Source organism: Alterluteimonas muca, from assembly GCF_021191595.1.
Classification (GTDB): Bacteria; Pseudomonadota; Gammaproteobacteria; order Xanthomonadales; family Xanthomonadaceae; genus Luteimonas; species Luteimonas muca.
In genome coordinates, this window is sequence record NZ_JAIWPS010000006.1 from 1 (window position 1) to 57671 (window position 57671).

The following is a 57671-nucleotide window of genomic DNA, read 5'->3' on the forward strand; positions in this document are numbered from 1 at the left end:
CGAGCGTGGTCGTTGAGGCAACACCGGCAGTGCCCGCTGTTGATTTTCGTGCCGGACCCCGCGAACGCCAGGGCCCGTCGCGTGCACACCCCGCGGTGCGCGCGACGGGCAGCGCGAATCATGACGAAGCGGCTCTCGGGCGCACGAACACGCCGGCCGTATGCCATCGCCCGCAGCCCGGAAAGGCTTCCCATTCACTCAAGCCCCCGCCTGCGATTGCCTTCGCTGCCGCCGCATCTGCTCTCCGCCTCTACCTGCCCGGCGGGCGCGAACCGGGCAGCGGGTATCCTTGTCGGCCTTTCGTATAGCCGCGCCGATGCCATGCCCGTTCTTGCGACCGAGATCGACCCGCGCTCCGCCGACTTCCGCGAGAACGCGGATTACCACCGCGCCCTCGCCGATGAGCTGAGGCAACGCCTGCAGCGTGCGGCGGCCGGTGGCGGCGAGGCCGCGCAGCAGCGCCATGTGGCACGCGGCAAGCTGCCGCCACGCGAGCGCGTGCTCGCCCTGCTCGATCCCGGCTCGCCGTTCCTGGAGATCGCACCGCTGGCGGCCGAGGACATGTACGACGGCGCCGCGCCGGCCGCGGGCATGATCTGCGGCATCGGCCGGGTGATGGGCCAGGAAGTGGTGATCGTCGCCAACGACGCCACCGTCAAGGGCGGCACCTATTTCCCGATGACGGTGAAGAAGCACCTGCGCGCGCAGGAGATCGCCCGCGAGAACCGGCTGCCCTGCGTGTACCTGGTCGATTCCGGCGGTGCCTTCCTGCCGCTGCAGGACGAGGTGTTCCCCGATCGCGAGCACTTCGGCCGCATCTTCTACAACCAGGCGCGGCTGTCGGCGGAGAACATCCCGCAGGTGGCGGTGGTGATGGGCAGCTGCACCGCGGGCGGTGCCTATGTGCCTGCGATGTGCGACGAGAGCGTCATCGTCAAGGAACAGGGCACGATCTTCCTTGGCGGGCCGCCGCTGGTGAAGGCCGCGACCGGCGAGGTGGTGGATGCGGAATCGCTGGGGGGTGCCGACGTGCACACCAGCGTGTCGGGCGTCGCCGATCATTTCGCCGAGGACGACCGCCATGCGTTGCAGATCGCACGCGACATCGTCGCCGGCTTCAACCGCGCCAAGCACGTGCCGGTGGCGGTGCGTGCGCCGGTCGAACCGCTCTACCCGGCCGACGAGCTGTACGGCATCGTGCCCAAGGACACCCGCCGGCCGTTCGACATCCGCGAGGTGATCGCGCGCGTGGTCGATGGCAGCGAGTTCCAGGAGTTCAAGGCACGCTACGGCAAGACCCTGGTGACCGGCTTCGCCCATCTGCATGGCTACCCGGTCGGCATCGTCGCCAACAACGGCATCCTGTTCGGCGAGAGCGCGCTCAAGGGCGCGCACTTCATCCAGCTGTGCAACCAGCGCGGCATCCCGCTGGTGTTCCTGCAGAACATCACCGGCTTCATGGTCGGCCGCAAATACGAGAACGCGGGGATCGCCAAGGACGGGGCCAAGATGGTCACGGCGGTCGCCTGCTCGAGCGTGCCGAAATTCACTGTGGTGATCGGCGGCAGCTTCGGCGCCGGCAACTACGCGATGTGCGGCCGTGCCTACGGCGCGCGTTTCCTGTGGATGTGGCCGAACGCGCGCATCAGCGTGATGGGCGGCGAGCAGGCCGCGAGCGTGCTGGCGACCGTGAAGCGCGATGGCATCGAGGGCAAGGGCGGCAGCTGGAGCACGGGCGAGGAAGACGCCTTCAAGCAGCCGATCCGCGAGCAGTACGAACACCAGGGCAGCCCGTGGTATGCGACCGCGCGGCTGTGGGACGACGGCATCATCGATCCGACCGACACCCGCCGCGTGCTCGGCCTGGGCCTGTCGAGCGCACTCAATGCACCAGTGGAGCCGGCCCGCTTCGGCGTGTTCCGGATGTAACAGGGCGCGGGTACTGGCGTAGAGGACATGTGTATACAGCGCAGGTCCCGAGTGAATACCGAAGCGTAAGGTGTTGACTGCGCTGGCCATTCGGGGCAGCCGGTCACAACAGGGCAGTGCTGGCTGCGTGCTAGTCTCGGGCAGCGGCTTCGCCGCCGCGCGGCATCCGCGCGTTTCCCTGTCCGGCCCGCACGCCACCGTCCTGCCGAGGAACTCCATGGCCATCTTCAACCCGCCCGGTCAAACCAGGAAGGACGTGCCGTCCTTCGCCAATGAACCCGCCCCTGCCGCCGTGCGCGACAACCCGCCGCCTGCGCCCGCTGCGGCCGACTTCCGTCCGACCCAGAGCGCGCCACCGCGCAGTAGCCAGCCGGAAGCCAAGGAATCGCTGATCGCCTCGAACCTCACCATCGAGGGCAAGATCGAGGGCACCGGGCACGTGCGCATCGCCGGCCGCTTCAAGGGCGACGTCAACGTGCAGGGCGATGTCACCCTGGAGCGCGGCGCCAAGCTCGATGGCGGCGTGCGCGCGGACAAGGTCATCGTCGCCGGCGAGCTGGAAGGCAATATCGAATCCGCCCAGCGCGTGGAACTGCTCGACACCGCGGTGATGAGCGGCGACCTCAAGGCCGGCACGCTCACCGTGGCGGCAGGTTCCAAGATCCGCGGGCATGTGGAGTGCGGCTGGGAGAGCCCGGCAGCGGCCAAGGGCGCACGCGTCGAGAAGACCGACAGGGCCGACCTCGAACCCGCCACCCCGTGAGCAACGGCCGGCCCGGCGAGGCCGGCGCGACCCGCATCTGCCCGCACTGCAAGACCACCATCCTGCAGAGCGCGACGATCTGCCCGTCGTGCCGGCATTACCTGCGCTTCGATGCGCCGGCCAGCGTGGCCGGTGCATCCACCAATGCACTGCAGGTCGAAGGCACCATACGCCACCCCGCCGAAGGCGGCGCCTGGGAGTATTCGGTGGTGCTGGTCGTGCGCGATGGCGACGGCAAGGAGCTCAACCGCCAGGTGGTGGGCGTCGGCGCGCTCTTCGGCGGTGACGAGCGCAGTTTCAGCCTCGCCGTCGAGGTCACCCCCACCCATGACACGCGGCGTTCGGGCAAGCGCGGGATGCGCCATTAGATAGGCCTGCGGGCAACCGCGGCGCCCTGGAGCATCGCGAATCGTCCAGTCGACGTCGTGGACGCCGCCACAGGTCGACGCCTGCCGTTGCGCCGGCCGGCGTGGACGACGCGGGTATCATGCCGGTCGGTTTCCGCGAGTCCGTCCCGATGTCCGATGCCCTGACCTTCGTCACCCACGGCCCGGTGGCCCGGCTGCGCCTGGATCGCCCCGACCTGCACAACGCCTTCGATGCCGGCCTGATTGCCGCGCTCACCGCCGCGCTGGAGCAGGTGGCGCGCGACGCCGACGTGCGTGCGGTGGTGATCGAGGGCGCCGGCGCCTCGTTCTCGGCCGGCGCCGACCTCAACTGGATGCGCGCGATGGCCGGCGCCAGCGAGGTCGAGAACCGCGATGACGCGATGGCGCTCGCGCGCCTGATGCGCACGCTCGATGAACTCCCGAAGCCGACCATCGCCCGCGTGCACGGCGCGGCCTTCGGTGGCGGCGTCGGCCTGGTGGCCTGCTGCGACATCGCCATCGGCGTGCCGGAGGCGAAGTTCGGGCTCACCGAGAGCCGCCTCGGCCTGTTGCCGGCGGTGATCTCGCCGTACGTCATCGCCGCGATCGGTCCGCGCCAGGCGCGCCGCTGGTTCGCAACCGCCGAGATCTTCGATGCGGAACAGGCACACCGCATGGGCCTGCTGCACGAGGTGGTACCGGCGGCGGAGCTCGACGCCGCGGTCGACCGGCAGATCGGCCTGCTGCTCAAGGCCGGCCCGTTCGCCGCCGCCGACGCCAAGCGTCTGGTGCGCGAAGTGCTTGCCGAGCCCGACCGCGACCGCCGCGACCACGACAATGCCACCCTGATCGCCGCGCTGCGTGTCTCCACCGAAGGCCAGGAAGGCCTGTCCGCGTTCCTGGACAAGCGCCCCCCGGCATGGGTGCAGCGCTGAGCCCGTCGCTTCGCCGTTCCATGCATCCGCATCCACCCCTCCATCCGGAGGAGAAGGCTGAACCCATGTTCGATTCCGTACTCATCGCCAACCGCGGCGAGATCGCCTGCCGTGTGATCCGCACCTGCCGCCGGCTGGGCATCCGCACCATCGCCGTGTATTCAGAGGCCGATGCGCAGGCGCTGCATGTGCGCATGGCCGACGAGGCGTGGCCGATCGGTGGGCCGCGTCCGCAGGACAGCTACCTGCGCGGCGATGCGATCCTCGCGGTGGCCCGCGAACGCGGCGCGCAGGCGATCCATCCCGGCTACGGCTTCCTGAGCGAGAACGCGGACTTCGCCGACGCGGTGGACGCCGCGGGTATCCGCTTCATCGGGCCCTCGGCGGCATCAATGCGGAAAATGGGTAGCAAGGCCGGCGCCAAGGACCTGATGGCGGCGGCCGGCGTGCCGGTGGTGCCCGGCTATACCGGCGAGAACCAGTCCGGCGCGACGCTGGCACGCGAGGCACAGCGCATCGGCTTCCCGCTGATGATCAAGGCCGCGCACGGCGGCGGCGGGAAGGGCATGCGCATCGTGCGCGCTGCGGAGGAGTTCGCGCCCGCGCTGGAGAGCTGCCAGCGCGAGGCCACCAACGCCTTCGGCCGCGACCGCGTACTGCTGGAGCGCTATATCGAGCAGCCGCGGCATATCGAGATCCAGGTGTTCGGCGACCACGTCGGCAACACCATCCACCTGTTCGAGCGCGAGTGCTCCGCGCAGCGCCGTTACCAGAAGGTGCTGGAGGAATCGCCCTCGCCGTTCCTGACCGATGACCTGCGCACGCGCATGGGCGAAGCCGCGGTGCTCGCCGCGCGCGCGATCGGCTACGCCAATGCCGGCACGGTGGAATTCATCGTCGACCCTGCAGGCGCCTTCTATTTCATGGAGATCAACACCCGCCTGCAGGTGGAGCACCCGGTGACCGAACTGGTGACCGGCCTCGATCTCGTGGAATGGCAGCTGCGCGTCGCCGCCGGTGAGCCGCTGCCGATGGCGCAGGACGCGATCACCCAGCAGGGCCATGCCATCGAGGTGCGGCTGTACGCCGAGGACCCGGATGCCGGCTTCCTGCCCGGTTCCGGCGCGCTGACCCGGCTGCGCCTGCCGCACGCCGATGCGCATGTGCGCGTGGACAGCGGCGTGGTCGAGGGCGACACCGTCACCATCTTCTACGACCCGATGATCGCCAAGCTGATCGTCCACGACGCCGACCGCCCGCGTGCGCTGGCGCGCCTGCGCGAGGCGCTGGCGGCGTGCGAGATCGAAGGACCGAAGTCCAACGTGGGCTTCCTCGAACGCCTGGTGCGCGACCCGGCGGTGGTGGATGCCACCATCGATACCGGCTACCTGGACCGCCAGCCGGATGCGCTGCGCCAGCCCGAGCGCCCGCAGGCCATGGCGATGCAGCGCGTGGCCGCAGTCGTGGCGGAGCTGCTCGCCCTCGAACAGGCGACCGGCGCGCAGCCCGGCGATCCGCATTCGCCATGGTCTGCCGGCGACGGCTGGCATGGTGCCGGTGGCGCCGCCACGCGCCTGCGGCTGGGTAATGGCGACGACGTGCTCGACGTGCATGCCAGTGGCCGTGGCGGGCGCTGGACGATCACCGTCGGCGATGCCGCGCCGGTGGACGTCACCGCCGCGCGCCGCGAGGGCGACCGCCTGTGGCTGCAGGCCGACGGCAGTGCGCGGGCCTTCCGCATCGGCGGGGACCGCGACCATCTGCTGATCCACGACGGCGACAGCCGTCGCGCGCTGCGCTTCCTGCGCCGCGAACAGCGCGCCGCCGGCGCCGCCGCAGGCAGCGACAGCCGCCTGCGTGCGCCGATGCCGGGCCGCATCGTGGTGGTGCGCGCGGCCGCGGGCGACGCGGTGACCGCCGGCCAGGAACTGCTGGTGATGGAGGCGATGAAGATGGAAATCTCCATCAAGGCGCCGCGCGATGGCGAGCTCGCGGAACTGCCGGTCACCGAGGGCGAATTCGTCGAGGCCGACGCCACCCTCGCCCGCCTGGCCTGAACCGGGTGCAGGCGACGTACATCCCAGCGGGAGAGGCAATGAACGACCAGGTACGCATCGTCGAGGTATCGCCGCGTGACGGACTGCAGAACGAGAAGGCACTGGTGCCGACGGCGCTCAAGGTCGAGCTGATCGACCGGCTCGGCCGCACCGGCCTGCGCACCATCGAGGCCACCAGCTTCGTCAGCCCGAAGTGGGTGCCTCAGCTGGCCGACGCCGCCGAGGTGTTCGCCGCCATCGCGCGCCGCCCGGGCATCGCCTATCCGGTGCTGGTGCCCAACGAAACCGGTTACGAGCGCGCACGCGCGGTGGGCGTCGAGGAGATCGCGGTGTTCACCGCGGCATCGGAAGCCTTCAACCGCAGGAACATCAACGCCGGCATCGACGAGTCGCTGCAGCGCTTCGCGCCGGTGATGGAACGGGCGCGCGCGGATGGCGTGCGCGTGCGCGGCTATGTCTCGACGGTACTGGGCTGCCCCTACCAGGGCGAGGTGCCGCTGGCCGACGTCGTGCGCGTCGCGCGTGCGCTGCATGACATGGGCTGCTACGAGGTCTCGCTCGGCGACACCATCGGCGTGGGGACGCCGGCGAGGGCCGCGGCCATGCTGCGCGCGGTGGCCACCGAGGTGCCGGTGCCGGCGCTTGCCCTGCACTTCCACGATACCTACGGGCAGGCGCTGGCCAATGTGCTCGCCTGCCTCGAGCAGGGCGCGCGGGTGATCGACGCCGCGGTGGCCGGCACCGGCGGCTGCCCCTATGCACATGGGGCCAGCGGCAATGTCGCCAGCGAGGATGTCGTGTATATGCTGCATGGCATGGGCATGCAGACCGGCATCGACCTCGACGCGCTCGCCGACACCGGGCGCTGGCTGGCGGGCTGTCTCGGGCGCGAGACCGGCAGCCGGGTCGGCCGCGCCACCGCGTGCGCGGCCGCGGAGCCGGCGGTGTCATGAATCCCCCGCGTCGAGCGGATGCCGACGACGACGCCGCCGGGAACGACCCGGAGCGGATCGCCGCATCGCTCGACGCCGCCGCCGGCGACCGCACCCTTCCCGACGGCACCCGCCGCCTGCTGACACGCGCGGCGGACGCCCTGCGCCACAGCTGCGTCGATGCCGAGCGCGCACGCCTGCGCTACGCCGCGCTGTTCGACGCGGTGCCCGACCCGGTCAGCATCCTCGACGAGCGCGGCATCGTGCTCGACCTCAACCGCGCCGGCGAGCGCGCCTACCGGCGCCCGCGCGAGGAGATCGTCGGCCAGCCGATCGAGGTGCTCAATCCCGACCTTCCCACCGACCACATGCAACCGGTGCTCGAAACCCTGCACCGCGGCGGCACCTATGTGATCGAGGTCTACAACATGCGCGCCGACGGCACCCGCTTCCCGGTGGAGGTGCACTCGGCGGGTTTCAGCCTCGATGGGCGCCCCTGCGTGGTGGCGGTGGCACGCGACCTCAGCGCCCGCCGCGAGGCCGAAGCGCGCTACGGGCAGCTGCTGGAGGTCATCGACAAGGGCGTGCTGGTGCAGGATGCCGCCGGCCGCCCGCTGCAGGCCAACGCCGCGGCCATGCGCATCCTCGGCATCAATGCCGACCACAGCCTGGGCGAGCACCTGGTGCCGGAGGACTGGACCCTGCTCGACGAAAGCGGCCGCAGGATTCCGCCCGACGCCTCGCCGTTCGCGCAGACCCTGCGCAGCGGCCGCCCCACCGGCACCCGCGTGCTCGGCTTCTACCACAAGCCGGAACGGCGCCTGCGCTGGATGTCCTATGCCACGGTGCCGGTGTTCGCGCCGGGCGCGCAGCAGCCGCACCAGGTGATCTCGTTCTTCAACGACATCACCAGCCTCAAGCGCGACCATGCGCTGTTCGCCCGCGCGCAAGCGCTGGCGCGGATCGGCGGCTGGGAGTGGGAGGTCGGCCGCGACGCGCTCTACCTCACCGCCGAGGGCGCGCGCATCCTCGACCACCTGCCGCTGCCGGTGAACATGGCGGGCATGCTGGAAAGCCTGCGCGAGGACGATGCGCACCGGCTGGAACAGGCGCTGCACGCGGCCGTGGATCGCGGCCAGCCGCTCGACCTCGAGCTGCGCGGGCGCCGCGACGATGGTCGCGCGCTATGGGTGCGCATCATCGGCGAGCGCGAACACGACGAGTCCGGCGCGATCAACATCACCGGCACGCTGCAGGACATCAGCGAACGCAAGCAGGCCGAGGAAACCCTGCGCGTGCAGGCGCGCACCGATCCGCTGACCGGACTGCTGAACCGCGACGCGATCCTGGCCGAACTCGACGGCCGCCTGTGCGACCCCACCCAGTCACGGCTGGCGGTGCTCTATATCGACCTCGACCGCTTCAAGACCGTCAACGACGTGCTGGGCCACGCGGCGGGCGACCAGCTGCTCCATTTCGCCGCGCGTCGCATCGCCGACGCGGTCGGCACCGAGGGGCTGATCGCCCGCGTTGGTGGCGACGAGTTCCTGGTCGTCTGCGGCATCCGCGACGATGCCGGTACGCCGGAGCGTCTGGCCGAACGCATCCTCTCGGCGCTGGCGGAGAACTTCCGTTTCGACGGCGAGGAGTTCGACATCAGCGCCAGCATCGGCATCGCGCGCGCGCCGCAGGACGGCGACCGCCCGCAGACGCTGATCCAGAACGCGGATGCGGCGATGTACGACAGCAAGCGGCGGCTGCGCAACAACTGGCAGGCTTACACCGCCGAGCTCGGGCAGCTGCGCGAGGACCGCCTGCGCATGGAGACGCAGTTGCGCCGCGCGGTGGAGAACGAGGAGTTCCGGCTGGTGTACCAGCCGCAGGTGGACCTGCACCATGGCCGCATCGTCGCCGCCGAGGCGCTGATCCGCTGGCGCAGCCAGCAGGGCGAGATGCGCCCGGACCACTTCATCGCCCACGCCGAGAACACCGGCGACATCGTGCGCATCGGCCGCTGGGTGCTGCAGCAGGCCTGTGCGCAGGTCGCGGCATGGCGCGCCGCCGGCCACGGGATCGTACGCGTTGCGGTCAACGTGTCGTACCGGCAGTTCATCGGTGACGACCTCGCGGATGCCGTGCGCGCGATGCTCGCCGAGCACGCCCTGCCGGGTTCCGCGCTGGAACTGGAATTCACCGAGCGCGCGCTGATCGAGGACGCGCCCGACACCCTGCGCACCTTCGCGGGCCTGCGCGACCTCGGGGTGATGCTGAGCATCGACGACTTCGGCGAGGGCTACAGCGCCCTGAACTACCTGCGCCGGTTGCCGATCCACGGGCTCAAGCTCAGCCAGCTGTTCGTGGCGGGCGTGCCGGACAACCATTCCGACGTCGCGGTCTGCCAGGCGATCGCCGGCATCGCACGGAGTCTTGGCCTCGGGCTGGTCGCCGAAGGTGTGGAGTCGGAAGCGCAGCGGCGCTTCCTGCTGGAACTCGGCGTGCCGGTCGGCCAGGGTTTCCTGTTCGCACCAGGGCTGTCGGCGGATGACCTCGCCCGGCGGCTGACGATGGAGCAGGCGCTGCAGGCGCGCGTCGGGAAGCGGTGAGGCAACGCGCGGTCGTCGGGTCTGCAGGCCGCGGGACTGCGGCTCGAAGGAGGTTCTCCTCCCGATAGAGGGGCGTCCATGCAAGCGCGGAGCCTCGCGCCCGGAAGCCCGGAGGTTCCGGAAGTTCGTAAGTTCGGAGCCGAGCCGAGCAAGAGCCAGAGCACGGCCGGGTCAGGCTGGGCCGCGGGCGGCCCGCCGCGGCCACAGGGGATGCCCAGCCGGATATCTCCGCGTCCTGCTACCACATCCGGCCGCCGGCCATCCATGGCCGGCTCTGGACATCCCCTGTGGCCGCGGCGGGCCCTGAATCGTCGTCGCGTCCGGAAGGTCAACTGCAAAGAACGTCAGGCCGTCGTGGCGGCGACTCCCGGCCTGCCGTCGCGGCCACTGTTGCCGCAACCTGCCGACCTCCCATGCCGGACCTGCGAACGCAGGCACGTTCAGCGGTAGGCGACGCCGACACACACCACTGTGATGTTCGTGCCGGAGCCGGCGAATGCCCGGGCCCGTCGCGTGCACCGGGGGGTGTGCTCCCAGCCGGCCATGGATGGCCGGCGGCCGGCCGTGGTAGCTGGACGCGGACTCCGGCCGGGGGAGCACGCCCCCCGGTGCGCGTGACGGGCGGCGCGGCTCGAAACGGAGCCCATCCACCGCGCCGCATTCCAGGGTTGCGCCACATCCGAGGAACGAGAGGACAACGCGCCCCCGTGTGCACGATGGACGCGCCGGGGCTGCGGCTCGAGAACCCTCTCCCGCCCGCGGGAGAGGGCCTGGGGTCAGGGCATCCCGCCGCGGGAGATGCCCGCGACCCGCCCTGCCATCAGGACGCCGGCGTTGCCGACTCCGTTGCGGCACCGCCGTCGGCCAGCTGTGCCGTCGCCACCACGCCTTCGTCCTCAACGATCGACGCATCCACGCGCTCCACCGCCTGCAGGCGCTCGCCTTCGGACACGCGCATCAGGGTGACGCCCTGGGTGTTGCGGCTGACCACGGAGATCTCCGCCGCGCGGGTGCGCACCAGGGTGCCGCCATCGGAGATCAGCAGCACCTCGTCGCGACGGCTCAGCAGCACCGCCGAAACCAGCCGGCCATTGCGCTCGGTGGTCTGGATGCCGATCACGCCCTGGGTGCCGCGGCCCTTGCGCGGGTATTCCGCAAGCCGGGTGCGCTTGCCATAGCCGTTCTCGGTGGCGGTGAGGATGTAGGCATCGGGCTCGTCGTCGTGCTCGACCTGCACCGCATCGCCATTGCCGTTGCCGTTCGCATGCCCGTTGCCGTTCTCGGATTCGTCGGCGGCTTCCTCGGCGCCCTCGCCTGCCGATTCGGCGACGATCAGGCTGACCACGCATTCGCCTTCGGCGAGGCGGATGCCACGCACGCCGGTCGCCGTGCGGCCCATCGAGCGCACCGCGTTCTCGTCGAAGCGCACCGCCTTGCCGTTGGAGGCGAACAGCAGGATGTCGCGGTCGCCGTCGGTGAGCTCGGCGCCGATCAGCGCGTCGCCCTCGTCGAGGTTGATGGCGATCTTGCCGCGCTGCAGGCGGAACGCGAACTCGGTGAGCGGGGTCTTCTTGACCGTGCCGTTGCGGGTGGCGAAGAACACGTACTGGCCTTCGGTGTACTCGCGCACCGGCAGCACCGCCTGCACCTTCTCGCCTTCCTCGAGCGGCATCCAGTTGATGATCGGACGCCCGCGCGCGTTCGGGCCGGCATCGGGCAGCTGGTGCACCGGCAGCCAGAACACGCGGCCGCTGCTGGTGAAGGCCAGCAGCGTGTCATGGGTGTTGACCAGCCACAGCTGGTCGATGAAATCCTCGTCCTTCGTGGACGCGGCGTTGCGCCCGCGGCCACCACGCTTCTGCGCACGGTAGGCGGTCGCCGGCTGGCGCTTGACGTAACCGGCATGCGACAGCGTGACCACCACGTCTTCCGGCGCGATCAGGTCGAGGATGTCGAGATCCTCCTCGCTGGCGCGGATCTCGCTGCGACGCGCATCGCCGAACTCTTCCTTGACGTTGCGCAGCTCGGTGCGGATGACATCGAGCAGCACGTCGGGATTCTCGAGGATCTCGATCAGGCCGCGGATGGTTTCCAGCAGCAGGCGGTATTCCTCGGTGAGCTTGTCCTGCTCGAGCCCGGTCAGGCGGTGCAGGCGCATCTCCAGGATCTGCTGGGCCTGGGTCTCGGTGAGCTGGTAGCCATCGGCCAGCAGGCCCACGCCCCTGGGCAGGTCTTCCGGGCGCGAGGCCTCGGCACCGGCCGCTTCCAGCAGCGCACCGACCAGGCCCGGCTGCCACACCCGCGCCAGCATGCGCTCGCGGGCGACCTGCGGGTTGTCCGAGGTCTTGATCAGCTCGATCATCTCGTCGATGTTGGCGAGCGCGACCGTCAGGCCTTCGAGGATGTGCGCGCGCGCGCGCGCCTTGCGCAGTTCGAAGATCGTCCTGCGCGTGACCACCTCGCGGCGGTGGCGCACGAAGGCCTCGAGGATCTGCTTGAGGTTGAGCAGCTGCGGCCGGCCCTCGACGATCGCCACCATGTTGATGCCGAACACCGACTCCATCTGCGTCTGCTGATAGAGGTTGTTGAGCACCACCTCGGCGGAGTCGCCGCGCTTGATCTCGATGTAGATGCGCATGCCGTCCTTGTCGGACTCGTCGCGCAACTCGCTGATGCCATCGAGCTTCTTTTCCTTCACCAGCTCGGCGATCTTCTCGATCAGCCGCGCTTTGTTCACCTGGTACGGGATCTCGGTGACGATGATCGATTCACGACCGTTGTCGGCCACCTCGACGTCCGCCTTCGCGCGCATGCGCACGCGGCCGCGGCCGGTGCGATACGCCAGGTGGATGCCGCCGACGCCGTTGATGATGCCGGCGGTGGGGAAGTCCGGACCCGGGATGTATTCCATCAACCCGTCGATGTCGATCTCGGGGTTGTCGATCATCGCGATCAGCGCGTCCACCACCTCGCCGAGGTTGTGCGGCGGGATATTGGTGGCCATGCCGACCGCGATGCCCGCCGAGCCGTTGACCAGCAGGTTCGGGAAGCGCGTCGGCATCACCGACGGTTCCAGCTCCTTCTCGTCGTAGTTGGGCACGAAATCGACGGTGTCCTTGTCGATGTCGGCCATCAGCTCGTGGGTGAGCCGCGCCATGCGCGCCTCGGTGTAACGCATCGCCGCGGCGGAGTCTCCGTCGACCGAACCGAAGTTGCCCTGCCCGTCGACCAGCATGTAGCGCAGCGAGAACGGCTGCGCCATGCGCACCAGGGTGTCGTACACCGACTGGTCACCGTGCGGGTGGTACTTACCGATCACGTCACCGACGATGCGCGCCGACTTGTAGTACGGCTTGTTGCTGTGGGCACCGAGCTCGGTCATCGCGAACAGCACGCGGCGATGCACCGGCTTCAGGCCGTCACGCACGTCGGGAAGCGCGCGCCCCACGATCACGCTCATGGCGTAATCGAGGTAGCTGCGGCGCATCTCGTCTTCGAGGTTTACGGGGATGATTTCTTTCGAGGAATCGACCATCTAGGCGGTTTGCATCCTGGCTGCGCGGCACGGACCGGGTGGCCTTCCGGAACCTCCGGACGACCCGCGCGCCGGCCGCCGGCAACGCGTGGAAAAAGACAGCGGATGATACCACGCGGGGCCCTGCGGCCCAAACGCTTCCATCCTGAAAACAAGCACTTAGGCCAAGGGTCGCGCACAGGCAGTACGGTTGCGGGCGGCGGCCCCGGCTGACCTGAACGGGCAAGGGACCGGCGCGTGTCCCGCGGCCGGACGGCGAGGCGGTGCGAATGGAGCCGCGAGAGGCCGCGCCGGAAGCGCGGGTGCGGTCCCCGGGGGAGCGGCTGCGCGCGACCACGCCCCAGGGGAGTCCGTCGGAAACGCTCAGGCGGTGCCGAACAGGGCGCGCATGCGCTCCGCGTCGGGCTGCTCGACGATGCCGCGCTCGGTCACGATCGCGTCGATCAGCGACGCCGGGGTGACATCGAAGACCGGGTTCCAGGCCTGCACGCCTTCGGCGACCGTGCGGTTGCCGGCGACGCCCAGCAGCTCGCCCGGATCGCGTTCCTCGATCTCGATGCGGTCGCCGGATGGCGTGGCCATGTCGACGGTGGACGACGGCGCCACCACCATGAACTTCTTGCCGTGGAAGCGCGCCGAGATCGCCAGCTGGTAGGTGCCGATCTTGTTGGCCACATCGCCATTGGCGCAGATGCGGTCGGCACCGACCACCACCCACTCGACCTCGCCATTGCGCAGCAGGTGCGAGGCGGCGGCATCGGCGATCAGGGTCGCGTCGATGCCGTCCTGCTGCAGTTCCCATACGGTCAGCCGCGAGCCCTGGTTCCACGGCCGGGTCTCGTCGGCATACACGCGGCCCACCCTGCCCTGCGCAACGCCGGCACGGATGACACCCAGTGCAGTGCCGAAGCCGGCGGTCGCGAGCGAACCGGTATTGCAGTGGGTGAGCACGCCCGAGCCGGGCGCGATCAGCGATGCACCGAGCTCACCCATGCGCCGGTTGGCGGCAAGGTCCTCGTCGGCAATCGCCTGCGCTTCGGCGGCGATGCGTTCGCGCCAGTCGGCACCCGCGGCTTCGAGCGCGGTGCGCATGCGCGCCAGCGCCCAGGCGAGATTCACCGCGGTCGGACGCGCGGCGTTGAGCCGCTGCATCGCCGGCGCCAGCAGGGACGCTGCGGTGACGCCGTCGGCCGCATCGACCTCGCGCGCGGCCAGCACCACGCCCCAGGCCGCGGCGATGCCGATCGCCGGCGCCCCGCGCACGATCAGCGCATGGATCGCCGCGGCCACGTCATCGCTGCGGGTGCAGGTGACGTACTCGGTCGCGAACGGCAGCTTGCGCTGGTCGAGGAGTTCCAGGGCATTGCCGGTCCAACGGATCGGGCGGATGCGGTCGTAGCGTGCGTAATCGATGGCGTCGTTCATCGGGCGATTCTAACCGCCGCAGCGGCCGGCCCCGATCGATGCCGAATGCCGTCAGCGGACGACGAATTCCGCGCCGCAACCGCCGGAGACCCACACGCCGTTGCGGTCCCAGCCCCAGTTCTGCCGCTGCACGCAACGCACGTCCGACAGCTGTTCGTCCAGGCGAACGTCCTGCGCGACCACGGCATTGCAACGCATCATGCGGTTGCCGCGCGACTCGCAGCGCACGCGCTGCGGCGGTGCGTTGCCGTCGAGATCGACGGGCCCTTCGACGAAGTCCGCGCTGCAGCCGCGTGCGACCCACACGCTGCGGTTGTCATAGCCCCAGGTGGTGCCGTGGATGCAATCGAACGAGGAGTTCTGCACCAGCAGGCGCACCCCGTTGCGGGTATCGGCGTTGCAGTAGTTGCGGCGGTTGTCGCGCGATTCGCAGCGGAACACGCGAGGCTCCGCGGCGGCAACGGGCTGCGCGTCTTCCCCGCCGCCCAGGCCGAGGCGCGCGGTCAGGCCGCATCCGCCCGTGCCCACGGCCAACATCACGACAAGCGCTCCCCGCAACATGAAACCCCCCGGATCCACGACGCGCCCAATCTACACGCTGCGCACCGCCGCGCATGTAAACATTTCGACAATCCGGCCCCGCCGCGGGGCGTGGCCTCAGGCGCGCGCGAAATCGAATGCGAGCACGTCGGCAATCCGCGACGTGCCCAGCATCGCCATCAGCAGGCGATCGACGCCCAGTGCGACGCCGGCGCAGGCCGGGAAGCCCCTGTCGAGCGCGTCCAGCAGATGCCTGTCGATCGGCGGCAGGACGTCACCGCGGCGCGCCCGTTCAGCCAGTTCGCGTTCGAAACGCGCGCGCTGCTCGCCCGCATCGGCCAGCTCGTGATAGCCGTTGGCGAGTTCGAGCGGGCCCAGGAACAGCTCGAAGCGCTCCGCCACCGGCACCGGCGCAAGCACGTCGCCATCGCTTTCACGTATGCGCGCGAGCATGCACTGCGATGCCGGGTAGTCGTACAGCACCAGCAACTGGTCGACCGGGAAGCCGGGCTGGATGCGATGGCTCAGCAGCAGGTCGAGCCAATCGTCGCGGTTGAGGCCGTCGCCATCGATGCCGATATCGCCGAGCGCCGCACGCAGCGTGCCGATGTCGGCGAGCATCGGGTCGAGGCCAAGCGCCTCGCGAAACAGCTGCCGGTACGACGTCGCCACCACGTGCGCCTGCCGACCCACCAGCGCAAGCGCCGCCTGCACCACCGCCGCGGCTTCGTCGGCAAGCCGGCGATGGTCCCAGCCGACGCGGTACCACTCGAGCATGGTGAACTCGGGGTTGTGGCGCCCGCCCGCTTCGCCATCGCGGAAGACCCGGCCAAGCTCGTAGCAGTCACCGACGCCGGCGGCCAGCAGGCGTTTGAGCGGGTATTCCGGCGACGTGCGCAGCCAGCGCGTACGCGCACCGGCATCGACATGGCCGGTGAATGCCAGCGAGAACGACGCGATATTGGGCTCGGTGTTGCCGGCCTGCGACATCACCGGGGTCTCCACCTCGAGCACGTCGCGTTCGGCGAAAAACCCGCGGATCAGCGCATTCACGCGCGCGCGCAGGCGGATCGCGGCCGGTGCCGCGGACGGGCGCCAGTCGCTCACTGCTCACGCCCGAGGAAGGCCACCAGCCTGGCTTCGTCCCAGACCTCGACGCCGAGTGATTCCGCCTTCGCAAGCTTCGAGCCGGCAGCCTCGCCGGCGACCACGAAATCGGTCTTCTTCGACACGCTGCCACTGACCTTGGCGCCGAGCGCTTCCAGGCGCTCGCCGGCCTCGTCGCGGGTCATCGACGACAGCGTGCCGGTCAGCACCACGGTTTTGCCCTCGAGCGGGCCGGCGCTGCGCCGTGCAGCCGCCGGTGCCGCGGCGAGCAGGCGCTCCATCGCCTCGCCGGCCGCCAGCAACGCCGCGCGCGCGTCGTCATCGGCGAGGTAGGCCTGCAGGTTCTCCGCACCGGCTGCCGACAGCCCGGCGCCCGTCCAGCCACTTGGATTCGCCCGCAGCAGTGCGCCGAGCGTCCGATAGGTCTGGCCCAGGCGCTCGGCGCTTTTGCCGCCCAGCTTGTTGACCGCAAGCGTGGACAGCAGGTGCGCAAGATCCAGGCGTTCGTGCAGCCCGGCATCCGGCAGGCCCTCGTCCTCGAAGGTGATGCCCGCGGCCAGCAGCGCATCGACCACGGCGATATTGCCCGGCTGTTCGAAGAACGTCGCGATCGAACGCGCCACTTCCGCGCCGATGTCGGGCAACGCCTGCAGCAGCAGCGCCGGCGTGCTGCGGATGAACCCGAGCGAGCCCAGCCACTGCGCCAGCGTCTTCGCGGTGGTCTCGCCCAGGTGCGGGATGCCCAGCGCGAACAGGAAGCGCGGCAAGGTGGTGCGGCGGCTGGCATCGATGCCCGCCACGAGGTTCTCCGCCCATCTGGTCGCCACCCGGCCGGCGGATGCATCCACCGCCAGGTGGGCGCGCAGGAATTCCGCGCGCCGCCACTGCGGCGGCTCCTGTGCCAGACCGGTACGCGTTGCCTCATCGATCGACAGCGCGCCGCGGCTGTCATCGACGATCCGCAGCAGGTCCGCCGCGGTTGCCGCATCCATCGCCACCTTCATGCGCACGAGATCGGCGACGTCGAGTGCGTAGAGATCGGCGATCGATTCGACGAAACCGTATTCCACCAGCGCGTCGGCCTGCTTCTCGCCCAGGCCTTCGATATCCATTGCGCGCCGCGAGGCGAAATGCCGCAGTGCTTCGCGCCGTTGCGCACCGCAGGTGAGCCCACCGGTGCAGCGGAATGCCGCCTCGCCCTCCTCGCGCACGAGGTCGGACCCGCACACCGGGCAGGCGTCGGGCATCGCCCACGGCGTGGTGCCCGGGGGGCGACGCTCGTCGATGACGCGCACGATCTCCGGGATCACGTCGCCGGCGCGGCGCACGATCACGGTGTCACCTTCGCGCACGTCCAGCCGCGCGATCTGGTCGGCGTTGTGCAGCGTGGCATTGGTGACGGTGACGCCGGCCACCTGCACCGGCTCCAGCCGCGCCACCGGCGTGGCCGCGCCGGTGCGACCGATCTGGATCTCGATCGCGCGCAGCTGCGTGGCCTGTTCCTGCGCCGGATACTTGTGCGCCAGTGCCCAGCGCGGTGCACGCGAGACGAAGCCCAGCGTGCGCTGCTGGTCGTAACGGTCGAGCTTGTAGACCACGCCGTCGATGTCGTACGGCAGGCTGTCACGCAGCGTGCCGATGCGGCGGTAATAGGCGATCAGACCATCGAAGCCGGTGGCGGTGTCGACTTCCGCCGCCACCGGGAACCCATAGCCGCGCAGCAGTGCCAGCGTTTCGGAATGCGTCTCCGGCAGGTCGAGGCCCTCAACCGCACCGACGCCATAGGCGAAGAACGCCAGCGGACGACGCCGGGTGACCGCCGGGTCGAGCTGTCGCAGCGACCCCGCGGCACCGTTGCGCGGATTGGCCAGCAGGCGCTCGTTGCGCTCCAGGGCGCGCGCGTTCCAGGCCTCGAAGGCCTCGCGCGGCATGTACACCTCACCGCGCACCTCGAGCACCGCCGGCGGCGGCGCGCCGGTGTCACGCAGCCGCAGCGGCACCGCACGCACCTGGCGCAGGTTGGCGGTCACGTCCTCGCCCGTCGCGCCATCGCCGCGCGTGGCGCCCTGCACGAACACCCCGTCCTCGTAACGCAGGCTGATGGCGAGGCCATCGAGCTTGGGTTCGACCGAGAAACGTGGTGCGCGTGTGCCGAGCCGGTCCTCGATACGGCGTTCGAATTCGGCCACCTCGCGGTAGCGGGTGCGGTCGTCGTCACCGCCGTCGGGATCCTCGAACGCATTCGCCAGCGACAGCATCGGGATGGCATGGCGGACTTCGGCGAAGCCCGAGTCCGGGCGTGCGCCGACGGTGCGGGTCGGGGAGTCCGCGGTGACGAGATCCGGATGCGCCGCTTCCAGTGCCTCGAGCTCGCGCATCAGCGCGTCGTATTCGGCGTCCGGAATCGATGCGTCATCGAGGACGTAGTAACGATGGTTCGCGTCTTCGATCAGGCGCCGCAGTTCGTCGACGCGTTCGCTGGGGGACTTGGCCATCGGGCAATTCTAAGGGGGCCGCGGTGGTGGGCGACGTCGCCTGCGGGCAGCGGACCACAGCTCCATGGATGTGTGTCGAGGCGTCTGACTGGAAAGGTCCATGTCCCGCTGCGGGAGATGTCGTACGGCTGTAATGCCTCTGTACGCGCCGTGCCGCTGATCGTGCATACGGGGAGGTGTTGTCCTCGATCTTCTCCACGCGCGGGCGGTGGCGGAAAAGCGCGAGCGCGGGGTGCCCGGGCGTCGGCGAGGTGCTTCGTTCGGCTTCGCGCTGCCCGTCACGCGCACCGGGGGGTGTGCTCCCCCGGCTGGAGTCCGCGTCCAGCTACCACAGCCGGCCGCCGGCCATCCATGGCCGGCTGGGAGCACACCCCCCGGTGCACGCGACGGGCCCGGACATCCGCCGGCTCCGGCACACAAAACAACAGCGGTTGTGCTGGGCCGCCTGCCGCTGACACGCGCGTGCGTACGAGAGTTCCGGCATGGAGGTCATAGCCGTGGCTGCCTAAGGTGTGGACGCCAGGAGCCTGACGTTTTTCGCCGTTGACCTCTTCAGCACGCAGCGACAGTCCGTTGCCCGCCGTGGACGCAGGGGGATGCCCAGAGCCGGCCATGGACGGCCGGCGGCCGGATGTGGGAGCAGGACGCGGAGATATCCGGCTGGGCATCCCCCTGTGGCCGCGGCGGGCTGCCCGCGCCGGTACCACGCCCGCGCTCTGGCTCTCGCTCCTGGCACTGACCTGACCCCGGGCTCGCAGGCTCACGGCTCGCGCTCACAAATTCCCAGGCGCCCGGCGAGGCTCCGCGCTCGCATGGAACTCCCGTCATTCGGGAGAACCCTGAAAAAGGCGGGGCTCCTCGTGACCTTCGATGCAGCCCCCGGACATAGGGCCGTCCAAAGGCGGATCCCCTACCAGCGCGGGCTGCGGGTCACCGGCGGCGCTTCGTTCTGGCGGTCGTAGGCGCGCAGGTCGTCGCGGATATGGGCCACGCGCTGGCGGCCCAGCGCGTTGCGCTGCTCGTCGAGCAGGACACCTTCCAGCAACTCGGCCATGCGCTGCGCGGTGGGCAGCATCTTTTCCCACGCGTCGAGCGCGCTGACCGGTGCGGGCAGGGTCAGGAAGAACGCGATCGCCGGTGTTTCCAGCGACTGGATCTCGGACATCTCGAAGCTGCCCGGCTTGCGGATATTGGCCACGCTGAAGATCGGCCCGCGCTCGGGATGGCCTTCCAGCAGGCGGTGGAACACGTTCATGTGCCCGTAGGTCAGGCCGGCCTTCTCGGCCGCGACCACGATGTCCGGACCGCGCAGCACCTCGCCGGCGCGTGCGGCGATGTACAGGGTCACGATCTTGTCGAAATCGTCGCTGACGCGGCGGCCGAGTTCCGCGTTCGGCGTGGCCGGTTCGCCGACGGCGGCGTCGAAGAGGTCGAGTTCCTCGGGCTCGCGCGCATCGTCAGTGGTGGCGCCCGCGGCGTCGAGCTCCTGCTCGATCTGCGCACCCAGCGTCGGCTCCATGCGGTCACGCTCGGTGCCGCGCTCCTCCGGACGCAGGCGACGGCCCTGCCCGCCCTGTCGCGGACGCGTGCCGAAGTACCAGATGGCCGCCAGCAGGATCGCACCTGCAACCAGAATGCCGATCCGCATCAGCCACACATCGGACATCGCGCTTCTCTCCCTTGCTCGTCATCGGTGCACGCCAGCCGCGGCCAGCGTGCGGAATGGACCGTCATGCCGCGCCGACCAGCGCGCCGCCCCGGCCGTCAGGCCGCGCCGGCCAGGCGCGCTGCCTCGGCAAGGTCCACCGAAACCAGCCGGCTGACGCCGGGCTCGCGCATGGTAACGCCACTGAGCTGGTGCGCGGCCTCCATCGTCGCCTTGTTATGGGTGACGAACAGGAACTGCACCTGCTCGCTCATCTCCGACACCATCGCGGTGAAGCGGCCGACGTTGGCTTCGTCGAGCGGCGCGTCCACCTCGTCGAGCAGGCAGAACGGCGCGGGATTCAGGCGGAAGATCGCGAACACCAGCGCCACCGCGGTCATCGCCTTCTCGCCACCGGACAGCAGCGAGATGTTCGACACGCGCTTGCCCGGCGGCCGCGCCATGATCGCCACGCCGGTATCGAGCAGGTCCTCGCCGGTGAGCTCGAGATACGCGTGGCCACCGCCGAACAGGCGCGGATACAGCTCCTGCACGCCGGCGTTGACGCGGTCGAAGGTGTCCTTGAAGCGGCCGCGGGTCTCGCGGTCGATCTTGCGGATCGCGTCCTCGAGGGTTTCCAGCGCCGAGTTGAGGTCGGCATCCTGGCTGTCGAGGTATTCCTTGCGCTGAGCGGCCTCGGCATGTTCCTGGATCGCGGCGAGGTTGACAGGCTCGAGCCGGCGCAGGCGGGCATCGAAGTCCGCGACCATCTTTTCCCACGCGGGGGCGCTGGCCTCGTCGGCGACGTTGGCGAGCACCGCCTCCATTTCGTAGCCGGCCTCGACCACCGCCGCGCGCAGCTGGTCGGCGCGGATCACCAGCGCCTGCTGATCCAGCCTGCGCTGCGAGATCGCCTCACGCTGCGCCAGCGCGTGCGCGTCGCGCTGCTGGCGGGTCTGTTCGAAACCACGCAGCTCGTGCTCGATAGCTTCCAGCGCCGAACGCGCCGCGGCCAGCGCGTTGTCGGCGACCACGCGCTGTTCCAGGGCGGACTGGCGCTGCTCCTCGAGGTCGCCGACCGGGGCGTCACCATCGGCGAGCTGCACGGTGATCTCTTCCAGGCGACTGTCGAGCTGGCCGCGCTGCGTGCCCATCCGCTCCAGCGCCTGGGCGAGCCCGGCGATCTGCGCGCGTTGCGACTCCAGGCTCAGCGCGAGCGCGTGCGCCGCATCGCGCGAGGCACGCGCGGCGTCGCGGGCGGCATCGCGGGCCTGCACCAGCGCCGCGCGCTCGGCTTCCAGCGCCTGGCGGGCCTGCTCGTGACCGGCCATCAGGCCGATCGCATCCTCCAGCCGGCCACGCGCCTCGCGCGACTGCGTGGCCGAACTGTCGAGCGTGGCGATGAGCTGGTCCAGCTCCTGGTCGATGCGCGCGATGCGGTTGCGCGCGGCATCGAGGCGACCCTGCTGGCTCTGCAGCTGGCCGGCCAGTTCCGACGCACTGCGGTGGGCGACATAGAGCTGCCGCTGGGCTTCCTCGCGCGCCTGCTCGGCCGCGAGCAGCCGCTCGCGGCGCTGCGCGGCCGCAGCTTCGAGATCGGCTTCGCGTTCCTGCAGGCTGGCGATCTCCGCGCGCAGCGACTGGATCTCGCGCTCGCGCAGCAGCGCACCCTGCTTGGCCGCGCCGGAGCGCAGCACCCGCACCCAGCCCGCGCCCAGGCGCTCGCCATTGCGGGTGATGACGGAATCGCCCTCCGGCAACGCGGCCTGCAGCGCACGCGCATCGGCCAGCGTTTCGGCTGCATGCAGCCGTGCCAGCAGCCGGCGGATCACCAGCGGCCCGCGCACCTTCGCCGCCAGCGAGGTCGGCGCGAAGCCGGCATCCCCGTCCGCGGCCGAGACCAGCGCAAGCCGGCCCTCACCGAGGTCGCCGAGTGCTTCGACCAGGGCTTCGGGCGAATCGACCAGCACGCCCTCGATCAGTTGCCCGAGCGCGCCTTCGACAGCGTTCTCCCAGCCCGCTTCGACCTGCAGGCGTTCGCCGACGCGGGCCGACGAATCCAGCCCCTGCCGACGCAGCCACTCCACCGCGGCACCCTGCTCCTGGCCGAGCGCCGCATGCTGCAGCGTCTCCAGCGACGACAGCCGCCCACGTGCTTCCTGCGCGCGCTTGCGCAGCTCGGAGAGTTCGTCCTGCGCGCGCCGCTGCTCGTCCTGCAGCTCCAGCGCCGCCTGCTTGCGCAGCTCGACGTCCTCTCCGAGGGTGTCGAGCGCGGTGCGCTGCTCTTCGTGGCGCTGCTCGATCCCGGCAAACGCCTCCGCGAGCGCGTCAAGGTCGAGACCGGCGCGTTCGTTCTGCAGCTGCTCGCGGCGGCGGTCGCCTTCCAGCGCCTGGCGGTCGAGGTAATCGACGCGGGTGCGTTCGACTTCGGCGGCCCGCGCCGCCTCGGCGGATTCGCGGCCATGTGCTTCCCAGCGCTGCTGCCAGTCGGCAAGCGCGGCCTCGGCCTCGCGCAGCATCTCCTGGCGCGCCTCGTCCTCGGCGCGCAGCGCTTCGAGGCGTGGCTCGGCCTCGACGATGGTCGCGCGCAGCGCATCGAGGCGCTGCTGGTCGCCGCTGATATGGCCGCCGAGTTCGGCCAGCGCATTGGCGGTCTCGTCGCGGGCACGATGCAGGCGCGCGGACAGGTCACGCTGATGCGCGATCTGCTGCTCGATGCGGGCCAGCGTGCCGGCCACCTCGTAGACCGCCGCCTGCGCCTTCGCCAGGGTGTCGGCGGCCTCGTGCTGGCGCACGCGCCCGGTCTCGATGCGGCGCTCGGCGTCGCGCTGTTCGGCGATCAGCTGTTCCAGCCGCGTCTCCTCCTGCGCCAGGCCCTCGCGCAGCGCCTGCAGTTCGCGATCGAGGGTGCGGAACTCCAGCGCCTTCCATTCCGCGTCGCGGATCTTCCGCTCGGCCTGGATCGCGGTGTACTGCTCGGCCTGCTTCGCCTGCCGCGCGAGATGCTGCAGCTGCTTGCCGACCTCCTCGCGCAGGTCGTTCAGACGGTCGAGGTTCTCGCGGGTGTGGCGGATGCGGGTCTCGGTTTCCTTGCGGCGCTCCTTGTAGCGCGAGATGCCGGCGGCCTCCTCGAGATGCACGCGCAGGTCCTCGGGCCGCGCCTCGATGATCTGGCTGATCATCCCCTGCTCGATGATCGAGTAGCTGCGCGGGCCCAGGCCGGTGCCCAGGAACAGGTCGGTGATGTCGCGCCGGCGGACCTTGGTGCCGTTGAGGTAGTACGCGCTCTGGCCATCGCGGCTGACCGTGCGCTTGACCGAGATCTCGTTGAACGAGGCGTATTCGCCGCTGATGGTGTGGTCGGAGTTGTCGAAGATCAGCTCGACCATCGCCTGCGACACCGGCTTGCGCGCGGTGGAGCCGGAGAAGATCACGTCGGTCAGCGAATCGCCACGCAGGCGGCTGGCGGTGCTCTCGCCCATCACCCAGCGCACGGCGTCGATGATGTTCGACTTGCCGCAACCGTTGGGGCCGACCACGCCGGTCATGTTGGTCGGCAGGTGCAGCGTGGTGGGGTCGACGAAGGACTTGAATCCGGCGAGCTTGATCGTGGACAGGCGCATGCGGCGGACGGTTGCCTCGTGGGCCGGCGCCGGGGCGCGGCCGCTCCATTGGTGGGAATCCGGTGTGGAAAGCCCCGGCAAGCCGTTGTTCCGGTTGGGGCACGGCATCGCCCGGGGCGACGCCACACGCGAGTATACGCGGATGCCCGGATCCGCCGGCCCGGTGCGCCGGGCAGTCGTGACCGCCACGACCACACCATGAACGGCAGAATCGCGCGATGCCCCAGCCCCCCGGAACCGCCCCGTCCCATGCCCAGCCCAGCCTGCGCGAGCGCTTCAATGCGATGCGCAACCTGCCGCCCTTCCTGCGCCAGGTCTGGGCCACCAGCCCCACCCTCACCCTGACCGCGCTCGGCATCCGCCTGGTGCGTGCGGTGATGCCGGTGGTGATGCTCTATATCGGCAAGCTGATCATCGACGAGGTGGTGCGCCTGGTCGGCCTCGGACTGGGGTTCGTCGATCTGCGCCAGGCCTGGGACAGCGGCCAGCTCGACTACCTGCTGTGGCTGGTGCTGGCGGAGTTCGGGCTGGCGGTGCTGTCCGACCTGCTGGGGCGGCTGGTGTCGTATGCCGAAGGGTTGCTGTCGGAACTGTTCACCAATGCCACCAGCGTGCGGCTGATGGAGCATGCCGCCACCCTGGACCTCGAGGACTTCGAGGACCCGGAGCTGCAGGACAAGCTCGACCGCGCACGCCGCCAGACGATGGGGCGGATGAGCCTGCTCGGCCAGCTGTTCGGCCAGGTGCAGGACATCGTCACCGTGGCCAGCTTCGCGGCGGGCCTGCTGATCTATGCGCCATGGCTGATCCTGCTGCTGGCGGTGGCGCTGCTGCCGGCCTTCGTCGGCGAATCGCACTTCAACGCGCTGGGCTACACCCTCAATTTCCACTGGACGCCGGAACGCCGGCAGCTGGAGTACGTGCGCCAGACCGGCGCCAGCGTGGAGAGCGCCAAGGAGGTCAAGATCTTCGACCTCCACCGCTTCCTGATCGACCGCTACCGGACGCTTGCCGAGGGTTTCTACCGCGCCAACCGCGCACTGGCGCGGCGCCGCGCGTTCTGGGGCACGCTGCTGTCCGCCCTCGGCACGCTCGGCTATTACGTGGCCTACGCCTACATCGTCTGGCGCACCATCCGCGGCGATTTCTCGATCGGCGACCTCACCTTCCTTGCCGGCAGCTTCCGCCGCCTGCGCCAGCTGCTGGAGGGGCTGCTGATCGGTTTCTCGCAGGTGGCCGGGCAGGCGCTCTACCTCGAGGACCTGTTCTCGTTCTTCGCCATCGAGCCGGAAATCCGCTCCAGGCCCGGCGCAGTGCCGGTGCCGCGGCCGATCCGCGAAGGCTTCGTGTTCGAGAACGTCGGCTTCCGCTATCCGGACGCCGAACGCTGGGCGGTGCGGCACCTGGACTTCGAGCTGCGCGCCGGCGAGGTGCTGGCGCTGGTCGGCGAAAACGGCGCCGGCAAGACCACCCTGGTGAAGCTGCTGGCACGGCTGTACGACCCCGACGAGGGCCGCATCCTGCTCGACGGCCGCGACCTGCGCGACTACGACCTCGACGACCTGCGCGCCAATATCGGGGTGATCTTCCAGGACTTCGTGCGCTACCACCTCACCGCCGCGGAGAACATCGGCGTCGGCCAGATCGGCGCGATGGACGATCGCGAGCGCATCGTCGATGCCGCGCGCCGGGCGATGGCCGACGAGGTCATCGCCGAGCTTCCCGGCGGCTACGACCAGCTGATCGGGCGCCGTTTCAAGACCGGAGTTGACCTGTCCGGCGGGCAGTGGCAGAAGATCGCCATCGCCCGCGCCTACATGCGCGATGCGCAGGTGATGATCCTCGACGAACCCACCGCCGCGCTCGACGCCCGCAGCGAATACGAGGTGTTCCGTCGCTTCAAGGAACTGTCGCACCAGCGCACCGCGGTGCTGATTTCCCACCGCTTTTCCAGCGTGCGCATGGCCGACCGCATCCTGGTGCTGGAACAGGGGCAGCTGGAAGCCAGTGGCACCCACGACCAGCTGATGGCCGCCGGCGGCCGCTACGCGGAACTGTTCGAGTTGCAGGCCGCCGGTTACCGCTGAGAGTACGGAGGCCCGCGCCGGACTCAGAACCCCAGCTCGCCCTGCGCATCTTCCGGTGCGCTGTAGTCCAGCCGCCCATCGACCATGCGCGCGGCTCCGGTCCAGGGATGTTCCTGCGACTTGCCGGGGCCCATCAGGTGGATGACCGTCCAGTCGCGCGCCTTGAAGTCATCGGAGATCAGGCTGCGGTGGCAGCTCCACCACATCGCCTCGGCGCACATCACCGCCGTGGGCTTTTCACGGGCGGTCTCCATCAGGTGCTCACGCGCGGCGGCGAACGCCGGGGTGTCCATGTAGTCGGCATAGCCGCGGAAGCTGGTGTTGCGCCAGGCGGTATGGGGCGAATCCGGCCGTGGCCGCCGGCGCCCACCCAGCGCCGGCATCGGCAGGAAGTCGATGCCGTGTGCCGGCAGGCTCTCGGCCAGTGCCTCCGCCGCGAAATGCGGATGCCGCCGTGATCCCGGGTAGCGGCGCACGTCGGCCACGCAGGCGATCCGCGCCTCGTGCAGCAGGGCCACGAATTCCTCCAGCGTCCGCGTGGAATGGCCGATCGTCCACAACGTGTCCATCGCGGCAGGCTGCCAGCCGGGGCGTGCAGGTTCGATGAGAATGGTTCGCATCGGATAGAATGGGCCGTTTCCCCACGGCCTTACCCGCGCATGTCCTCCGCTTTCGGCACCGAGACGGTGCTCGACGTCCGCCACTGGACCGACGACTACTTCAGCTTCACCACGACCCGCGACGACGGCTTCCGTTTCGAGAACGGACAGTTCGTGATGATCGGTCTGCTGGTGGACGGCAAGCCGTTGCTGCGCGCGTACTCGATCGCCAGCGCCAACTGGGAGGAGCAGCTGGAGTTCTTCAGCATCAAGGTGCCGGACGGCCCGCTGACCTCGCGGCTGAAGGACATCCGCCCCGGCGACCAGGTGCTGATCGGCCGCAAGCCGACCGGCACCCTGCTGATCCACGACCTCCACCCCGGCCGCAACCTCTATCTGCTGGGTACCGGCACCGGCCTGGCGCCGTGGCTGTCGGTGGTCAAGGACCCGGAGACCTACGAACGCTTCGAGCGGGTGGTCGTGTGCCATGGCGTGCGCCACGAGGCCGACCTCGCCTACCGTGACTACTTCACCAGCGAACTGCCGCAGCACGAGTTCCTGGGCGAGCAGATCAGCGCGAAGCTGCTGTACTACCCGGCCGTCACCCGCGAGGCGTTCGCGTTCAACGGCCACGATCACCAGGGCCGGCTGACCGCGCTGATGGACAGTGGCCGGATGATGGAGCAACTGGAACTGCCGGCGCTCGACGCCGAGCACGATCGCGCGATGGTCTGCGGCAGCCCGCAGATGCTGGCCGACTTCCGCGCACTTCTCGATGCCCGTGGCTTCAGTGCGGCGCCGCGCATCGGTACGCCCGGCCAGTACGTGTTCGAGCGCGCCTTCGTCGAGCGCTGAGTCGCACGTTCCATGCGTCGGGGGCTTGCGACTACAATCGCGCCACTCGCCAGGAGAGCTCCGCAATGAAGATCGTCGTCGCCGTGGATGGCAGCGAAATCAGCCAGCGTGCCGTCAAGTTCGCGATCAAGCTCGCGCGCGGGAACGAGAAGTCGCAGATCACCCTGGTCGCGGTGAACCCGGAGCTGTTCCCCGGCGTGGAACGCAAGATCGGCGCCGAAGCCGCCGCGCGCCACCACGCGGAGTCGCACGCGTCGATGATCGATGCCGCGGTGAAGACGCTCACCCGCGCCAAGGTGGACTTCAGGGAGCGCCGCGAGGTCGGCGACATCGCCACCACCATCGTCGAGGTCGCGCGCAAGGCACGCGCCGACCTCATCGTGATGGGCGCGCGCGGCCGCGGCGCGGTCTCCGGGATGCTGCTCGGCTCGGTCTCCGGCAAGGTGCTGGCACAGGCCGACGTGCCGGTGACGATCGTCCGCTGACGACCTGCCGGCGGGTCGGCGGGTCGGCGGGCCATCGACGCGCGGACCCTGCCGGCGCCCATGCCGATGGTCATGGGTCCCGGCCAGTAGCGGTGGGATATTCTTGGTGGTTCCGACGTAGCAGGAATCCGCCGCATGAAGCACCCGCTCAGCCTCGCGCTCGCCGCCGCCATCGCCGGCTTTGGCGCCCCCGCGCTCGCCCAGACCACCGCCGCCCCGCAGGGCGCTGCCGTGTCCTCGGAAGCGCAGCAGGCCAATCCTTTCTTCCAGGTCAGCCCGCTTGACCTGCAGTACCCGCAGTTCGACCGCATCCGCGATGAGCACTTCGCGCCCGCCTTCGACGCCGGCATGCGCGAGCACCTGGCCGAGATCGAGCGCATCGCGAGCAACCCGGAGGCACCGACCTTCGAGAACACCATCCTCGAGATGGAAAAGGCCGGCCAGCTGCTCGGCCGCGCCACCCGGGTGTTCTTCAACCTGGTCGGCACCGACACCAACGACGAGCGCAAGCGCCTGCAGGCCGAGTACTCGCCGAAGTTCGCCGCCTACCGCGACGAGATCACCCTCAACCCCGAGCTGTTCGCGCGCATCAAGACCCTGCACGACGACCGCGCCTCGCTCGGTCTGGATGCGCAGGGCGTGCGGCTGGTCGAGCGTTACTACAACGACTTCGTTCGCGCCGGTGCCGACCTCGACGAGGGGCAGAAGGCGCGCCTGAAGGAAATCAACGGCGAGCTCGCCCGCCTGGGCACCACCTTCAGCCAGAACGTGCTGGCCGAGGTCAACGATTCCGCGGTGGTGGTCGACACCCGCGAGGAGCTCGACGGCCTGACCGAGCAGCAGATCACCGCCGCCGCCAATGCCGCCAAGACCCGCGGCCACGAAGGCAAGTACGTCGTCACCCTGCTCAACACCACCGGCCAGCCGCCGCTGTCGCAGCTGACCAACCGCGACCTGCGCCAGCGCATCCACGAGGCATCGGTCGTGCGTGGCGCCCGCGGCAACCAGTGGGACAACCGCGAGATCGTGTCGCAGGTGCTGAAGCTGCGCGCCGAACGCGCCGGCATGCTGGGCTTCCCGACCACCGCGCACTACGTGCTCGACGACGAGACCGCGCAGAATCCGGACGCCGTCAACAACATGCTGCGCCAGCTGGCGCCGCCGGCCGTGGCCAACGCGCGCCGCGAAGCCGCCGAACTGCAGGCGATGATCGACCAGGAACAGGCCGCCAAGGGCGAGCCGACCTTCAAGCTCGAGCCGTGGGACTGGGCCTTCTATTCCGAGAAGGTGCGCCAGGCCAAGTACGACTTCGACGAGTCGCAGCTCAAGCCGTACCTGGAGATGGTCAACGTGCTCGAGAACGGCGTGTTCCATGCCGCCACCGAGTTCTATGGCATCACCTTCAAGCACCGCACCGACCTGCCGCTGTACCACCCCGACACGCGCGTGTACGACGTGTTCGACCACGACGGCAGCAAGCTGGCGATCTTCATCTTCGACCCGTACGCGCGTGACTCCAAGCGTGGCGGTGCGTGGATGAACTCGTACGTGTCGCAGTCGGAGCTGATGGGCACCAAGCCGGTGGTCGCCAACCACCAGAACATCACCAAGCCGCCGGCGGGCGAGCCGACCCTGCTGACCTGGGACGAGGTCACCACGATGTTCCACGAGTTCGGCCATGCGCTGCACGGCATGTTCTCGGACGTCGAGTACCCCTACTTCTCCGGCACCAGCGTGCCGCGCGACTTCGTCGAGTTCCCCTCGCAGGTCAACGAGATGTGGGCGGACTGGCCGTCGATCCTCGCCAACTACGCCAAGCACTACGAGACCGGCGAGCCGATGCCGCAGGCCCTGCTGGACAAGGTGACCGCGGCCGCCCAGTTCAACCAGGGCTTCGCCACCACCGAGTACCTGGGTGCGGCGATGCTCGACCAGCACCTGCACCAGCTGCCGGCGAACCGGCTGCCGGAGCCGGGCGACATCCTCGCCACCGAGGCCACCGCCCTGCGCGAGGCGGGCGTGGACTTCGCGGCGGTGCCGCCGCGTTACCGCACCACCTACTTCAGCCACATCATGGGCGGCTATGCGGCGGGCTACTACGCCTACATCTGGTCCGAGGTGCTCGACGCCAATACGGTGAAGTGGATCGAGGACAACGGCGGCCTGACCCGCGCCAACGGCGACCGCCTGCGCGCCACCCTGCTCTCGCAGGGCGGCAGCAAGGATGCGCTGCAGCTGTTCCGCGACTTCTCCGGTGCCGAACCGGACATCCAGCCGCTGCTGGTGAAGCGTGGTCTGGCCGGTTCGGCCGACGACTCCGCAGCGCCGGATGCCGGCACCCCGGAGCCGGTCAACAGGTAACGTTTTTCGCCTGATGGCGAGCGAACCGCCCGGAGCGATCCGGGCGGTTTTTTTTTGGCTCTTCTCCTGATCGAAAAGGGGCCCCTCGGTGGGCTTGCGGGCGGCCCGCCGCGGCCACCACGGATCACAACGAAGCAACGCACGAGCGCACGGGCACCCGGCTGCACGCGATCGTGCCGGAACACCTTCTGTGTCCTTTGCGTGCCACAGGTTGGTTGGGTTCGAGTTCCCGGACGGCAACGGCGAGCGGCGCGATATTGCCCGTCTTCCAGTTTCTGGCCCGGTACGATGGAAGCATGCAGCCCATGCCCTCCCCGCTTCCCGCCCCCGCCCCCGACAACGCAGTGCGGCTGGCGGACTGGCTCTCGGGCCATCGGCGGATCTTCGTGCTGACCGGTGCCGGCTGCAGCACCGCGTCGGGCATCCCCGGCTACCGCGGCGATGACGGTCAGTGGACACGTCCGCCGCCGGTGACCTGGCAGGGGTTCACCGGCGACCCCGCGACCTACCGCCGCTACTGGGCACGCAGCCACGTCGGCTGGCCGCGTTTCGACCGCGCCCGTCCCAACGACGCCCACCACGCCCTGGCCGCGCTCGGCGCCAACGGCCCGCTGTCGATCGTGGTCACCCAGAACGTCGACGGCCTGCACCAGCGTGCCGGCAGCGAGTCCGTCATCGACCTGCACGGTCGCCTGGATGCGGTGGTCTGCCTGGGCTGCGGCAGCCGGCTGCCGCGCGCCTCGCTGCAGCCGCGACTCGATGCGCTCAATCCAGGCTGGTCGCCCGGCCCCGCCACGGCCGCACCGGATGGCGACGCCGACATCGACATGGAGGCCGAGCGCGCCTATCTGCCACCACACTGCGCCGATTGCGGCGGCCTGCTGAAACCCGACGTGGTGTTCTTCGGCGAGAACGTTCCGCGTGCACGCTACATCGCTGCATGCGACGCCCTCGAACAGGCCGATGCACTGCTGGTGGCCGGCTCGTCGCTGATGGTCTATTCCGGGTTCCGCTTCGCGCGGATGGCGCACGAGCGCGGGCTGCCGCTCGCCATCCTCAATCGTGGCGTGACCCGCGCGGACGCCCTTGCCGGCCTGCGCCTCGATGGCGATCTTGGCGCCACGCTGTCGGGGGCGGCGCGACTGCTGGGTGCGGCGGCCTGATCATCCCGCGCGGACGTCGCCGCACTCAGCGCCCCGTAGGTCCGCAGCAGCCGGAAGCTCCCGGCCCGGCGAGCCTGGCGGGGGAATAGCCGGGACCAGGCGCCCGGCTATCCGTTCTCGCGGCGCCAGTCCGCGCCGTCGACGCCCGCATCGTTGATCGAAGGTGCCGGCATGTCGGTCGAGAACAATCCGCGATACTCGGCGGCCACGTGCGGCAGCAACACATGCGCAGGCACCGAAACGCTCTGGGTGCCGTCGGCGTACGGGCCCACCTGGTACGGCGGAAACACGAAGCGCAGCGCCTCGATGCGGCCCTGCGGATCGAGCACGGGCTCGAAGGAATCGAAATTGTCGGGCTCCGGCCCGGAGCCGTCATCGATCATCCGCCCTGCGGTGCGCAACGCCTCGTGGCGCTCCTCGGGCGAGAGTTCCTCGGCATCGATCCGGGTGCCCAGCACCGCGTGCAGCTGCTCGCGCACGTAGGCCGATATCGCCGCCCAGCCGTCCGGCCCGGCCACCAGATCGGCCGCACGCAGCATGCGTTCCTGCTGCGGCAGCCAGACGAAGCGCGCCACCAGCGGGTTGCCATGCGCACCGCCGGTATAGCTGCTGCCGTCGGCGGCAACCGCCACCAGCTGCGGGGTTTCCGCGAGCATCCGGAATTCCAGCGAAAGGTCGTATGCAAGCCCGCCGGGCGCCTCGCCCGCGCTGGCTGCCGCGTCCACGAGCTCGCCGCGGGCGGCCTGGCCGTAACGGTGCAGCTCGGCCGCAAGTCCGGGATAGCGACGCGCCTCGGGCGGATAGCTGATGCCGACGATGTAGCGTGGCGTCTGCTCGATGACGTCCTCGAGCGCCGGCGCCTGCTGTGGTGCCCCGGCAGGATCGCCCACCTGTTGCGGCGCTGCCGGCGTCGACGGGATGGTGGTCGCCTCCTCGTTGCGGCCGCACGCGGCCAGCGCAAGCACGGCCAGCCCGATCCACCAGTACTTCATCGTCTGCGTTCCCCTGTTCAATGTCGTGACGAGGCTAAAGGGCGTTGCGTGATGGCCCCATGCAAGCAGCGTGCGCGTGCGGCCCGCCCCGCTCACGTCCGAACGTCGCCCACGAAAAAGCCCGGCCGGAGCCGGGCTTTCGATCCTGCCGTGAGGGCTGGATTACTCGGGCTGCACTTCGTCAGCCTGCAGGCCCTTCTGGCCCTGCACGACCTTGAAGGAGACGCGCTGGCCTTCCTGCAGGGACTTGAAGCCGGTGCCCTGGATCGAGCGGAAGTGGACGAACACGTCCTGGCCGCTTTCCGGGGTGATGAAGCCGAAGCCCTTGGCATCGTTGAACCACTTGACGGTACCGCTCTGACGCTCGGACATGGTGTTACTCCTTGATACAACAGTTGTTGATGGTTTGGCACGACCCGCCGTGGCGGAGCCGAGACTGTCTAGCAAGGGGTAACGCGAAAGCGATGGAGCGGATCGTCCCGGCCGTCTGGCCGTACAGCTTTGATCTACCGCATCGGAGCCACGATGTACCGTGATCCCGGCCTTGAACAGTTCGCGCACGATACCCTAGTTCGAATCGAAAGTGTGAATGGGCAAAACGCGTTTACGACGACCGCTCGCCGCCGACCAGAAGGTCGTCATAACCGGGGTGCCGGCGCACGTAGGACGCGGTGTATTCGCACTGCGGATCGACCTGCAGACCCGCCGCGCGGGCATGCCCGAGTGCCGCGGCATTGAGCGTGCCGGCGATGCCCCGGCCGGACAGCGCCTCCGGCACGATCGTGTGCAGGACCACCATGGTGTCGCCCTCGCGGCGGTACTCGACATGGGCGGTTTCGCCATCCATGTCGAGCTCGAACCTACCGCGCTGGGCGTCATGACGGACATCGGCGGACGTGGCCATGCTCAGTCCCCGGTTGCGGGCGAACGGCGCGCGTCGCGCTTGCCCTGGTTGATGCGGTCACGGGTGCTGTTGCTGCCGTGGATGGCCGGGACGCGGGCCTCGCCCTCGTGCAGCTGCTCGGCCCGCCGTGCCGCTTCCTCGGACTGGTAACCCGGGGATCCGGCTTCAGCGGCGGTGCCACCAAGGGTCTCCCAGGACTTCGGCTGGCGCGCCTGCTGCTGCTTGGCCTCCAGCAGTTCGCGGGTGCGTTCGAGCGCCTGCTCGGGCGTCAGTACCTTCTTCGCGGGACGCGCCTTTTTGGACGCCCCGGTCGCGGACCTGCCCGCAGCCTTGCCGTCAGCGGATGCGGTGCCCGTAGCCTTCTTTGCAGCCTTCGACGGCTCCGCCGATCTGGTGGACGCGCGTGTCGCCCTGGCGCCGCCGGCCGGCGTGCCCTTCGCCGACGACTTGCGGGTCGCGCTGGCCGGCTCACCGGATGCAGCGCTGCGCCGCCCGCCGGCCGGCTTCGCCGGCGCTGACGCTTCGCTGCGCTTCGACGCCGGCTTGCGCGCCGACGCAGCCGTCGCGGCAGTCTTCTCCGCGGCCTTGGCGGCCCTGCGGTCGTCGCGCTCGACCTGGCGCAATTGCGCCTCGAAGCGCGACAGGATGTCCGACAGCAGCGTCGCCTTCTCCTTGCTGCGCTCGTTGGCCGTGCCGCTGGTCCCGCGCTTGGCACCGGTGCGGTCGCGCGATGCGAGTTTCTGTCGCTGCACCAGGTCGCGGGCGCGGTCGCGTGCGTCGCGTGCACGGCCGACGCGGGTGGTGAGTGCCTTCGCATCGAGCTGGCGCAGCGTGTTCACTCGGCTGTCGGTGTAGAGCTCCATCTCCTTCTGGTTGAGGAGAGCGGTGGCCTTGGCCCGGGTGATGAGCATTGCGGGTGACTCCACTGTATGGCTGTGCGGACAGCTTTAGCACAGAGGACTTTCAGCGGAAGTGAGCGCGCCGGCCCATGGCCGGCAGGTGCCGCGCGCGGCGGGAATCTCAGAAGAACGAAGGGCTTGCCAGTCGTTCCAGGAAGGCCGGAATCACCCGCGGCTCCATGATCACGGTAAAGAGCACGCCGTACCCCGCACCCCACAGGTGGGCGCTGTGGTTGATGTTGTCGCCGCCGCGCCGGTCCATCCAGATCGAATAGCCGACGTACATCACCGCGTAGAGGATCGCCGGCATCGGCAGGAAGAACACGAAGATCAGCGACCACGGGCTCAGCAGCACGAAGGCGAACAGCACCGCGGAGACCGCGCCCGACGCACCCAGGCTGCGGTAGTGCGGGTCGTGGCGGTGGCGCAGCCAGGTCGGCAGGATCGCGACCACGATCGCCGAGATGTAGAACAGCGCGAAACCCACCGCGCCGATATACGGCGCGAACGCACGCTCGATCAGGCCGCCGAAGAAGAACAGCGTGATCATGTTGAACAGCAGGTGGCCCCAGTCGGCATGGATGAAGCCGTGGGTGACGAGACGGTCGTACTGCTTCCTGCGGTCGATCGCCGGCGGCCACAGGATCAGCCGCTCGATCAGCCGCGGGTTGGCGAACGCCTGCCACGACACCAGCACGGTGACGGCGATCAGCAGCAGGGTGACGGGTCCGGAGTTCATCATGTGGGGCCTGTGGCCGCATCAGGCGATGCGGTAGTTGTCCTGCATCGGGTAGCGCCGTGCATAGAGGGCGAATGCCAGCGCGGCGACGAACGCGAATGCGGCGAAGAAGAACATCAGGAACGCGTTCTCGCTGAGCCCCGACGAGGCGATCCACGCGGTCACCGCCTCGTTGCGCACGCCGGCGTTGGTCAGCAGCACCCACAGGCTGCCGAAGGTGCTGGTGAGGTACCAGAACGCCATGATCACGCCCTTCATCGCGTGCGGGGCCTGGCTGTATGCGAACTCCAGCGCGGTGGCCGAGACCAGCACCTCGCCGAAGGTCAGCAACAGGTACGGCAGGCTCTGCCATGCCAGCGAGACTTCCGCGCCGCTGTCGATCCACAGCTGCAGGATGCCGGCTGCGATCCACGACACGCCGGAGATGGCGATGCCCCAGCCCATGCGCCGCAGCGCGGTCACCACGAAGCCGAGCCGCCGCAGCAGCGGGTACAGCACGATGTTGTTGAACGGGATCAGCAGCATCACCAGCAGCGGATTGAGCGCCTGCATCTGCGCCGCGTCCTGGATCAGCCAGCTGGGCCACCAGCCGGCCTCGTGCGGGATCACCATCTCGCGGCCCTGGATGATCCAGGTCGAGGCCTTCTGGTCGAACAGCGACCAGAACGGCGTCACCAGCGCGAACACGATGAGGATGCGCAGCACCGCGCGCACGCCGTCCACCGCGGCATCCGGATGCGCGCCACGCGCACGCTCGAGCTGCAGCGAGGCGCCCCAGCCGCCGAGCGCGATGATCACGCCGAGCGCAAGGCAGGCGGTGATGACGAAGTTGAAATCGGTCGGCCAGAAGTCGACGCCGACCGTGGCCGACAGCGCCCACAGCACCAGCATCAACGCCGCCGAGACCATGCCTGTCATCGCCACCAGCAGGCCGGGACGGCCCTGCCCCGGCGCCTGCGCGCGCAGCGCGGACTTCACTACTTCGAGGAAGGCATGCGGATCGCGCCCGGACGGCGGCACGTTGACGTACTCGCGGCACCCCAGCCAGAAGATGAAGGTGGCGATGAACATCAGCACGCCGGGGATGCCGAACGCCACGGCCGGCCCGTAGTGGCGCAGGAACAGCGGCGCCAGCAGCGAGGCGAAGAACGAGCCGAAGTTGATGATCCAGTAGAAGGCGTCGAAGACGACCTTGGCCTTGGATTTGTTGGTCTGGTCGAACTGGTCGCCGCAGAAGCTCACCACCAGCGGCTTGATGCCGCCCGAGCCCAGCGCGATGAGGAACAGGCCGGTATAGAAGCCTGTCGCGTTGTTCTCGAACAGCGCCAGGCAGGCATGGCCTGCGCAGTAGATCAGCGAGAACCACAGGATCGTGTGGTACTTGCCGAAGTAGCGGTCGGCGAGCCATCCCCCCAGCAGCGGAAAGAAGTACACGCCGATCACGAACATGTGGAAGATGTCCTTGGCCGCCGCGTCGCGCTCGCTTCCCGCCGGCAGGTAGGCCAGCAGCACCGAACTGATCAGGAACGGCACCAGGATGTTGCGCATGCCGTAGAAGCTGAAGCGCTCGCAGGCCTCGTTGCCGATGATGTAGCCGATCTGGCGGGGCATGCGGCCGTTGGCCGGGGAAGCGGAAGCGGGAGTCGTGGACATTCTCTGGCCAGGGACGGGCGAAAGCGGGCAAGGGTAGCCGATCGGGTCCGTCGCCGGGACCAACGAATGGCACGGCCGGCACGGGTGCATGGCTCGTTACCATCGGCGGCCCTGTCACCCGAGCCGTCCGCCATGCCGCGTCGCCTCCCGCACCGCCTTGCCCTGGCCCTGCTGATCGCCGTCGCCGGCCCCGCCGCCGCGGTCGACCTCACCACGCACGCCGAGCGCAGCGGTTTCGTCGAGACCGGCCGCTACGTCGAGACAATCGCCCTGTGCGATGCCTTCCAGGCCGCCTATCCCGACGCGGTGCGCTGCTTCGATTTCGGCACCACGCCCGAAGGCCGGCCGATGAAGGCGCTCGCGGTGTCGCGCAGCGGCGCGCTGACGCCCGACGCCGCGCGCGACTCCGGCATCCCGGTGGTGCTGATGCAGGGCGGCATCCATGCCGGCGAGATCGACGGCAAGGACGCGGGCTTCCTGGCCCTGCGCGAAGCGCTCGACGGCGATGCCGCGACCGGCACGCTCGAACAGCTGGTCTGGGTGTTCGTACCGGTGTTCAACGTCGACGGGCACGAGCGCTTCGGCGCCTGGAACCGCCCCAACCAGCGCGGCCCGCGCGAGATGGGCTGGCGCACCACCGCGCAGAACCTCAACCTCAACCGCGACTACGCCAAGGCCGAAGCGCCCGAGATGCAGGCGATGCTGGCGCTGGTCGAGGCCTGGGACCCGATCGCCTACATCGACCTGCACGCCACCAATGGCGCGCAGTTCGAGCACGACATCTCCATCCAGGTGGAACCGCTGCACGCCGGCGACGACGCCCTGCGCGCGGCCGGGCTGCAGCTGCGCGACGGGGTCATGGCCGACCTGGCCGCGCAGGGCTCACTGCCGCTGCCGTTCTATCCGTCCTTCGTGCGCCACGACGAGCCGGACTCGGGCTTCGTCGACGGCGTGTCGCCGCCGCGCTTCTCCACCGGCTACTTCCTGCTGCGCAACCGGCTGGCGATGCTGGTCGAAACCCACTCCTGGAAGGAATACCCGGTGCGGGTGCGGATCACCCGCAACACCATCGTGTCGGTGCTCGACCACGTCGCCCGCCATGGCCGCGACTGGATGCGCGTCGCGCATGAGGCCGACCGCCGCGCCGCGGCGCTCGGCGGCCAGGACGTGCCGCTCGACTGGAGCGCCACCGATGACGTGCGCACGTTGGATTTCCGCGGCTATGCCTACACCCGCACGCCATCGGACGTCTCCGGCGCGCTGATGACCCGCTATGACGAATCCACGCCGCAGCTGTGGCGGGTGCCGCTGCGCGACACTCTGGTGCCCGCACGCACCGCCACCGCACCACGCGCCGGCTACCTGGTGCCGCCCGCGCAGGCCGCGCGGGTCGAGCGTGCACTGCGCACCCACGGCATCGACTACCGCCGCATCGACCGTGCGCTCGCCCTGGCGCCGGTGCAGGCGTTCCGCGCCGACGACATCCGCTTCGCCGGCGCCCCTGTCGAGGGTCTGCAGCGGCTGGAGCTTGAGGGCGGCTGGCGCGACGAGCGGCGTGATCTCGCCGCCGGCGCCCTGTTCGTGCCGATCGCGCAGCCGAAGGCGCGGCTGGTGATGGCGTTGCTGGAGCCGCAGGCGCCGGACGCGCTCGCCGCATGGGGCGCCTTCAACAACCATTTCGAGCGCAAGGAGTACATGGAGGCGTACGTCGCCGAAGCCGTCGCCCGCGAGATGCTGGAGGCCGACCCGGCAGTGCGCGAGGCGTTCGAGCGCCGTCTGCGCGAGGACGCGGCTTTCGCCGCCGATCCGCGTGCACGCCTGGACTTCTTCTACCGCCGCCACAGCGCCTGGGACGAGCGCTTCGGCCTGTACCCCGTGTACCGGACCGACGCCGCGCCATGACCGGCCGGCTGTACGCGGTGCTGGCCGCCGCGTGCATGGCACGGGCCGCCTGCGCACAGTCCCCTCGCCACCCGGCCGATGCACCGGCGCTGCGCGTGGTCACCCTCAACCTGTACCACGACCGCGACCACTGGCCGCGCCGCCGCCCGCTGGTGATCGACGGCCTGCGTGCGCTGGATGCCGACGTGATCGCACTGCAGGAAGTGCTGCAGAAGGACGGTCTGCGCAACCAGGCCGAGGACATCGGCGCGGCACTCGGCTACACCGTCCATTTCGTCTCCACCGATCCACCCCGGCAGGCGCACCGCTACGGCAACGCGCTGCTGTCGCGGCTGCCGGTGCTGGCACGCAGCGAGGCCCGGCTGGAGCCACTGGAGGACTCGCGCACCGTCGCGCACCTGCGGCTGGACGTGCACGGTCGCGTGGTGGACGTGTTCAACACCCATCTGCACTGGACCGACGACGGCGCGGCGATCCGCGCACGCCAGCTCGACGGCGTGCTGGCGCACGTCGACCGCAACGGATCGGACGCCAGCGTGCTGGTGGGCGACTTCAACGCCGAAGCCGATGCGCCCGAACTGCAGGCGCTGGACGCAGCCGGCTTCGTCGACGCCGTGGCCGCCACGGACCCCGGCACCGCCGCGCGGACCACGCTCAACCCGCACCACTTCGAGCGCGCCCGACGGATCGACCATGTGTTCGCACGCGGCGCGCGCCTGCAACCGCGCGCCGCGCGGCGGGTGCTCGACGTCCCCGCGGGCGACGGCACGTGGCCGTCCGATCACTTCGGAGTGCTGGTGGAGTTCCGGGTGCAGCCTTGACTCCGGTGCAACCCGGCTGGCGCTAGCCTCGGACTGCCCACTGGAGATCCGTCATGCGCCCTGCCCTGATCGCCGCCTGCATCGCTGCCGCCTCGCTCTCGGCCTGCGCCGCCACGCCGGAACCAGTGGACGGCGCCGGCGCAACCATCGAGGGCCGCGCCACCTTCCACGAAAAACTCCTGATGCCGGCCGACTCGGTGTTACGGGTGGAGCTGGTCGACATGTCGCGCGGCAACGATGTGCTGGCCCGGGAGGAATTCAGCTCGATTCCCGGCCCGCCGTATGCATTCACGATGCGCTATTCCACGGCGAAGGTTCCAGGGGACGCGCGGCTCGGGCTGCACGCCGCGCTGTTCACGCCGCGAGGCGAGCGGATGTTCGTGACCGCCGAGGCGGTGCCGGTCGTCGACGGCAGCACGCAGCCGGCCGAATTCCGCATGCTGCGCTCGCCGTAGATACGTCGCCGGTCCGGCAGGAACCTGCCGCGGGCGCGCGGGCACGCGCCCGCGGGGTCCGGATCAGCCGTCGAGCTCGCCCCAGCGGCGATAGGCTTCCTCGAGTTCCGCCTGCACGCGGGCCAGCGCCTCGCCGTGGGCGGCAATCGCCGCGCCATCGCGCTGGAAGAACGCCGGATCGCCCATTTCCGCGGTCATCGCCGCCTGCTGTGCCTCCAGTGCCTCGATGCGGGCCGGCAACTGTTCGAGTTCGCGCGCTTCCTTGAAGCCGAGCTTGCGCCGCAGCGGCGCCTGCTTCGCCGGTGCCGGAGAGGTGCCGCGCGTGCCGCCATCCGTCGCCGCAGGCGCCGGACGCGCGCTGGCGGTCGCGGCGGCGCGCTGCCGCAGCCAGTCGGAATAGCCGCCGACGTACTCGCCGACGCGGCCCTCGCCCTCCATCACCAGCGTCGAGGTCACCACGTTGTCGAGGAACTCGCGGTCATGGCTGACCAGCAGCAGGGTGCCGCTGTAGTCCATCAGCAGTTCCTCGAGCAGTTCCAGGGTCTCCACGTCGAGGTCGTTGGTGGGTTCGTCCATCACCAGCAGGTTCGCTGGCTGCGCGAACAGCTTGGCCAGCAGCAGGCGGTTGCGCTCGCCGCCCGACAGCCGGGTGATCGGCGCGCGTGCCCGCTCGGGGGTAAACAGGAAATCCTGCAGGTAGCCGATGGCGTGCTTGCGCACGCCGTTGATCTCCACGTACTCGCGGCCCTCGGCCACGTTCTCCAGCGCATTCCAGTCCTCGCGCAGGGTGTCGCGGTACTGGTCGAAGTACGCCACCTGCAGCCGGGTGCCGATCCGCACACGGCCCTGCTGCGGCTCCAGCTCGCCCAGCAGCAGGCGCAGCAGGGTGGTCTTGCCGCTGCCGTTGGGGCCGATCAGGCCGATCCGGTCGCCGCGCATGATGGTGGTGGAGAAGTCGCGCACCAGGGTGCGCTTGCCGTAGGCGAACGAGACGTCCTGCAGTTCGACCACCTTCTTCCCGGAGGCTTCGCCCTGCGCCGCCTGCATGCGCACGTTGCCGGTCTGCGCGCGGCGCTCGGCGCGCTCGACGCGCATCGCCTCCAATCTCCGCACCCGGCCCTCGTCACGGGTGCGCCGCGCCTTGATGCCCTGGCGGATCCAGGCCTCCTCCTGCGCCAGCAGCTTGTCGAAGCGCGCGTTCTGCTGGGCTTCGGCATTCAGGCGCTCCTCTCGCCGGCGCACGTAGTTGTCCCAGTCGCCGGGCCAGTCGGTCGCCTGCCCGCGGTCGATCTCGATGATCCGTGTCGCCAGCCCCCGCAGGAAGCGGCGGTCATGGGTCACGAACACCAGCGCGCCCGGCCACGCCCGCAGGAACTCCTCCAGCCAGTGGATGGCGGCGATGTCCAGGTGGTTGGTGGGCTCGTCCAGGAGCAGCACGTCGGGCTCCGAGGCCAGCGCGCGGGCCAGCAGCACCCGGCGCTTGAGGCCGCCGGACAGGCGCGTGAACTGGGCGTCGCCGTCCAGGCCCAGCCGGTCCAGGATCGATTCCACCCGCTGGTCCAGGGTCCAGCCACCGGCAGCCTCGATCCGCGCCTGCGCCGCGGCCAGCGCGTCGGTATCCACCGGGTCCGCGTGCGCCAGGCGGTGGAATTCGGCCAGCACCGCGCCCAGCTCGCCCGCGCCGGCGGCGACCACGTCGAATACGCTGCCCGCCGCACCCGCCGGCACCTCCTGCTCCAGCCGCGCCACCCGCGCGCCGTCGGCCACGCGCACCTGGCCGTCATCCGGGGCCAGGTCGCCGGACATCACCCGCAGCAGGGTCGATTTGCCGGCGCCATTGCGACCGATGAGGGCCACGCGCTCGCCGGCACCGATCGACAGGCCCACCTGTTCGAGCAGCAGCGGTCCGCCGACGCTGACGTCGACGCCTTCGAGAGTGATCAGGGACATGCGCCCATTCTACCGGCGCGGTGCTAGGGCCAGCCCTAGCTGGCAGCGCGGAAGGGATTTGTTCCAATCGGGGCACTGGATCCACGCGCCTCCGGCATCGGCGGAGGCTCCACGAAGGAGCACGCAGCATGTCCGTTTCCCCCATTGGCAACCATCCGGCAACCAGCCTGCCCCCTGCGGACAACCGCGCGCACAGCGTGGTGCATGGCGATACGCTCTGGGCGATCGCCGCGCAGAATGGGGTTTCGCTGCAGGCGCTGATCCAGGCCAATCCGCAGGTGCTCAACCCGGACCTGATCTACCCCGGCGACCGCATCCAGATCCCCGCCGCCGACGCCGCGGCCGCTGGTGGCCCGGAGGCTTCCCCGGCCAGCTTCGCGGCGTCCAGCGCATCGGGCAACGTGTCCATCGGCGGCGCCGGCGCACCCGGCGACGGCATCACCGGCCAGCAGCTGCTGCAGATCGTGCCTGGCCTCGATCCCGGCCAGGCCCCCGCGATCGCGCAGAACCTCAACGCGGCCATGGCCGAGGCCAATATCAATACGCCGCAGCAACAGGCGATGTTCATTGCCCAGCTGGCGCACGAGAGCGGCGGCTTCCGCTACATGGAAGAAATCGCCAGCGGCGCCGCCTACGAGGGCCGCGCCGACCTGGGCAACACCCAGCCCGGCGACGGCGTGCGTTACAAGGGCCGCGGCTACATCCAGGTGACCGGGCGCTACAACTACACCGAGGCCGGCCGGGCACTTGGGCTGGACCTGGTCAACAACCCGCAGCTGGCGGCACAGCCGGAGAACGCCGCGCGCATTGCCGCCTGGTACTGGACCAGCCGCGACATCAACACCGCTGCCGACAGCGGCGACTTCGTGCAGGTCACCCGCCTGATCAACGGTGGCACCAACGGCCTGGCCGATCGCCAGGCGTATTACGCACGTGCCCAGGCCGCCCTGGCCTGAGCGCATGAAGCCGGTTGTCGCGGCCGCACTGGCTTTGATGGTGGCGGCCTGCTCCGGGGGCACGGCGGCCCTTGAGCCGGAAACGGCGGACGGCGCAGCCGCGTCCGCGTGCGCCGTCGACGAAACCGTGGTGTTCGCCTGCGCCACCGGCGCCGGCCAGGGGGTCGCGCTGTGCGGATCCCAGGATGCATCGCGGCTGCGCTACGTGGAAACCGGCGAGGCCGCGGCCCGCTGGCCGGAGACCGGAATGGCCGAGGCTGCCGCGTTCCGCTCCGGCACCCTGATGTATTCGGGCGGCGGCGGCGCGTACCTGCGCTTTGACCGCGATGGACGCGAGTACACGGTGTACACCGGCATCGGGCGCGGATGGGAGAAGGCCGGCGTGCTGGTGCAGGAAGACGGCCGGACCGTGCGCGCACTGACCTGCGAGGACGAGGTCGCCTCGCTCATCGGCCCGGAGCTGTTCCAGCGCGCGTCCATCCCTGCGGACGAATCCGGATTCGAGATCCCCTGAGGCGGCTGGCTCAGGAGCTGCAGGACAGCATCGAGCAGCCCGCGCGCGACCGGGCCCACTCCGGCCGGCGCGCGGCGAAACGCTCGCGGCCGGGCTGCTCCCGGTATGGCTCGCGGAATATGTCCATCAGCTCGTGCACACCCGTCGGATCCCCCTGCTCCGCCTGGTCGATGGCCTGCTGCAGGAGCCAGTTGCGCGGCACGTAGAGCGGATTGGCGGTGTCCATCATTTCGCGGCGCCGTTCCGGCGCCAGCGCATCCTCGCGCACGCGCGCCGCGTAGCGCTCCAGCCAGTCGTCGAACGCCGCACGCGTCGCTTCCAGTTTTGCCGGATCGTAGAAGGCATGCTCCAAGCCCTGCAGCGAAGGCGCCTGCGCATCCACGGAGGCCAGGGACCGGAAGAACAGCGTCATGTCCACCTCCCCGTCCACCATCAGGGTGCGCAGCGCGGTCAAGAGGTCGTCATCCTCACCCTCCTGCCACTGCGAAAAGCCGAGCTTGCACGCCTGCATCCGGGATTCGGTGGCGTTGAACACTTCGGCGTAGCGGTCCAGGCCGGCCTGCAGCGGCGCCGCATCGCCGAACAGTGGCGACAGCGCCTGGGCCAGCCGCGACAGGTTCCACTGCGCCACGCGGGGCTGCCAGCCGAAGCGGTAGCGCCGGCCCTGGGCATCGGTGGTGTTGGGCGTCCAGTCGGGGTTGAAGTCCTCGAGCCAACCGTAGGGGCCATAGTCGATGGTCAGGCCAAGGATCGACATGTTGTCGGTATTGAGCACGCCGTGGACGAAGCCCACGCGCATCCAGTGCGCTACCAGCCCGGCGGTGCGCTCGCAGATTTCCCCGAACCAGTCGGCGTAGAGCGTCTCACCCTCACCCTGCAGGTGCGGGAAATCGCGGCGGATGCAGAAGTCCGCGAGCGTGCGCAGCAGGTCGGTTTCCCCGCGCGAGTACGGCAATTCGAAGGTGCCGAAGCGGATGAACGACGGCGCCACCCGGCACACAACGGCGCCCGGTTCGTCGCGCGGATTGCCGTCATAGAACATGTCGCGCTCAACCATCTCCCCGGTCTTGACCAGGCTCAGCGCCCGCGTCGTGGGCACGCCCAGGTGGTGCATGGCCTCGCTGCAGACGAACTCGCGGATCGATGAGCGCAGCACGGCGCGGCCATCGGCCATGCGCGAATAGGGCGTCCTGCCCGCGCCCTTGAGCTGCAGCTCCCAGCGTTCGCCGGCGGCGTTGACCAGCTCGCCCAGGGTGATCGCCCGGCCATCGCCGAGCTGCCCGGCCCAGTGCCCGAATTGGTGGCCGCCGTAATTGGCCGCGAACGGCTCCATGCCCGCTAGCAGCGCGTTGCCACCGAAGACCTGCGCGAATTCCTCCGAGGCCACGTCTGCTTCCGAAAACCCCAGCGCATGCGCCATCTCCGGCGAATGTGCCAGCAGCCGCGGCGCCGATACGGGCGAGGGATCCACCCGGGACCAGGCGGCCCCGTGCACCTGGCGCAGGCGAGGTCCCGTTTCCGCATCGCCCGGAAGCGCGCGCAAAAACGCATTGTCGAATTCGATTCCCTGCATCCGCCTACCGTAGCAGCCGGCTGGTCACTTCCCCGTCGAGTGCATCGGCTTGCCTGCCTGTTCGCGGCTGCCCCGCATTCACACGCGACGCGTAAAATACTGCCGCCAGAACGGCCGCTCCCCCGGCGCCGATACACCTTCGCCGATGAGCGCTGACAGCCCCACCATCCGTTTTTCCGATCTCGCCCTGCCCGACCCGCTGATGCGGGCGCTGGCCGACGTCGGCTATGAATCCCCGTCGCCAATCCAGGCCGCCACCATCCCGCCGCTGCTGGAAGGGCGTGACGTGCTTGGCCAGGCACAGACCGGCACCGGCAAGACCGCCGCCTTCGCACTGCCGATCCTGGCGCAGCTCGACCCCCGCGCGAGAAAGCCGCAGGCCCTGGTGCTCGCGCCCACCCGCGAACTGGCCATCCAGGTTGCCGAGGCCTTCCAGACCTATTCGCGCCACCTGCCCGGCTTCCAGGTGCTGCCGGTCTATGGCGGCCAGGGCTATGGCCAGCAGCTCTCGGCCCTGCGCCGCGGCGTCCACGTGGTGGTGGGTACGCCGGGGCGCGTGATCGACCATCTTGAGCGCGGCACCCTCGACCTGTCCGAACTGCGCTGCCTGGTGCTGGACGAGGCCGACGAAATGCTGCGCATGGGCTTCATCGACGACGTCGAGGCGGTGCTGAAGAAGACCCCGGAGACGCGCCAGGTCGCGCTGTTCTCGGCGACGATGCCGAGCCAGATCCGGCGCATCGCCCAGACCTACCTCAAGGACCCGGTCGAGATCGCGATCAAGTCGACGACGACGACCGCGGCCAACATCCGCCAGCGCTACTGGATGGTCAGCGGCGTCAACAAGCTCGACGCGATGACCCGCATCCTCGAGGCCGAGCCGTTCGACGCGATGATCGTGTTCGCGCGCACCAAGATCGCGACCGAGGAACTGGCGGAGAAGCTCGCGGCACGCGGTCTGGCCGCTGCGGCGATCAATGGCGACATCGAACAGAAGCAGCGCGAGCGCATCATCCAGCAGCTCAAGGACGGCCGTATCGACGTGCTCGTCGCCACCGACGTGGCCGCACGCGGGCTCGATGTGGAGCGCATCAGCCACGTCCTGAACTACGACATCCCCTACGACACCGAAAGCTACGTGCACCGCATCGGTCGCACCGGGCGCGCCGGGCGTGCCGGCGAGGCGATCCTGTTCGTCAGCCCGCGCGAGCGCGGCATGCTGCGCTCGATCGAACGCGCCACCCGCCAGCCGATCGAACAGATGGAACTGCCCAGCGTCGAGACCGTGAACGCACGTCGCGTGACCAAGTTCCTCGACCGCATCGGCGACGGCCTGCAGCACCCGCAGCACGGCATGTTCCGTGAGCTGGTCGAGACCTACGAGCGCGAGCAGAACGTGCCGGCGGTGGAGATCGCCGCGGCGCTGGCGGCGCTGCTGCAGGGCGACACCCCGCTGCTGCTCGACCCGCCGCGCGAGCGCCCGAAGTTCGAGCGTGCCAACGAAAGCGAGCGCCACTTCGAGCGACCGGAACGCGCCGACCGGGGGCAGCGGCGCACCGCCGACGATGCCGCACCGCGCGAGCCCCGCCCGCAGCGCGTGCAGGGCCCCGAGGCCGGGCTGGAGACCTTCCGCATCGAGGTCGGCCACGTGCACGGCGTGCAGCCGGGCAACATCGTCGGCGCGATCGCCAACGAGGCGGACCTGGAAAGCCGCTACATCGGCCGCATCGACATCCGCGACGACTACACCCTGGTCGACCTGCCCGACGGCATGCCGCGCGAGGTGCTGGAGCATCTCAAGCGCGTGCGCGTGGCCGGCCAGCAGCTGCGGATGCGGCGTGCCGAGGCGGCCGATACCGAGGCGCCCGCGCGTCGTCCCGGTGGTTTCAAGCGCCCGGGCAGCGCTCCGGGTGGCTTCCGCAAGGGTCCGCCGGGTGGATTCAAGGGCGGCCCGCGCAAGCCGCCGCGTCGCGAGGGCTGAGGCCCGTCAGGCACCCACCCGCCCTTCGGGGCGGGAGATGGGCACTGCAGGTGTTCAGCAGTCGCCGGCCGCTTCCCCCTGCCCCTCGGCACAGGGCGACGGCAGCGGGTCCGCCGGGGTATCCACCGCCGGTACCACGCGTTCGGCGATCGCGCCGGCCACACCGTCCACCACCCGCTGGCGCATGCCGGCGGTGTCAGGCACGCGCAGGCCGTCGGGCCCCAGCGCATCGGTATCCGGCCCCAGCACCCAGACGATCTCCGTCGGCGACGGCCAGTCCAGGTGTGGCGCCAGGAGCGCGTAACCGATCACGATCGCGACCACGAACAGCACCAGCTTCAGCACCACGCCCACCAGCTTGAAGCCGAGGTAGAGCGCCAGCACCAGCAGGACGATGCCGATCCAGCTCATGCGGCGTCGGTCTCTGCATCGGCAAGCGCGACCAGCTCCGGATCGAGCGCCACGCGCTCGTCGAACACGAAGCACCGGCCTTCATACCCCGTGCCGCCGACGCGCTCGAAGTAGCCCAGGATGCCGCCGTCGAGCTGCAGCACGTTGTCCATGCCCTGCGCACGCATCCACAGCGCGGCCTTCTCGCAGCGGATGCCCCCGGTGCAGAAGCTGACCACGGTGGTCCCGGCGAGCCGGTCGCGCTGCGCGGTCACGGCCCAGGGAAGATCGGTGAAGTTGTCGATCGGCAGGGTCAGCGCGCCGGCGAAGGTGCCGTAAGCCACTTCCTCGCGATTGCGCGTATCGAGCATCACCACGGCGCGGCCGCTGTCGTCATGGCCCTGCTGCAGCCAGCGTGCCAGCACCTCCGGCGTCACGGCCGGGGCGCGCCCTCGCAGCGGCGACGCATCCTCGCGGCGGAAGGCGATGATCTCGCGCTTGACCTTCACCTTGAGCCGCGCGAAGGGCTGACGTTCGCTTTCGCTGACCTTGACCCCGATCCCGGCAAACCGCGGATCGGCCCGCAGCCAGCCGAGGAAGCCATCGATGCCGGAACGGCTGCCGGCAAGGAACAGGTTGAGGCCTTCGTCCGCCACCAGCACGCTGCCGAGCAGGCCGTGGTCGCGGGCGATCGGCTCGATGGCGTCGGCAAGCGCACGTGGATCGTCCACGTGCACGAAACAGTAGGCGGCGATGCTGGTGTACATGCGCGCATTCTACGCGGCGCGTCGGCCACACCTGCCGCGCCGGCGTGTGCGTTCATCGCGGCTTCGGCCGCCCTGCGCATTCCGGAAAGCGAAACGGCGGCCCGGGCTTCCCCGGACCGCCGCCTGCAGGTGGTTGCCGTGCGGCGCCCTCAGCGCGCCGCCGGTTCCACGTGGTCACGCACCCAGCGGTCGAACAGGCGCACGCCGAACGCGGTGGCGCCGGCCGGCGTGGTGGCGGTGCCGCCGGTTTCGATCCACGCCATGCCGGCGATGTCGAGATGCGCCCACGGCGTGCCCTTGTCCACCCACTCACCGATGAAGTGCGCCGCAGTGCCGGAGCCCGGACGGCCGCCGCCATTGCGCATGTCGGCGATCGGCGACTCCAGCATCTTCCCGTAGCCCGGATGCATCGGCATGCGCCACAGCGCATCGCCCGAGGCTTCGCCGGCAGCGAGCAGCTGGTCGGCCAGATCGTCATGACGGCTGAAGAGGCCGGCGTAGTCGCCGCCCAGGGCGGTGACGATGGCACCGGTCAGGGTGGCGATGTCGATGATCGCGCGCGGGCGGTGGCGGTCCTGCACGTACCAGAGCGCATCGACCAGCACCATGCGCCCTTCCGCATCGGTGCTCATGACCTCGAAGGTCTGGCCGGAGGCGGTGCGGATGACGTCGCCCGGGCGTGTCGCGGTGCCCGAGGGCATGTTCTCGGCCAGCGCGGCGACCGCGACGGCGTTCACCGGTGCGCGGCGGCCGGCCAGGCCGAGCACGGCGCCCACCGACGAGGCGGCGCCCGCCATGTCGTACTTCATGCGCCACATGCCGTCGCTGCCCTTGATGGACAGGCCGCCGGAATCGAAGGTGATGCCCTTGCCGACGAAGGCGACAGGCGCCTCGCCGCGGGCCGCGCCGTCATAACGCACCACCAGCAGCCGCGGCGGGCGCGCACTGCCCTGTCCGACCGCCAGGATGCCGCCCATGCCCAGACGCTCCATCGCCGGTACGTCGAGCACTTCGATGGTGACGCCCGGCATGCCGTTGAACGCCTCGCGGGTACGGCGCACGAATTCTTCCGGATACACCGCGCTGGCCGGCTCGGTGACCAGGTCGCGGGCGAACCTCACCCCGTGGGCGACCGGCGCCCAGTCGCGCTGGAACGCCTCGGCGGCGGCGGCGCCGTCGCGCGTACGCACCACCAGCGTGCCTTCGCCGGCGCGCGGGCCGGTATCGTCCTCGCGCCGCGAGCGGTAGAGGTCGAAGCGGTAGCCGCCCAGCGCGGCACCGAACGCCAGCGGCTGCGCGGCCGCGGCCTCGTCGCCGCCCCACAGCAGCTCGACCGCTGCGGCGGTGCTGCCGGCCGCAAAGCGGCCGACACGTCCGCCGACATCCTCGAGCGTGCGCGTGGAGGGCGCATCGGTGCCAACGCCCACCACCAGCACGCGGTCGAACGGCGCCAGGCCCGGCAGGTCGAGCTGGGTATCGGCGCGACCCTTGTAGCCGGCCGCGGCGACCGCGCGTGCCAGCGCGCCACCGGTGGCCGCATCGACATCGGCGAACGCGCCGGTCTGGGGACCCTCGCCACGCATCGCCACCGCGACCGTGCCGGCCGACGGCACCGCGTAGGCATCGAAGCGGATCTCACGCTGCGCGGCGGCAGGCAGGGCGAGACACGAGAGCAGCAGCGCCAACAGCATGCGCTGCAGCGGGAACGATCGGAACATGTGGACTCCAGACGAACGGACGGGGCGACCTGCGAAGGCCGCCCCGGACCATAAAGAAAATATGCGCCGCAGCCGGGTGCCGATGGTCACGGACCGCGGCGCGCCGCGTCGGATCAGCGCCGCGCGTAGTACGACGACGATGCGCAGACGGTGACGTCGGCGGCGCTCGGCGCCGGCATGTCCTGCCCGCGCAGGCCCATCAGGCGCACGACGTCGTGGTCGCCCTCGGCGATCTTGGTAATGGCGAGGTAGCCGGTCTTCATGTCGCGGCAGATGGCGTTGCCCGGTGCGCGCGTGGGCCAGGTCTCGCTGACCACCCGACGCAGTTCCACCGGATGCTCGGTGCCGATCATCATCGCGTCGGCATACCGCTGGCCCGGCAGGAATTCGTCGCCGCCGCGCAGGATCGCGATGCGTTCGGTGACGAACTCGGCGCCGTTCTCGCCGACGATGCGCGAGCCTTCGATGGTGATGCGCCCGGTGACCGATTCGGCGATCGGATTGCCGGTCTCGAACGGGCCGAGCGCCACCGGGTGCAGCATCGGCGGCGCCGCGCGCGAACCCGGGCGCAGCTGCGGATCATGGCTGGGCACGTCCGCCGGGGGCGGCGCGGCGGTGACCAGCACCGGTGCGGTGGTGGAGGTGTGCGCCGGCGTATCGGCGATCTCCTGGCAGGCGGCCAGTCCGGTCGCCGCGAGGGCAACGAACAGCAGGCGGATGGGTCGCGAGGTCATCTTCAGCTCCGTGAAACCAGCGCGCATTATCCGGAGTCGACGGGCACAGATGTTCATATTCCGTGAGCGGGCACCGGCGAAATGCCGGAATGCGACCCACGGCTCAGCGCGACTCGTACTCCAGCACCTCGCACGCCTCGATATCGCTGGCACCGGCAGCCGGCATCGAATCGCCCCTCAGCCCGGCCAGGCGCACGACCTGGCGGTCGCCTTCGTTGACCATCACCAGGGCGATGTAGCTCGCCTCGCCGGAGGCGCACAGCGGCACCGCCGTGTGCCTATCGGCAGCGGCATCGGCAGGAATACCGGCAGGAACACCCGCAGAGACGGGGGGCGTGCCTTCGACCGCCGCGGTGTCGGCGGCCACGGGGTCATCGTCACTGGTGTCGCCAGCGGGCGGATACACCCGGCGCAGCTCGACCGGCTGTTCGGCGCCCACCATGAGCAGACTGGAATAGCGCTCGCCCGCGCGGTACTGGTCGTCGCCGCGGACGATCGCGATGCGCTCGGTGCTCAGCTCGTCGCCCTGTGCGGCGGAGATCGCATGGTCGTCGACCTCGATCGCGCCGGTGGCCCGGGTGGCGCGCTCGCCTCGCGGCTCGAAGCGTCCGCTCACCAGCGCCTGCAATTCCGGAGGAGCGGCGCGCTCATGGCGACGCACCGTCGGATCATTGGCCGGCACGCGTTCCTGTGGCGGCGCGGAGTCCGCAGGCGCCGGCGGGGGCGACGGTGGCGCGCGCTCGCCACAGGCGGACAGCGCCGACGCCGTCATCGCGGCGGCAAGAGCAAGGACCAGGGTCGATTTCATCATGGCTCCGCAGGCGATCGGCCGTCTTCGATCATAGGATCCCGGCATTCACCGCATGTGAGTATCGAAGGCGGTGCCCGGACGACGCTAGCGCCAGAGCAGATAGCCGGGAAGCGCCATCAGGGCGAGCAGCGCCAGGATCGCCAGCACCCGCACCAGCACCCAGCCCGGGCGTTCGCGCAGCATGTCGGCAAAGGTCTCGTCCTCGCCACGCGCACGCGCGTCGGCCAGCCCGGCGCGCACCCGCTCGCGGAGCTCCTGCTGGTAGGTATCCATCAGCCGGCGCGCCTGCGGGTAGTCCTGGTCGTGCTTGATCCAGATCGCCCCGCCGGTGATGCCCAGCGGGCCGGGCCGGGTCTGGTACCAGGCGATGCGATGGGCATCGAGGAACGCGCGGACGCCATCGGCTTCCTCGTCCGGGACGTTACGCAGATGCAGCAGGAGCTTGGACATCGAACAACCGGGCGACGGGGGCGGCTGCGATTCTAGCGGCGCGCCGGCGCCACAACGCGCTCGGCCCACCCGGAAGATCCGGATGGGCCGCAATCAACGCGCGAACGGATGACTCAGGACGCGCACTTCATCGCGTGCTTGCGGGCACGCATGAGGTCGTGACAGGCGCGCACTTCCGGCATCAGGCGGGTGACCACGTCGCGGGCGGCTGTCGGGGTCTTCTCGTCCTTGACCGCATCCTCGAACGCATGCAGCAGGCGGTCCTCGGATTCCTCCAGCTCGGCGACATAGCTGTATTCCTTGTCACCCAGCGCGGCACGCACGCGGGCGTACATCTCCTGCATCGAGCCGCGCATGGTGCCCGAGCCCTCGGGGTCGCCACCCACGGCCTGCACGGCAGCGCCCAGCTCGGCGATGATCGTGGCCTTGGTCGTGGCCACGCGGGTGAACAGCGACTTCAGCTCGACATCGTCGATCCGCGTGGACGCATCCTGGTAGAACTCCTGCCCGTCGCGGGCGATGGCGATCAGATCGTTCAACGTCTCGGTGGTCCGGCTCTGCTGGTTCATGGTGTCTCCTGGTGATCGTGGGGGTTGCCGGGCGGCGTCGCACGGTTGTCGGCGGCGGTCCGGCCCGTGGCGCATCGTGGTCAGCGTACAAGCGCGCAGTGCAGCGATGCGGCATCCACACGCTAACCGCACGACACTCAAAGGCATGTGAGCCGTGCAATCACGCAGTGCTTACGAACGGTCTCCGGCGTGCGCGAACCCTGTCTCCTGCACGTCCCGAGGCAACACACGCCCGATAACGCGAAAGGCCGGCATCGCTGCCGGCCTTCCCCATGGATCACCCGTGCCGATCAGCGTGCGGCTTCGGGAAGGGCGTAGTCGAGCTGGTAGGCAGGCGGTTCGCCGCCCGGCCCGGTCAGGTAGTGCTCCATCCACTGCATCAGGCGCATCGCATAATCCCAGCGCGAGGCGGCGCGCTGGTTGCCGTGCCCCTCGCCCGGATACAGCACCAGACGCACCGGCGCCTGCCCGGCCAGCTGCAGATAGCGGTACATCATGTAGGACTGCATCACCGGCACCCGCGGGTCGGCCTCGCCATGCAGGATCAGCGTCGGCGTGCGCGATTTCTGTGCGTGGGTGATCGGGCTGGCCTGACGGAACATCTCCGGGTTCTCCCACGGCCAGGTGCCCATGTGGGTCAGGTACTGCTCCTGCGGGATATCGCCGGTGGTGACCAGGCTGGCCTGGTCGGAGATGCCGACGAACATCACCGATGCCGCAAAGCGCTCGCTGTAGTACGTGGCACCCCAGGCACTGGCGTAGCCGCCGTAGGAACCGCCGGTGATGCCGACGCGGTCGCGGTCGACCAGGCCGATCTCCACGAGGTGGTCGACGCCATCGACGAGGTCGTCGAACTCCTCCATGCCCGGGCGCCCGTAGCCGGCCTTGGAGAACTCCACCCCACGCCCGGTGCTGCTGCGGTAGTTGGGGAAGAAGCTGGCGAAGCCACGTGCGGCGGCCACCTGCGCCGGCTGCGAATAGCCGGTCAGCCAGCCGTTGGAGTAGTGCGACTCGGGACCGCCGTGCACCACCAGGATCAGCGGCACGCGCTGGTTGCCGCGGCGCTCGAGCGGATGCACCAGCATCCCTTCGATCTCCAGGCCATCGCGCGCCCGGTAGCGCACCACTTCCTGCCGGGCCAGGCGCACGTCGGCGAGCCACGGGTTGCTGTCGGTCAAGCGGGTCGGCGTCGCCTGCCCGCGGCCGAGGATGAAGACCTCCTGCGGATGCTGCCGGGAGTGCCCGACCAGGGCGAGGTCGCCGCTCTCGCGTGCCACGCTGAGCCCACCCCAGACCGGACCTTCGGCGGCGAGCAGGGTCTGCTGATTGCTGCCGTCGACGGCGATCTCGCCGATCCGGGTCTGCACGCCCTCCTGGCTCAGGAACAGGACGCGGCCATTGTCGCGCCAGCCGACGTGCGACACATGCCCGGGCAGGCCGGGCAGCAGGTCACGCTGCGGGCCACCGTCCTTGCCGACGATGGTGAGGCGACCATCGGCGGCGTCGTTCTCATTGGCGGCGGAAATGACCGCGAGGTGTGCTCCATCCGGGCTCCACGCCAGCTGGCCGAGCTTGCCCGGATTGTCGACGCGCCCGAGTTCACGACCGTGGGGGTCGATGATGCGCACGCGCGCGAACACCAGCGTGTCGTCGGTGAGCTGGCGCGGGGCGACCACCAGTGCCAGACGATCGCCGGCCGGACTCCAGTGCACGCTCTGCACGCTGCCATCGATCGCCAGTTCCCGCGCCTCGGCGTCGCCGTCGACGTCCTGGATCCACAACGTGGTCGGGCGCCAGTCCTCCTCGTACACCTTCTGGGTGAACCCCTGCTTGCGCTCGGCGGCCAGTGCATCACTCTCCGGCTGCGGCGCCAGAAGGGCGACGCGGGTGCCGTCGGGCGACAGGCTGTAGCCGGAGATATCGGTCTTGAGCGATGCGAAGCGCACCGCCTCGCCACCACGCAACGGGATGCGGTACACCCCGCGAGTGGTGTCGCCCTCGCGCTTGGACAGGAACGCCAGCGAGCGCCCGTCCGGAAACCACTGCAGGGCGGCGACATTGGTCTTGCCGGTGACGTAACCGCGGCTGTCGCCATTGCGCGACACCACGTGCAGTTCGGTCCGCGCGGGGCCGTCCTCGTCGATGCCCGGCAGGCGCGGCACCGCCAGCACATAGGCGATCTCGCCGCCGTCGGGGCTGATCGCGACGCCCGACGCGGTCCGCGTCTTGGCGATCTGCTCCAGGGTCATGCCACCCGCCTGCGCCATCACTCCGATCGGCAGCAGCGCTGCCGCCAGGCCGAGGAACCAGATCCGCCTCATCCGTGCACTCCGTTTTCGACAAGGCCGCAACTTTGCCACAGCCCCGGCAGGGTTCCGCGCAGCCGCGCGTGCGGCGCGACGGGTTGCAGCGGGCGGGCCGATTCCCCTAGCCTGCCGGCACGCACCACTTCTCTGGCGTCGTGAGTCGACCGGCGTACTCCCATCCCAACCCCGAAGGAGATCCCATGGAGATCGCGGCCGAACGCGTGGTCAGCTTCCATTACACCCTCACCGACGATGCCGGCGCTGTCATCGACCGCTCGCCGGACGATCGCCCGCTGAGCTATCTGCACGGTGCCGGCAATATCGTGCCGGGCCTGGAGAACGCCCTGGCGGGCCATGCCGTCGGTGACCAGCTGACCGTGGATGTCGAACCCGAGCTGGGCTACGGGGTACGTCACGAGGGGCTGGTCCAGTCCGTGCCGAAACAGGCATTCCAGGGCGTGGACAACGTGCAGCTGGGCATGCAGTTCCGCGCCCAGACCGAAGGTGGCTCGCTGCTGGTGACGGTGGTCGAGGTCGGTGATGACGAGGTCCGCGTCGACGGCAACCATCCGCTGGCCGGCAAGACCCTGCATTTCGACGTCCGCATCGCCAGCGTGCGTGCGGCGACCGACGAGGAAAAGCAGAACGGCCAGGCGATGGACGCTGGCTGATCAGCAGCGGCCTGTCGATCAGCGTCTGGTACCCAGCGTGCGCCGCAGGTTGGCGCGCGCCGTGGCATCCAGCCGCTCGTGGAACTCCGCGCTGAGGTAGATGCGCGGGCGTCGCAGCAGCGCGGCGAGGAATCGCCGCCGCTGCATGCGGTACAGCCAGCCCGGCACGCGGTCGCGGTATTCGGCGGCAATCGCGCGGTCGTAGGCGTCGAAGCGCGCCGCCGGTGTGCCGAGGATCGCCATGTCGCAGTCGAGGAAGCGGCGGGTGTCGTCGCCGTCGGCATCGTCCGGGAAGTCATCCGGATCGTGCTGGCCGTGCCGGGCCGTCAGCACGATCAGCTCCGCGACGCGCCCGGCATCGATGCCCGCGTCGGGCAGCCAGCGCACGATCGCCTCGCGCGCCAGCTCCGCGGAACGTGCTTCGTTGTCGGTCGCGCCCGGCACGTACACCGCATCGTGGTACAGCACCGCCAGCCACACCTCGCCCGGCCGGTGCCAGCCCGGCCCGGACAGCACCGTGGCCATCTCGCGCATCACCTCGCCCACATGCGCGAAGGAATGGTAGGCGCGCGGAGGATCCGCATAGGCGGCCTCCAGCGCCGCCCGCTGCTGCGCGGCCAGCACGGGCATGCCGGGCACGGCATAGGGGTTGAACCCGGTGTCGGTCATGGCGGATCTCCGACCCACGCGTCGCCGCGACGCAACCGCCCGCGCAGCGCAGTCCAGATGAAGACGAACCACAAGGCGATGATCGCGATCACCGCCTTCTGCGCGGCCCCGCGTGGCAGCCCGCCGACCAGAACCAGCGCCCACAACGCGGCGAACGCGACCGCGGCGATGCCCAATGCGCCCGGCATCGATGTGCGCCAGCGCGCGTCGTGCCGCAGCCAGGCGGATTGCAGCAGCATCGCTACGGTCACGCACAGAAAGGCCGCCTGTGCGGAAACCCCGTGTATCCAGCCTACGAAGGTCGGGTCGGCGCCATCGCCGTCCATCGGCGCGAATGCGGTCACCACCAGCGAGGCCGCCCCGGCGATGAACAGCAGCAGCGGTCCGCTGCTGCGTGCCGGCGGCGACAGGGATCGCTGTACCGCGAATGCGATCGCCACGATCGCCACCGCCAGCGCGCAGTACGCCAGCTGCAGCCAGCCGCCATAGGGCTGCAACAGGTAGCGGCTCATCTGCGCGTCGACCCAGTCGAGGTCGGGCCGCAGCAGGTGGATGCCGATGGCGATCGCCACGAACAGCGCCATCCCCGCAGCCGCCACCGGCATGGCGATGCGCGAACACCGGAAACGGATAGCGGACGATGGGGGCATGTGTATGGACGCCAGCCGGGACCGCTGGATTGTCCTACAGCAGTGAACACGATGGCCCGCCACGCGGTCCGGGCGGCTGCGCTTACACTTTCGCGATGACCGAATTCATCCCTCCGGGCACGCGTTTCCTCCAGCTCGAGCACGCGCTGCCGATGAAGCGCGGCGGCGCCCTGCAGCGCGCGCGCATCGCCTACGAGACCTGGGGCACCCGCAACGCCTCGGGTGACAACAGCATCCTCATCCTCACCGGGCTGTCGCCCGATGCGCACGCCGCGAGCAACGCCGACGACCCGTCGCCGGGCTGGTGGGACGCGATGGTCGGCCCCGGCAAACCGATCGACACCGACCGCTGGCATGTCGTCTGCGTCAACACGCTCGGCAGCTGCAAGGGGTCCACCGGGGCGGCCTCGCCGTCACCGGAGGATGGCCAGCCGTACCGGCTCCGCTTCCCGGACCTCTCGATCGAGGATGTCGCCGATGCCGCGATGCACGTGGTCGACGCGCTGGGCATCGAGCACCTTGCCTGCGTGATCGGCAACTCGATGGGCGGCATGGCGGCGCTCGCCCTCCTGTTGCGCCACCCCGGCCGTGCGCGCAGCCATATCAATGTCTCCGGCGCCGCCCAGGCGTTGCCGTTCTCGATCGCGATCCGCTCGCTGCAGCGCGAGGCGATCCGCCTGGACCCCGCCTGGAACGGCGGCCACTACGACGACGCGCGCTACCCGGAGAGTGGCATGCGCATGGCACGCAAGCTGGGCGTGATCACCTACCGCTCCGCGCTGGAGTGGGACGGCCGCTTCGGGCGCGTGCGGCTGGACTCCGACCGCCGCGACGACGAGGATCCGTTCGGCCTCGAATTCGAGGTTGAGAGCTACCTCGAGGCGCATGCGCGGCGCTTCGTGCGCAACTTCGACCCCAACTGCTACCTCTACCTCAGCCGCTGCATGGACTGGTTCGACATCGGCGAGTCACTGGGCGGCGACACCCTGGCCGGGCTGGCGGCGATCCGGGTGGAGCGGGCGCTGGCGATCGGCGTGCATACCGACATCCTGTTTCCGCTGCAGCAGCAGGAGGAGATCGCCGACGGCCT

General features: G+C 69.9%; 46 protein-coding genes (1 of these 46 running past the window's edge). 20 read left to right on the forward strand and 26 right to left on the reverse strand.

Features of this window, described 5'->3' with window-relative positions; genetic code table 11:
* Positions 1-321 precede the first annotated feature (321 nt).
* The 7 genes from LDO11_RS09315 to LDO11_RS09345 all read left to right on the forward strand — a co-directional run bounded on the left by LDO11_RS09315 (position 322) and on the right by LDO11_RS09345 (position 9587).
* Positions 322-1929 (forward strand): carboxyl transferase domain-containing protein, encoded by a 1608-nt coding sequence (locus LDO11_RS09315; RefSeq protein WP_232141307.1) that lies wholly within the window; start codon positions 322-324, stop codon positions 1927-1929.
* A gap of 217 nt (positions 1930-2146) precedes the next feature.
* A complete protein-coding gene (locus LDO11_RS09320; RefSeq protein ID WP_129135654.1) occupies positions 2147-2692 on the forward strand; it encodes a bactofilin family protein in 546 nt (181 codons plus the stop codon).
* Positions 2689-3060 carry a hypothetical protein gene (locus tag LDO11_RS09325; RefSeq protein WP_232141308.1) on the forward strand — a complete coding sequence of 124 codons (372 nt, stop codon included), beginning with the start codon at positions 2689-2691 and terminating at the stop codon, positions 3058-3060. Before LDO11_RS09320 ends, LDO11_RS09325 begins: the two co-directional genes overlap by 4 nt.
* Before the next feature lie 149 nt (positions 3061-3209).
* Positions 3210-3995, forward strand: coding sequence for an enoyl-CoA hydratase/isomerase family protein (locus tag LDO11_RS09330; RefSeq protein ID WP_232141309.1), 786 nt, complete (start codon positions 3210-3212; stop codon positions 3993-3995).
* Positions 3996-4060: 65 nt separating this feature from the next.
* Positions 4061-6052: an acetyl/propionyl/methylcrotonyl-CoA carboxylase subunit alpha gene (locus LDO11_RS09335; RefSeq protein WP_232141310.1), complete on the forward strand. Its 1992-nt coding sequence runs from the start codon at positions 4061-4063 to the stop codon at positions 6050-6052.
* A gap of 38 nt (positions 6053-6090) precedes the next feature.
* Complete coding sequence (locus LDO11_RS09340; protein ID WP_232141311.1) at positions 6091-7005, forward strand: hydroxymethylglutaryl-CoA lyase; 915 nt, start codon at positions 6091-6093, stop codon at positions 7003-7005.
* Entirely contained in the window at positions 7002-9587 is a 2586-nt protein-coding gene (locus LDO11_RS09345) for a sensor domain-containing protein (protein WP_232141312.1), read from the forward strand. Before LDO11_RS09340 ends, LDO11_RS09345 begins: the two co-directional genes overlap by 4 nt.
* Before the next feature lie 820 nt (positions 9588-10407).
* On the opposite strand, the gene gyrA is transcribed toward LDO11_RS09345, so the two are convergent.
* The 7 genes from gyrA to smc all read right to left on the reverse strand — a co-directional run bounded on the left by gyrA (position 10408) and on the right by smc (position 23957).
* Positions 10408-13122, reverse strand: coding sequence for a DNA gyrase subunit A (gene gyrA, locus LDO11_RS09350; RefSeq protein WP_232141313.1), 2715 nt, complete (start codon positions 13120-13122; stop codon positions 10408-10410).
* Positions 13123-13485: 363 nt separating this feature from the next.
* Positions 13486-14547 (reverse strand): S-methyl-5-thioribose-1-phosphate isomerase, encoded by a 1062-nt coding sequence (gene mtnA / locus LDO11_RS09355; protein WP_129135647.1) that lies wholly within the window; start codon positions 14545-14547, stop codon positions 13486-13488.
* Positions 14548-14598: 51 nt separating this feature from the next.
* On the reverse strand, positions 14599-15108 hold the full coding sequence (locus LDO11_RS09360; RefSeq protein ID WP_343226120.1) for a DUF3011 domain-containing protein: 510 nt from the start codon (positions 15106-15108) through the stop codon (positions 14599-14601).
* 96 nt (positions 15109-15204) lie between these two features.
* Complete coding sequence (gene epmA, locus LDO11_RS09365; RefSeq protein ID WP_232141315.1) at positions 15205-16194, reverse strand: EF-P lysine aminoacylase EpmA; 990 nt, start codon at positions 16192-16194, stop codon at positions 15205-15207.
* The gene (gene ligA, locus LDO11_RS09370) at positions 16191-18689 is read right to left on the reverse strand and encodes an NAD-dependent DNA ligase LigA (RefSeq protein ID WP_232141316.1); all 2499 of its coding nucleotides are present in this window, start codon (positions 18687-18689) and stop codon (positions 16191-16193) included. Before ligA ends, epmA begins: the two co-directional genes overlap by 4 nt.
* A 910-nt stretch (positions 18690-19599) precedes the next feature.
* On the reverse strand, positions 19600-20355 hold the full coding sequence (zipA, locus tag LDO11_RS09375) for a cell division protein ZipA (RefSeq protein ID WP_129135643.1): 756 nt from the start codon (positions 20353-20355) through the stop codon (positions 19600-19602).
* Positions 20356-20453: 98 nt separating this feature from the next.
* Complete coding sequence (gene smc / locus LDO11_RS09380) at positions 20454-23957, reverse strand: chromosome segregation protein SMC (RefSeq protein WP_232141317.1); 3504 nt, start codon at positions 23955-23957, stop codon at positions 20454-20456.
* 218 nt (positions 23958-24175) lie between these two features.
* On the opposite strand from smc, the gene LDO11_RS09385 reads away from it, so the two are divergent.
* Positions 24176-26044 carry an ABC transporter ATP-binding protein gene (locus LDO11_RS09385; RefSeq protein ID WP_232141318.1) on the forward strand — a complete coding sequence of 623 codons (1869 nt, stop codon included), beginning with the start codon at positions 24176-24178 and terminating at the stop codon, positions 26042-26044.
* 23 nt (positions 26045-26067) lie between these two features.
* Here LDO11_RS09385 and LDO11_RS09390 read toward each other — a convergent pair whose 3' ends face one another.
* Positions 26068-26664: a DUF488 domain-containing protein gene (locus LDO11_RS09390; RefSeq protein ID WP_232141319.1), complete on the reverse strand. Its 597-nt coding sequence runs from the start codon at positions 26662-26664 to the stop codon at positions 26068-26070.
* 39 nt (positions 26665-26703) lie between these two features.
* Here LDO11_RS09390 and LDO11_RS09395 point away from each other — a divergent pair, with 39 nt between their 5' ends.
* The 4 genes from LDO11_RS09395 (at position 26704) to LDO11_RS09410 (ending at position 31507) form a co-directional block, all read left to right on the forward strand.
* On the forward strand, positions 26704-27498 hold the full coding sequence (locus LDO11_RS09395; protein ID WP_232141320.1) for a ferredoxin--NADP reductase: 795 nt from the start codon (positions 26704-26706) through the stop codon (positions 27496-27498).
* A 65-nt stretch (positions 27499-27563) separates the two neighbouring features.
* Positions 27564-27983, forward strand: a complete 420-nt coding sequence (locus LDO11_RS09400; protein ID WP_129135639.1) for a universal stress protein — start codon at positions 27564-27566, stop codon at positions 27981-27983.
* A gap of 135 nt (positions 27984-28118) precedes the next feature.
* Complete coding sequence (locus LDO11_RS09405; RefSeq protein WP_232141321.1) at positions 28119-30344, forward strand: M3 family metallopeptidase; 2226 nt, start codon at positions 28119-28121, stop codon at positions 30342-30344.
* A 305-nt stretch (positions 30345-30649) separates the two neighbouring features.
* Entirely contained in the window at positions 30650-31507 is an 858-nt protein-coding gene (locus tag LDO11_RS09410) for an NAD-dependent protein deacetylase (RefSeq protein WP_232141322.1), read from the forward strand.
* A gap of 107 nt (positions 31508-31614) precedes the next feature.
* On the opposite strand, the gene LDO11_RS09415 is transcribed toward LDO11_RS09410, so the two are convergent.
* From LDO11_RS09415 to LDO11_RS09440, 6 genes are all read right to left on the reverse strand, one after another.
* On the reverse strand, positions 31615-32499 hold the full coding sequence (locus LDO11_RS09415) for an RsiV family protein (RefSeq protein WP_232141323.1): 885 nt from the start codon (positions 32497-32499) through the stop codon (positions 31615-31617).
* A 162-nt stretch (positions 32500-32661) separates the two neighbouring features.
* Entirely contained in the window at positions 32662-32871 is a 210-nt protein-coding gene (locus tag LDO11_RS09420; RefSeq protein ID WP_129135635.1) for a cold-shock protein, read from the reverse strand.
* Positions 32872-33103: 232 nt separating this feature from the next.
* Positions 33104-33403, reverse strand: coding sequence for a GNAT family N-acetyltransferase (locus LDO11_RS09425; protein WP_232141324.1), 300 nt, complete (start codon positions 33401-33403; stop codon positions 33104-33106).
* Positions 33404-33405: 2 nt separating this feature from the next.
* Positions 33406-34314, reverse strand: a complete 909-nt coding sequence (locus LDO11_RS09430; protein ID WP_232141325.1) for a hypothetical protein — start codon at positions 34312-34314, stop codon at positions 33406-33408.
* A gap of 109 nt (positions 34315-34423) precedes the next feature.
* Positions 34424-35044, reverse strand: coding sequence for a rhomboid family intramembrane serine protease (locus LDO11_RS09435; protein ID WP_232141326.1), 621 nt, complete (start codon positions 35042-35044; stop codon positions 34424-34426).
* Between the two features lie 18 nt (positions 35045-35062).
* Positions 35063-36694, reverse strand: a complete 1632-nt coding sequence (locus LDO11_RS09440; RefSeq protein WP_232141327.1) for a POT-type proton-dependent oligopeptide transporter — start codon at positions 36692-36694, stop codon at positions 35063-35065.
* Between the two features lie 132 nt (positions 36695-36826).
* On the opposite strand from LDO11_RS09440, the gene LDO11_RS09445 reads away from it, so the two are divergent.
* The 3 genes from LDO11_RS09445 to LDO11_RS09455 are packed head-to-tail and all read left to right on the forward strand — an operon-like array spanning position 36827 to position 39872.
* Positions 36827-38596 carry a M14 family metallopeptidase gene (locus LDO11_RS09445; RefSeq protein ID WP_232141328.1) on the forward strand — a complete coding sequence of 590 codons (1770 nt, stop codon included), beginning with the start codon at positions 36827-36829 and terminating at the stop codon, positions 38594-38596.
* Positions 38593-39417: an endonuclease/exonuclease/phosphatase family protein gene (locus LDO11_RS09450; RefSeq protein ID WP_232141329.1), complete on the forward strand. Its 825-nt coding sequence runs from the start codon at positions 38593-38595 to the stop codon at positions 39415-39417. The genes LDO11_RS09445 and LDO11_RS09450 overlap by 4 nt, the downstream gene beginning before the upstream one ends.
* A gap of 53 nt (positions 39418-39470) precedes the next feature.
* Positions 39471-39872 carry a YbaY family lipoprotein gene (locus tag LDO11_RS09455; protein WP_232141330.1) on the forward strand — a complete coding sequence of 134 codons (402 nt, stop codon included), beginning with the start codon at positions 39471-39473 and terminating at the stop codon, positions 39870-39872.
* A gap of 63 nt (positions 39873-39935) precedes the next feature.
* Here LDO11_RS09455 and LDO11_RS09460 read toward each other — a convergent pair whose 3' ends face one another.
* Positions 39936-41822: an ATP-binding cassette domain-containing protein gene (locus tag LDO11_RS09460; RefSeq protein WP_232141331.1), complete on the reverse strand. Its 1887-nt coding sequence runs from the start codon at positions 41820-41822 to the stop codon at positions 39936-39938.
* 128 nt (positions 41823-41950) lie between these two features.
* Here LDO11_RS09460 and safA point away from each other — a divergent pair, with 128 nt between their 5' ends.
* Entirely contained in the window at positions 41951-42778 is an 828-nt protein-coding gene (gene safA, locus LDO11_RS09465; protein WP_232141332.1) for a SafA/ExsA family spore coat assembly protein, read from the forward strand.
* 4 nt (positions 42779-42782) lie between these two features.
* Positions 42783-43292 carry a hypothetical protein gene (locus tag LDO11_RS09470; RefSeq protein ID WP_232141333.1) on the forward strand — a complete coding sequence of 170 codons (510 nt, stop codon included), beginning with the start codon at positions 42783-42785 and terminating at the stop codon, positions 43290-43292.
* Positions 43293-43302: 10 nt separating this feature from the next.
* Here LDO11_RS09470 and LDO11_RS09475 read toward each other — a convergent pair whose 3' ends face one another.
* Complete coding sequence (locus tag LDO11_RS09475; protein ID WP_232141334.1) at positions 43303-44865, reverse strand: protein adenylyltransferase SelO; 1563 nt, start codon at positions 44863-44865, stop codon at positions 43303-43305.
* Between the two features lie 145 nt (positions 44866-45010).
* Here LDO11_RS09475 and LDO11_RS09480 point away from each other — a divergent pair, with 145 nt between their 5' ends.
* Complete coding sequence (locus LDO11_RS09480) at positions 45011-46846, forward strand: DEAD/DEAH box helicase (RefSeq protein WP_232141335.1); 1836 nt, start codon at positions 45011-45013, stop codon at positions 46844-46846.
* Between the two features lie 54 nt (positions 46847-46900).
* Here the strand turns inward: LDO11_RS09480 and LDO11_RS09485 are convergent, their stop codons facing one another.
* The 8 genes from LDO11_RS09485 to LDO11_RS09520 form a co-directional block, all read right to left on the reverse strand.
* Positions 46901-47257, reverse strand: a complete 357-nt coding sequence (locus tag LDO11_RS09485) for a hypothetical protein (protein WP_129135625.1) — start codon at positions 47255-47257, stop codon at positions 46901-46903.
* Entirely contained in the window at positions 47254-48003 is a 750-nt protein-coding gene (locus LDO11_RS09490; RefSeq protein WP_232141336.1) for a sulfurtransferase, read from the reverse strand. Before LDO11_RS09490 ends, LDO11_RS09485 begins: the two co-directional genes overlap by 4 nt.
* 149 nt (positions 48004-48152) lie before the next feature.
* Positions 48153-49721, reverse strand: coding sequence for a leucyl aminopeptidase (locus LDO11_RS09495; protein WP_232141337.1), 1569 nt, complete (start codon positions 49719-49721; stop codon positions 48153-48155).
* Positions 49722-49834: 113 nt separating this feature from the next.
* On the reverse strand, positions 49835-50455 hold the full coding sequence (locus LDO11_RS09500; RefSeq protein ID WP_129135622.1) for a hypothetical protein: 621 nt from the start codon (positions 50453-50455) through the stop codon (positions 49835-49837).
* Positions 50456-50558: 103 nt separating this feature from the next.
* Complete coding sequence (locus LDO11_RS09505; protein ID WP_232141338.1) at positions 50559-51263, reverse strand: hypothetical protein; 705 nt, start codon at positions 51261-51263, stop codon at positions 50559-50561.
* An 87-nt stretch (positions 51264-51350) separates the two neighbouring features.
* Entirely contained in the window at positions 51351-51716 is a 366-nt protein-coding gene (locus tag LDO11_RS09510; protein WP_232141339.1) for a DUF6164 family protein, read from the reverse strand.
* A gap of 113 nt (positions 51717-51829) precedes the next feature.
* Positions 51830-52285 carry a PA2169 family four-helix-bundle protein gene (locus LDO11_RS09515; RefSeq protein WP_232141340.1) on the reverse strand — a complete coding sequence of 152 codons (456 nt, stop codon included), beginning with the start codon at positions 52283-52285 and terminating at the stop codon, positions 51830-51832.
* A gap of 290 nt (positions 52286-52575) precedes the next feature.
* Positions 52576-54606, reverse strand: a complete 2031-nt coding sequence (locus LDO11_RS09520; RefSeq protein ID WP_232141341.1) for a S9 family peptidase — start codon at positions 54604-54606, stop codon at positions 52576-52578.
* A gap of 185 nt (positions 54607-54791) precedes the next feature.
* Here LDO11_RS09520 and LDO11_RS09525 point away from each other — a divergent pair, with 185 nt between their 5' ends.
* Positions 54792-55262, forward strand: coding sequence for an FKBP-type peptidyl-prolyl cis-trans isomerase (locus tag LDO11_RS09525; protein ID WP_232141342.1), 471 nt, complete (start codon positions 54792-54794; stop codon positions 55260-55262).
* A gap of 18 nt (positions 55263-55280) precedes the next feature.
* Here the strand turns inward: LDO11_RS09525 and LDO11_RS09530 are convergent, their stop codons facing one another.
* Together LDO11_RS09530 and LDO11_RS09535 are read right to left on the reverse strand one after the other, a co-directional pair.
* Positions 55281-55931 carry an HD domain-containing protein gene (locus LDO11_RS09530; RefSeq protein ID WP_435574626.1) on the reverse strand — a complete coding sequence of 217 codons (651 nt, stop codon included), beginning with the start codon at positions 55929-55931 and terminating at the stop codon, positions 55281-55283.
* On the reverse strand, positions 55928-56581 hold the full coding sequence (locus tag LDO11_RS09535; protein ID WP_232141343.1) for a DUF998 domain-containing protein: 654 nt from the start codon (positions 56579-56581) through the stop codon (positions 55928-55930). The genes LDO11_RS09530 and LDO11_RS09535 overlap by 4 nt, the downstream gene beginning before the upstream one ends.
* A 95-nt stretch (positions 56582-56676) precedes the next feature.
* Between LDO11_RS09535 and metX the strand changes: the two genes are divergently transcribed.
* Positions 56677-57671, forward strand: the 5' portion of a protein-coding gene (gene metX, locus LDO11_RS09540) for a homoserine O-acetyltransferase MetX (RefSeq protein WP_232141344.1). 121 nt of this gene lie beyond the right edge of the window; only the first 995 of its 1116 coding nucleotides appear in the window; its start codon is at positions 56677-56679; its stop codon lies beyond the right edge, outside the window.

Coding starts and splice junctions, on each gene's coding strand:
- LDO11_RS09315 (WP_232141307.1), top strand. CDS start 322: ATGCCCGTTCTTGCGACCGAGATCGACCCGCGCTCCGCCGACTTCCGC.
- LDO11_RS09320 (WP_129135654.1), top strand. CDS start 2,147: ATGGCCATCTTCAACCCGCCCGGTCAAACCAGGAAGGACGTGCCGTCC.
- LDO11_RS09330 (WP_232141309.1), top strand. CDS start 3,210: ATGTCCGATGCCCTGACCTTCGTCACCCACGGCCCGGTGGCCCGGCTG.
- LDO11_RS09335 (WP_232141310.1), top strand. CDS start 4,061: ATGTTCGATTCCGTACTCATCGCCAACCGCGGCGAGATCGCCTGCCGT.
- LDO11_RS09340 (WP_232141311.1), top strand. CDS start 6,091: ATGAACGACCAGGTACGCATCGTCGAGGTATCGCCGCGTGACGGACTG.
- LDO11_RS09345 (WP_232141312.1), top strand. CDS start 7,002: ATGAATCCCCCGCGTCGAGCGGATGCCGACGACGACGCCGCCGGGAAC.
- gyrA (WP_232141313.1), bottom strand. CDS start 13,122: ATGGTCGATTCCTCGAAAGAAATCATCCCCGTAAACCTCGAAGACGAG.
- mtnA (WP_129135647.1), bottom strand. CDS start 14,547: ATGAACGACGCCATCGATTACGCACGCTACGACCGCATCCGCCCGATC.
- LDO11_RS09360 (WP_343226120.1), bottom strand. CDS start 15,108: ATGTTGCGGGGAGCGCTTGTCGTGATGTTGGCCGTGGGCACGGGCGGA.
- ligA (WP_232141316.1), bottom strand. CDS start 18,689: ATGGCCAAGTCCCCCAGCGAACGCGTCGACGAACTGCGGCGCCTGATC.
- zipA (WP_129135643.1), bottom strand. CDS start 20,355: ATGTCCGATGTGTGGCTGATGCGGATCGGCATTCTGGTTGCAGGTGCG.
- smc (WP_232141317.1), bottom strand. CDS start 23,957: ATGCGCCTGTCCACGATCAAGCTCGCCGGATTCAAGTCCTTCGTCGAC.
- LDO11_RS09385 (WP_232141318.1), top strand. CDS start 24,176: ATGCCCCAGCCCCCCGGAACCGCCCCGTCCCATGCCCAGCCCAGCCTG.
- LDO11_RS09390 (WP_232141319.1), bottom strand. CDS start 26,664: ATGCGAACCATTCTCATCGAACCTGCACGCCCCGGCTGGCAGCCTGCC.
- LDO11_RS09395 (WP_232141320.1), top strand. CDS start 26,704: ATGTCCTCCGCTTTCGGCACCGAGACGGTGCTCGACGTCCGCCACTGG.
- LDO11_RS09400 (WP_129135639.1), top strand. CDS start 27,564: ATGAAGATCGTCGTCGCCGTGGATGGCAGCGAAATCAGCCAGCGTGCC.
- LDO11_RS09405 (WP_232141321.1), top strand. CDS start 28,119: ATGAAGCACCCGCTCAGCCTCGCGCTCGCCGCCGCCATCGCCGGCTTT.
- LDO11_RS09410 (WP_232141322.1), top strand. CDS start 30,650: ATGCCCTCCCCGCTTCCCGCCCCCGCCCCCGACAACGCAGTGCGGCTG.
- LDO11_RS09415 (WP_232141323.1), bottom strand. CDS start 32,499: ATGAAGTACTGGTGGATCGGGCTGGCCGTGCTTGCGCTGGCCGCGTGC.
- LDO11_RS09420 (WP_129135635.1), bottom strand. CDS start 32,871: ATGTCCGAGCGTCAGAGCGGTACCGTCAAGTGGTTCAACGATGCCAAG.
- LDO11_RS09425 (WP_232141324.1), bottom strand. CDS start 33,403: ATGGCCACGTCCGCCGATGTCCGTCATGACGCCCAGCGCGGTAGGTTC.
- LDO11_RS09430 (WP_232141325.1), bottom strand. CDS start 34,314: ATGCTCATCACCCGGGCCAAGGCCACCGCTCTCCTCAACCAGAAGGAG.
- LDO11_RS09435 (WP_232141326.1), bottom strand. CDS start 35,044: ATGATGAACTCCGGACCCGTCACCCTGCTGCTGATCGCCGTCACCGTG.
- LDO11_RS09440 (WP_232141327.1), bottom strand. CDS start 36,694: ATGTCCACGACTCCCGCTTCCGCTTCCCCGGCCAACGGCCGCATGCCC.
- LDO11_RS09445 (WP_232141328.1), top strand. CDS start 36,827: ATGCCGCGTCGCCTCCCGCACCGCCTTGCCCTGGCCCTGCTGATCGCC.
- LDO11_RS09450 (WP_232141329.1), top strand. CDS start 38,593: ATGACCGGCCGGCTGTACGCGGTGCTGGCCGCCGCGTGCATGGCACGG.
- LDO11_RS09455 (WP_232141330.1), top strand. CDS start 39,471: ATGCGCCCTGCCCTGATCGCCGCCTGCATCGCTGCCGCCTCGCTCTCG.
- LDO11_RS09460 (WP_232141331.1), bottom strand. CDS start 41,822: ATGTCCCTGATCACTCTCGAAGGCGTCGACGTCAGCGTCGGCGGACCG.
- safA (WP_232141332.1), top strand. CDS start 41,951: ATGTCCGTTTCCCCCATTGGCAACCATCCGGCAACCAGCCTGCCCCCT.
- LDO11_RS09470 (WP_232141333.1), top strand. CDS start 42,783: ATGAAGCCGGTTGTCGCGGCCGCACTGGCTTTGATGGTGGCGGCCTGC.
- LDO11_RS09475 (WP_232141334.1), bottom strand. CDS start 44,865: ATGCAGGGAATCGAATTCGACAATGCGTTTTTGCGCGCGCTTCCGGGC.
- LDO11_RS09480 (WP_232141335.1), top strand. CDS start 45,011: ATGAGCGCTGACAGCCCCACCATCCGTTTTTCCGATCTCGCCCTGCCC.
- LDO11_RS09485 (WP_129135625.1), bottom strand. CDS start 47,257: ATGAGCTGGATCGGCATCGTCCTGCTGGTGCTGGCGCTCTACCTCGGC.
- LDO11_RS09490 (WP_232141336.1), bottom strand. CDS start 48,003: ATGTACACCAGCATCGCCGCCTACTGTTTCGTGCACGTGGACGATCCA.
- LDO11_RS09495 (WP_232141337.1), bottom strand. CDS start 49,721: ATGTTCCGATCGTTCCCGCTGCAGCGCATGCTGTTGGCGCTGCTGCTC.
- LDO11_RS09500 (WP_129135622.1), bottom strand. CDS start 50,455: ATGACCTCGCGACCCATCCGCCTGCTGTTCGTTGCCCTCGCGGCGACC.
- LDO11_RS09505 (WP_232141338.1), bottom strand. CDS start 51,263: ATGAAATCGACCCTGGTCCTTGCTCTTGCCGCCGCGATGACGGCGTCG.
- LDO11_RS09510 (WP_232141339.1), bottom strand. CDS start 51,716: ATGTCCAAGCTCCTGCTGCATCTGCGTAACGTCCCGGACGAGGAAGCC.
- LDO11_RS09515 (WP_232141340.1), bottom strand. CDS start 52,285: ATGAACCAGCAGAGCCGGACCACCGAGACGTTGAACGATCTGATCGCC.
- LDO11_RS09520 (WP_232141341.1), bottom strand. CDS start 54,606: ATGAGGCGGATCTGGTTCCTCGGCCTGGCGGCAGCGCTGCTGCCGATC.
- LDO11_RS09525 (WP_232141342.1), top strand. CDS start 54,792: ATGGAGATCGCGGCCGAACGCGTGGTCAGCTTCCATTACACCCTCACC.
- LDO11_RS09530 (WP_435574626.1), bottom strand. CDS start 55,931: ATGACCGACACCGGGTTCAACCCCTATGCCGTGCCCGGCATGCCCGTG.
- LDO11_RS09535 (WP_232141343.1), bottom strand. CDS start 56,581: ATGCCCCCATCGTCCGCTATCCGTTTCCGGTGTTCGCGCATCGCCATG.